General features: G+C 67.4%; 47 protein-coding genes, 1 tRNA gene, 1 pseudogene and 1 riboswitch (1 of these 50 only partly in view). Of the genes and pseudogenes, 13 read left to right on the forward strand and 36 right to left on the reverse strand.

The genetic code is table 11. The features are described 5' to 3' along the window. Positions 1-67: 67 nt before the first annotated feature. The 10 genes from PFX98_RS04670 to PFX98_RS04715 form a co-directional block, all read right to left on the reverse strand. Positions 68-1,252 carry a tyrosine-type recombinase/integrase gene (locus PFX98_RS04670; RefSeq protein ID WP_285234007.1) on the reverse strand — a complete coding sequence of 395 codons (1,185 nt, stop codon included), beginning with the start codon at positions 1,250-1,252 and terminating at the stop codon, positions 68-70. Positions 1,253-1,496: 244 nt separating this feature from the next. Further along, entirely contained in the window at positions 1,497-2,906 is a 1,410-nt protein-coding gene (locus tag PFX98_RS04675; RefSeq protein ID WP_285234009.1) for a DUF3631 domain-containing protein, read from the reverse strand. A gap of 83 nt (positions 2,907-2,989) precedes the next feature. After that, positions 2,990-3,448 (reverse strand): PriCT-2 domain-containing protein, encoded by a 459-nt coding sequence (locus PFX98_RS04680; RefSeq protein WP_285234010.1) that lies wholly within the window; start codon positions 3,446-3,448, stop codon positions 2,990-2,992. After that, a complete protein-coding gene (locus PFX98_RS04685) occupies positions 3,441-3,965 on the reverse strand; it encodes a bifunctional DNA primase/polymerase (protein ID WP_285234012.1) in 525 nt (174 codons plus the stop codon). Before PFX98_RS04685 ends, PFX98_RS04680 begins: the two co-directional genes overlap by 8 nt. Positions 3,966-4,569: 604 nt before the next feature. Beyond that, the gene (locus PFX98_RS04690) at positions 4,570-4,719 is read right to left on the reverse strand and encodes a hypothetical protein (protein WP_285234013.1); all 150 of its coding nucleotides are present in this window, start codon (positions 4,717-4,719) and stop codon (positions 4,570-4,572) included. 191 nt (positions 4,720-4,910) lie between these two features. Then, positions 4,911-5,387 (reverse strand): hypothetical protein, encoded by a 477-nt coding sequence (locus tag PFX98_RS04695; protein ID WP_285234014.1) that lies wholly within the window; start codon positions 5,385-5,387, stop codon positions 4,911-4,913. 78 nt (positions 5,388-5,465) lie between these two features. Beyond that, a complete protein-coding gene (locus tag PFX98_RS04700) occupies positions 5,466-5,660 on the reverse strand; it encodes a hypothetical protein (protein ID WP_285234015.1) in 195 nt (64 codons plus the stop codon). 73 nt (positions 5,661-5,733) lie between these two features. Beyond that, a complete protein-coding gene (locus PFX98_RS04705) occupies positions 5,734-6,123 on the reverse strand; it encodes a hypothetical protein (protein WP_285234016.1) in 390 nt (129 codons plus the stop codon). Between the two features lie 80 nt (positions 6,124-6,203). Next, entirely contained in the window at positions 6,204-6,512 is a 309-nt protein-coding gene (locus PFX98_RS04710) for a hypothetical protein (protein WP_285234017.1), read from the reverse strand. A gap of 14 nt (positions 6,513-6,526) precedes the next feature. Continuing rightward, complete coding sequence (locus tag PFX98_RS04715) at positions 6,527-7,312, reverse strand: hypothetical protein (protein WP_285234018.1); 786 nt, start codon at positions 7,310-7,312, stop codon at positions 6,527-6,529. A gap of 139 nt (positions 7,313-7,451) precedes the next feature. On the opposite strand from PFX98_RS04715, the gene PFX98_RS24705 reads away from it, so the two are divergent. Further along, the gene (locus PFX98_RS24705; RefSeq protein ID WP_425334692.1) at positions 7,452-7,733 is read left to right on the forward strand and encodes a helix-turn-helix domain-containing protein; all 282 of its coding nucleotides are present in this window, start codon (positions 7,452-7,454) and stop codon (positions 7,731-7,733) included. 195 nt (positions 7,734-7,928) lie between these two features. Here the strand turns inward: PFX98_RS24705 and PFX98_RS04720 are convergent. From PFX98_RS04720 to rsmB, 8 genes and pseudogenes are all read right to left on the reverse strand, one after another. Continuing rightward, positions 7,929-9,156, reverse strand: a pseudogene (locus PFX98_RS04720) (IS256 family transposase). A gap of 129 nt (positions 9,157-9,285) precedes the next feature. Further along, positions 9,286-11,229 (reverse strand): hypothetical protein, encoded by a 1,944-nt coding sequence (locus PFX98_RS04725; RefSeq protein ID WP_285234019.1) that lies wholly within the window; start codon positions 11,227-11,229, stop codon positions 9,286-9,288. 735 nt (positions 11,230-11,964) lie between these two features. After that, entirely contained in the window at positions 11,965-12,573 is a 609-nt protein-coding gene (locus PFX98_RS04730) for a PEP-CTERM sorting domain-containing protein (protein WP_285234020.1), read from the reverse strand. A 369-nt stretch (positions 12,574-12,942) separates the two neighbouring features. Beyond that, positions 12,943-13,018, reverse strand: a tRNA-Phe gene (locus PFX98_RS04735). Positions 13,019-13,086: 68 nt separating this feature from the next. Continuing rightward, complete coding sequence (locus tag PFX98_RS04740) at positions 13,087-13,791, reverse strand: response regulator (RefSeq protein ID WP_285234021.1); 705 nt, start codon at positions 13,789-13,791, stop codon at positions 13,087-13,089. 13 nt (positions 13,792-13,804) lie between these two features. Next, complete coding sequence (locus tag PFX98_RS04745) at positions 13,805-16,066, reverse strand: sensor histidine kinase (RefSeq protein WP_285234022.1); 2,262 nt, start codon at positions 16,064-16,066, stop codon at positions 13,805-13,807. Next, complete coding sequence (locus PFX98_RS04750; protein ID WP_285234023.1) at positions 16,063-16,692, reverse strand: DUF4390 domain-containing protein; 630 nt, start codon at positions 16,690-16,692, stop codon at positions 16,063-16,065. Before PFX98_RS04750 ends, PFX98_RS04745 begins: the two co-directional genes overlap by 4 nt. Positions 16,693-16,700: 8 nt before the next feature. Beyond that, positions 16,701-18,059 (reverse strand): 16S rRNA (cytosine(967)-C(5))-methyltransferase RsmB, encoded by a 1,359-nt coding sequence (rsmB, locus tag PFX98_RS04755; RefSeq protein WP_285234024.1) that lies wholly within the window; start codon positions 18,057-18,059, stop codon positions 16,701-16,703. A gap of 116 nt (positions 18,060-18,175) precedes the next feature. Between rsmB and folE the strand changes: the two genes are divergently transcribed. Then, on the forward strand, positions 18,176-18,895 hold the full coding sequence (gene folE, locus PFX98_RS04760) for a GTP cyclohydrolase I (protein WP_285234025.1): 720 nt from the start codon (positions 18,176-18,178) through the stop codon (positions 18,893-18,895). A 10-nt stretch (positions 18,896-18,905) separates the two neighbouring features. Continuing rightward, the gene (locus PFX98_RS04765) at positions 18,906-19,328 is read left to right on the forward strand and encodes a BLUF domain-containing protein (RefSeq protein ID WP_285234026.1); all 423 of its coding nucleotides are present in this window, start codon (positions 18,906-18,908) and stop codon (positions 19,326-19,328) included. Between the two features lie 7 nt (positions 19,329-19,335). Here PFX98_RS04765 and PFX98_RS04770 read toward each other — a convergent pair whose 3' ends face one another. The 9 genes from PFX98_RS04770 to PFX98_RS04810 form a co-directional block, all read right to left on the reverse strand. Beyond that, entirely contained in the window at positions 19,336-19,881 is a 546-nt protein-coding gene (locus PFX98_RS04770; RefSeq protein ID WP_285234027.1) for a LemA family protein, read from the reverse strand. Continuing rightward, complete coding sequence (queC, locus tag PFX98_RS04775; protein ID WP_285234028.1) at positions 19,878-20,591, reverse strand: 7-cyano-7-deazaguanine synthase QueC; 714 nt, start codon at positions 20,589-20,591, stop codon at positions 19,878-19,880. Before queC ends, PFX98_RS04770 begins: the two co-directional genes overlap by 4 nt. After that, on the reverse strand, positions 20,588-21,859 hold the full coding sequence (locus PFX98_RS04780; RefSeq protein ID WP_285234029.1) for a glutamate-5-semialdehyde dehydrogenase: 1,272 nt from the start codon (positions 21,857-21,859) through the stop codon (positions 20,588-20,590). The genes queC and PFX98_RS04780 overlap by 4 nt, the downstream gene beginning before the upstream one ends. 50 nt (positions 21,860-21,909) lie before the next feature. Continuing rightward, positions 21,910-22,770 carry a GNAT family N-acetyltransferase gene (locus tag PFX98_RS04785; protein ID WP_285234030.1) on the reverse strand — a complete coding sequence of 287 codons (861 nt, stop codon included), beginning with the start codon at positions 22,768-22,770 and terminating at the stop codon, positions 21,910-21,912. Then, positions 22,767-23,810, reverse strand: coding sequence for an AEC family transporter (locus PFX98_RS04790; protein ID WP_285234031.1), 1,044 nt, complete (start codon positions 23,808-23,810; stop codon positions 22,767-22,769). Before PFX98_RS04790 ends, PFX98_RS04785 begins: the two co-directional genes overlap by 4 nt. 3 nt (positions 23,811-23,813) lie before the next feature. Continuing rightward, positions 23,814-24,602 carry a substrate-binding periplasmic protein gene (locus PFX98_RS04795; protein ID WP_285234032.1) on the reverse strand — a complete coding sequence of 263 codons (789 nt, stop codon included), beginning with the start codon at positions 24,600-24,602 and terminating at the stop codon, positions 23,814-23,816. After that, the gene (locus PFX98_RS04800; RefSeq protein ID WP_285234033.1) at positions 24,599-26,467 is read right to left on the reverse strand and encodes an ATP-binding protein; all 1,869 of its coding nucleotides are present in this window, start codon (positions 26,465-26,467) and stop codon (positions 24,599-24,601) included. The genes PFX98_RS04795 and PFX98_RS04800 overlap by 4 nt, the downstream gene beginning before the upstream one ends. A gap of 64 nt (positions 26,468-26,531) precedes the next feature. Continuing rightward, positions 26,532-27,443, reverse strand: a complete 912-nt coding sequence (locus PFX98_RS04805; protein WP_285234034.1) for a pyridoxamine 5'-phosphate oxidase family protein — start codon at positions 27,441-27,443, stop codon at positions 26,532-26,534. Continuing rightward, complete coding sequence (locus PFX98_RS04810) at positions 27,440-28,039, reverse strand: glutathione S-transferase family protein (RefSeq protein WP_285234035.1); 600 nt, start codon at positions 28,037-28,039, stop codon at positions 27,440-27,442. The genes PFX98_RS04805 and PFX98_RS04810 overlap by 4 nt, the downstream gene beginning before the upstream one ends. A gap of 108 nt (positions 28,040-28,147) precedes the next feature. On the opposite strand from PFX98_RS04810, the gene PFX98_RS04815 reads away from it, so the two are divergent. Further along, a complete protein-coding gene (locus PFX98_RS04815; RefSeq protein WP_285234036.1) occupies positions 28,148-29,065 on the forward strand; it encodes a LysR family transcriptional regulator in 918 nt (305 codons plus the stop codon). On the opposite strand, the gene PFX98_RS04820 is transcribed toward PFX98_RS04815, so the two are convergent. Then, positions 29,062-31,677 carry a DNA topoisomerase III gene (locus PFX98_RS04820; RefSeq protein WP_285234037.1) on the reverse strand — a complete coding sequence of 872 codons (2,616 nt, stop codon included), beginning with the start codon at positions 31,675-31,677 and terminating at the stop codon, positions 29,062-29,064. The genes PFX98_RS04815 and PFX98_RS04820 overlap by 4 nt on opposite strands. 128 nt (positions 31,678-31,805) lie before the next feature. Here PFX98_RS04820 and PFX98_RS04825 point away from each other — a divergent pair, with 128 nt between their 5' ends. Genes PFX98_RS04825 through PFX98_RS04835 form a run of 3 tightly spaced genes read left to right on the forward strand, consistent with a single transcriptional unit; the run spans position 31,806 to position 33,921 of the window. Next, complete coding sequence (locus PFX98_RS04825; RefSeq protein ID WP_285234038.1) at positions 31,806-32,318, forward strand: SET domain-containing protein; 513 nt, start codon at positions 31,806-31,808, stop codon at positions 32,316-32,318. A gap of 23 nt (positions 32,319-32,341) precedes the next feature. Then, positions 32,342-33,205, forward strand: a complete 864-nt coding sequence (locus PFX98_RS04830; RefSeq protein WP_285234039.1) for a biotin--[acetyl-CoA-carboxylase] ligase — start codon at positions 32,342-32,344, stop codon at positions 33,203-33,205. Further along, the gene (locus PFX98_RS04835; RefSeq protein ID WP_285234040.1) at positions 33,205-33,921 is read left to right on the forward strand and encodes a hypothetical protein; all 717 of its coding nucleotides are present in this window, start codon (positions 33,205-33,207) and stop codon (positions 33,919-33,921) included. Before PFX98_RS04830 ends, PFX98_RS04835 begins: the two co-directional genes overlap by 1 nt. On the opposite strand, the gene PFX98_RS04840 is transcribed toward PFX98_RS04835, so the two are convergent. The 3 genes from PFX98_RS04840 to tkt form a co-directional block, all read right to left on the reverse strand. Beyond that, positions 33,922-35,883, reverse strand: a complete 1,962-nt coding sequence (locus PFX98_RS04840) for a S8 family serine peptidase (protein WP_285234041.1) — start codon at positions 35,881-35,883, stop codon at positions 33,922-33,924. It abuts the gene before it with no gap. Positions 35,884-36,031: 148 nt separating this feature from the next. Next, a complete protein-coding gene (gene gap, locus PFX98_RS04845; protein ID WP_285234042.1) occupies positions 36,032-37,030 on the reverse strand; it encodes a type I glyceraldehyde-3-phosphate dehydrogenase in 999 nt (332 codons plus the stop codon). Positions 37,031-37,107: 77 nt separating this feature from the next. Continuing rightward, positions 37,108-39,162: a transketolase gene (gene tkt / locus PFX98_RS04850; protein WP_285234043.1), complete on the reverse strand. Its 2,055-nt coding sequence runs from the start codon at positions 39,160-39,162 to the stop codon at positions 37,108-37,110. 133 nt (positions 39,163-39,295) lie between these two features. Between tkt and PFX98_RS04855 the strand changes: the two genes are divergently transcribed. The 3 genes from PFX98_RS04855 (at position 39,296) to PFX98_RS04865 (ending at position 42,159) form a co-directional block, all read left to right on the forward strand. Further along, on the forward strand, positions 39,296-39,880 hold the full coding sequence (locus PFX98_RS04855; RefSeq protein ID WP_285234044.1) for a hemerythrin domain-containing protein: 585 nt from the start codon (positions 39,296-39,298) through the stop codon (positions 39,878-39,880). A 29-nt stretch (positions 39,881-39,909) separates the two neighbouring features. Then, the gene (murU, locus tag PFX98_RS04860; RefSeq protein WP_285234045.1) at positions 39,910-40,626 is read left to right on the forward strand and encodes an N-acetylmuramate alpha-1-phosphate uridylyltransferase MurU; all 717 of its coding nucleotides are present in this window, start codon (positions 39,910-39,912) and stop codon (positions 40,624-40,626) included. Between the two features lie 63 nt (positions 40,627-40,689). Further along, the gene (locus PFX98_RS04865) at positions 40,690-42,159 is read left to right on the forward strand and encodes a sensor domain-containing diguanylate cyclase (protein ID WP_285234046.1); all 1,470 of its coding nucleotides are present in this window, start codon (positions 40,690-40,692) and stop codon (positions 42,157-42,159) included. Here the strand turns inward: PFX98_RS04865 and PFX98_RS04870 are convergent. Then, the gene (locus PFX98_RS04870) at positions 42,156-45,326 is read right to left on the reverse strand and encodes a ligand-binding sensor domain-containing diguanylate cyclase (RefSeq protein ID WP_285234047.1); all 3,171 of its coding nucleotides are present in this window, start codon (positions 45,324-45,326) and stop codon (positions 42,156-42,158) included. The genes PFX98_RS04865 and PFX98_RS04870 overlap by 4 nt on opposite strands. Before the next feature lie 65 nt (positions 45,327-45,391). Further along, a complete protein-coding gene (locus PFX98_RS04875) occupies positions 45,392-46,372 on the reverse strand; it encodes a potassium channel beta subunit family protein (protein ID WP_285234048.1) in 981 nt (326 codons plus the stop codon). Between the two features lie 111 nt (positions 46,373-46,483). Here PFX98_RS04875 and PFX98_RS04880 point away from each other — a divergent pair, with 111 nt between their 5' ends. Together PFX98_RS04880 and PFX98_RS04885 are read left to right on the forward strand one after the other, a co-directional pair. Then, a complete protein-coding gene (locus tag PFX98_RS04880) occupies positions 46,484-47,722 on the forward strand; it encodes an FAD-dependent monooxygenase (RefSeq protein ID WP_285234049.1) in 1,239 nt (412 codons plus the stop codon). 97 nt (positions 47,723-47,819) lie between these two features. Then, a riboswitch (glycine riboswitch) is annotated at positions 47,820-47,912 on the forward strand. 168 nt (positions 47,913-48,080) lie between these two features. After that, positions 48,081-49,223: a branched-chain amino acid ABC transporter substrate-binding protein gene (locus PFX98_RS04885; protein ID WP_425334664.1), complete on the forward strand. Its 1,143-nt coding sequence runs from the start codon at positions 48,081-48,083 to the stop codon at positions 49,221-49,223. A gap of 211 nt (positions 49,224-49,434) precedes the next feature. Here the strand turns inward: PFX98_RS04885 and PFX98_RS04890 are convergent, their stop codons facing one another. The 3 genes from PFX98_RS04890 to PFX98_RS04900 are packed head-to-tail and all read right to left on the reverse strand — an operon-like array spanning position 49,435 to position 54,892. Then, on the reverse strand, positions 49,435-49,989 hold the full coding sequence (locus tag PFX98_RS04890; RefSeq protein ID WP_285234050.1) for a hypothetical protein: 555 nt from the start codon (positions 49,987-49,989) through the stop codon (positions 49,435-49,437). Positions 49,990-50,003: 14 nt separating this feature from the next. After that, positions 50,004-50,807, reverse strand: a complete 804-nt coding sequence (locus PFX98_RS04895; RefSeq protein ID WP_285234051.1) for a carbon-nitrogen hydrolase family protein — start codon at positions 50,805-50,807, stop codon at positions 50,004-50,006. Beyond that, positions 50,804-54,892, reverse strand: a complete 4,089-nt coding sequence (locus PFX98_RS04900; protein ID WP_285234052.1) for a YhdP family protein — start codon at positions 54,890-54,892, stop codon at positions 50,804-50,806. Before PFX98_RS04900 ends, PFX98_RS04895 begins: the two co-directional genes overlap by 4 nt. 122 nt (positions 54,893-55,014) lie before the next feature. On the opposite strand from PFX98_RS04900, the gene glnE reads away from it, so the two are divergent. Continuing rightward, positions 55,015-56,824: the 5' portion of a bifunctional [glutamate--ammonia ligase]-adenylyl-L-tyrosine phosphorylase/[glutamate--ammonia-ligase] adenylyltransferase gene (glnE, locus tag PFX98_RS04905; RefSeq protein WP_285234053.1), read on the forward strand. 947 nt of this gene lie beyond the right edge of the window; the window shows 1,810 of its 2,757 coding nt (coding positions 1-1,810); it begins with the start codon at positions 55,015-55,017; the stop codon falls past the right edge of the window.

Consider the following 56,824-nt stretch of genomic DNA (forward strand, 5'->3'; position numbering starts at 1 on the left):
TGGGCGGGCGGCATGGGCCGGTCGAGGGGGCCGTAGCCCACCCCGACCCGGACACCCAATAGCGCAGCTATGCCGGCACCGCCTCGGCAGGCTTGACGATCACGGACGCTGCCAGTGCAACAGTTCGCATCGTGGTGCCCGTCAAGTGTCCATAACGTTGGGTCGTGCGGCAGTCTGCATGATTCATCGCGCGCTGCAGCTCGGGGAGGCTGTGACCAGCGGCGAGCACCATCTTCCCGAAGGTATGTCGCAGGTCATGGAGACGCACCTTATTGCTAAGGCCCGCTTCCTTACGCAAGCGATACCAGACGCGCGTAATGGTCGTGAAGGGCTTTCCCGTCTGGCGATTTACAAACACATACTCCGAAGACCCGCGGGTGCCGACAGCATCAAGAATCCAGAGCGCACTCGGATTCAAGTACTGCGGATTGGCACGTTTGGACTTCGCCTCGGTCGCGGGTACAAGCCAGACACCGTTCGGCATGTCGACGTCACGCCACTTTGCATGCAGCGCGCTATTGAGGCGAGCGCCAGTCACCAGCAGAAACAGGATCGCCAAAGCAACCATGCGATTCCCATCTGCAAGCAACACGTTCTTCAAACGCTCAACTTCGGCATCGTCAAGATAGTTCTCGACGCGGTTATCAACGTGAAACAGCTTGAAGCCGCGAAGGACGTTCTTCTCCAGCATCTCCCACTCCTGTGCCAGCGCCAGCGCGTGCCGAAACAGCGCAACGTGCAAGTCGGCAGATGCCGGGCTCAGGCCATGCTCCTTGACCAAGCCAACATGGAATACCTGAACTTCGTGCCGATTGATTTTGCTGAGGGGGAGGTGGCCAAACTTCGGCGCGATGCGGATGCGGTAGAGCTGCTCGTCACGAACATGCGAGCGCTTATGCATCTCCGCGTGCGGCATGTAGTGCTTGCGCATGAATTCGTCCAAGGTAATCTCGACGGGCAGTGCCGGGGCATACGCCAGCTTCGGCAGCAGCATGTGCTCGGCCTTAAGCTGCTTCGCGAGCTTCTTGGCCTGGGGCAAGCTAACCTCCTGGACGGTGCCAAGCTTCTTGTAAATGTTCGTACCCTTTTCGTTTTTTAGGCGCAGGTACCAAGTCGGGACAGCCTTCTCGGATGCGCGGCACTCGGCGAACAGGCCAGGCTCATCAGCCACGCCGTATTCGATTTTTTTCTTATCAGGCGGGCACACCAGGCCCGTGGCCATGAAGGCCGGCGTAAAGGTCATGACGGCCATCTCAGTCTCCTTGGTTGTGAATGCGATTGGCGCGACAAGGCGCCTGGTTCTCGCGCAAAGCTGGGTCGGCAGGTGATGGGTATGCCGAGCGGCTAGGGCCCATCGCGATAGGGGGAAAAACACATTTCATGTCGCAAAATTCCTTTGGTGACATGGCAATAGCGACGCCTGCCCTGCACGCAGGGGGAGGCTGATTGCCAAGGTGATGAAAGGCCGCCGGGGTTAGCGGCGGCGGGGCTAGGGGCTAGAAGTCCGCGTCTACCAACGACGTCGGCGACTTGGGCGGTGCCGGGTCAAGCAGCGCGGCCGTTGCTCTGATAAGGTCAGGCTCACCATCCCTACGCGCCTCGACCTGTTGCTCCGTTGCGGCAACATCGGTCAAGCATGTCGGCGGTGATGTGCTGGCTTGGGGCTCCGGGCACGCATTGGGGACGTCGGCCTTCAAGTAGCGGGTGAAAGCGTCGTTGAAGTCGCCCACGTCGTAGCCCTTTGGTGTGCTGCCGTTGGGCTCCAGCGGTGTCTTGGGCTGGCGCACGGTCTTCGGCTTGATGCTGTAGGCATCGAGCAGCTTGGCCAGCTGACGGGGCGTAAGTGGCTTGCCGCGGTTGTAGGTGCACCAACCCATGTCATCGTCGGCAATCAGCATCGAGATCAAGTCGGCCGTCTTGATGGTCGGCTTGGACCACTTGGACAGCACCTCCTTGATGTCCGCCAGCAGGTCGTTTCCGGTGCTGGCCTGCGATTCGCTTGCGACAGACATCTTGATCGCTGCCACGGTGGCGCGCTGAACCCAGGCATCACCTGCGCACTCCGCGATCGCCAGCAGCGGCTCCCAGTTGTCCTGCGCACGGTCGCTCATCTGTTCGGGCAAGGTGGGGCGCGCCATGCGAACCTGATGCGCGTAATCCAAGGCAAAGCGCGCCAACTGCGAACTGAGGCGGTTGAAGACCTCATCATCGGCATGGCGGAAGCGCTCGACCTTTTCATGCGCAAGCTTGCGACGCATGCCGAACACGATGCCTCGGCTCATGGTGGCGTCGGGCAGGTGTTTTTCAAGCGCGATGCCGGCGATCGACTTGGCGCCGTACACCGAAAACATCTTGGGCTCAATGCTTTCGGTGGTCACCTCGCTGCGCAGCACGAAGCCTCCGCGCTTGTAGCCCGCATTCACCATGCCGTGCAGATCCGAGTTGTCGCGAAAGAAGGTGTCAGCCTCATCGATAAGCAGGGTGGCACCCCACAGCTCGATGGAACGGAAGAGCGCCGACATCGATGCGTTCGAGGCGAACAACGGGCGGTAGGCTAGGCGGCCAAGGATGGTCTGGAACAGCGTCTTCGCACAGGCTCGCTCGGGCGCATTGATGATCGCAATTGGCGAAACATCCGCAACATCTATCAAGTGGGTGTGCGCCAGCCACAGGGCAGCCGCATCGGCCTGCTCGGGCTCCAAGATGACGTACTTCTTGATAAGGGCGGCGATGTCGTCGAGCAGCTTTGCCGGCTGCACCGGCTCCTCGGCGGGCTCATTCTCGGTAAAAGGCAGGCGACTCGCCGGGCCACTGCTGGCGCGTGCAGTCTTGACCATGTCGTCCAAGGTCTTGAGCTGCACACGCAGCTTCTTTGCCTCGTCTCGGCGGACCTTGTCGTACTCCATGGGCGTCAGAGCGGCAAGACGCACGACGACGGCCTCAACGGCAGCCACGCCCGGGGTGTTGTGACTAGGGTCAGTAGCGGACATCACTGGCCCTCCACTTTGACAACCTGGAAGGCATCGCCATCGGCTTCGGCGCAGACTTCCTGCCAGTCATGGCCCTGCTCGGCCAAGATGAAGCGAAACGACGCCATGGTCAGCGGGCGCGGATGATCCAGGCGAAAGGATTTCCACTTGGCGCGTGTATCACGATCACCTTTGTATTTCTTACCCGTAGCGCTCCATGCGTCGAAGCAGTCGAAGCCTTCTTGGGTGCCGCCGGAGACATGAAACACGAGCGCACCCAGGCGCAGCCAATTGCCGTAGTCACAGTCTGCCGAAAGACGCTTGAGGCCGGCAGACAGCAGGAGCAAAGATCGGGCGCTCTGTGAAGGAGTCATTACCTCGTGCACTGGCTGGCTGATCTCGCTCGGCACCGCCAGCGCGCCGAAGTGCTTCAGAAAGTCCATTGGTGCGGCGTTCAGTTGGTCGACATGCTTAAGCATGTTGACCTCCAAATTTCACGAGAAACTTGCCGGTGCTGGGGGGCAGGATCACCATCGTGCGGCCGGTCTTGATATCGATGCGGTCTTGGGGATCTGCGACGATCTTGCTCGTGGTGTTGCACGGCAAGTCCTGGGACTTCGCGAAGTAGTGATGCTCTCCACGCGTCGTTTGCACGATCATTGAAGGCTGCACGCCGAAACGGCACTCGGCCTCGATCAGCGCAGCAACGGCCTTCGCGCTGTCTGCGTCAAAGACGATCATGCTGTTGCCGACGATGAAGCCAACTTCGTGGCCCGGATGGGCAATCCAATGCAGGGTGATTTGGCGCGCGGACAGACGCTGCAACCACAAATCCCATGTGACTGCGGTCTTTTTTGTCTTCGGCAGAACGGGGATAACAGCAAGTCCGAAGCCGAACCAGAAGAGTGCGCTGCTACGGTTCGAGTCGGGAAGGCCGACTAGCTGGGTGTGATATTCGTCGCGACCGTGAAGACCGGACGTTTCCTTGGTTTCCATTGAATTTCCTTGTTGAGCGGTTGTGTGCGCTCACGAAGGAAACAGGCAACAAAAAAGCTACTCCCCTCGCTCGCGGCTTGTAGACGGGGAGATCGTCCAACCCAAGAAGCCGATGCCAAGTAGTAGCTTGAAGACGCGCGCTTGCAAATGCGTCTACGAAAATTGTAGGGGGCAGCGGTAGGCATTGTCAATTTGGCTATGCGCAACGATGGAGCGGAAGTTGTCGCCATACCCTGCCCAAACCTGCCGCAACTACCGCCACGCCGCAACGTTGCGGGGCGCCTGTTTCGGTGATGCGGCGGTGGCGGCAATTTCCGAGTCCAGCGACAGGGCCAACGCATGGCAGTCGGCGACGAGGTCTGAATGGCAATTCAAGGTGCCCGCTGCAGAGGCGGCCGAGAAAAAATGTGTCTAAGTCGCCGCACCCGTCTATTTGACTCACCTACCCGATCAGCTGTGCGCTGACATAAGCAGTGGTCAGCAGGCAGCGTCAGGGTCGTCTGCCGGAGCCTTCGAGCCGGGCGACACTTGGGCAGGCAAATGCCTGAGAGCCCCCTATCTGGCTGCAGGTGATCCGAGCCGGGGACAGGGAGGCGGCAGGTGCTCAGTCCCAGGGCGCGTGGCCCATGTGCCCGGCTTCGTGGCCGGACAGCAAGGCCGCCTCGCTGATGATGACTAAGGGCAATAGGTCGTTGGGCAGATCCCAGTCTTGGGCATGTTGGGCGGCGAACGTGATGCAGTCGAGGTAGTTCATAGGATTTCCTTTTGGGTTACTTGCGGCGGAGATGGAAACAGACGGCTGCAGCGGATCCAACGACGATCACGATGACGAGCCAGTGATAGATAATGCAAGGGCGGCGGAAGCGACGATGGCGTAGCCACGAGTGGCAGGGAACCACAGGCCCATCACACCAGCGACGATCAGTGCTGCTGTAATGTTTGCGGTCAATGCGCCCCTCTGCCTTTGCGCTGCGATGGCTTTCCTGGAGCGGCGTCAGCGGAACTGCTCTGCGCTTGGCCCGCATGCGCCGCGACGGCTTGCGCGAAGGTTGTGGTGGGCACGTGCTCGTGCAGGCGCTTGTTTTCCGCATTGGCGCGGATCAGGCCCAGCTCTTTCAACGCCGCCAGGACGAAGCCGCCGGTATTGATCGACCGACCCGGATGGAGCGAATGGAAGGACTTCGCCGTCAACTCCGTTGCACCCTTCACGATCTTTTCTATGTCTGCGGCAGAGGCCCAGCCGTCGAACCACATGCCTTTGCCACTGTTGCCAGCGATGCGCAGATGCCAAGTGCGGTCTCCTTGATGGTGACCAATGACGAATTTCAATGTGGATCTCGCCGATAGAGAAAGACATTCGCCTTCGTGCGTGGGCTTGATTGGATCGACTTCGGCGCGCACTTCGACTTCGATGTCTGACATGAGCGTTTCCTTTCTTTGTTGAAAATTACGTAGATAGGATTCTTTGGCCTATCACATAAGATGCACTAACTTGCGACGTTATGTATTAGCCCAGCAAGCCATCGCTTCCGCCGGGCAGATACGGATCACGTCGATAAGGGCCATGGCCTCCGCCAGTTCGCGCGATTGACCACCATCGTGCTCCCGGACGCCGGCCCTCTCATTCCAGAGCTCGTAGAGGTCATCACTCAAGGCCGCAACCATCGCTGCGACCGTCTCATCAACTGGCGTCATTGAAGTTCTCCGTTCCCAATGGGCGTAAAAAAACCGCCTCGATGGGCGGTTGTTGGTGGGGGCTCTTGATGACTCATGGCGTGGCTGTTGGATGTGCCTTTACGGCATGCGATTGGCACAGGTCCAACAGGTCCGAATGGGAGTCTTGCTTGGACACCAGCACCAGGGCGCCGTACCCAGATGAAGTAAGCACGAATACCATCTCATAGCAGGTGTCATGCATTTCGATGACCTCCCACAGCGGATGGCCCTCGGCGGTTCGCAACGGACTACCTAACACCGCTTCCACCTGGGCTACGGTGTCATCTGCCTCCGGGATCACGAAGAACACCAACTCCTCCATGCTGCTTTCATCGTCAGCCATCAACTCCTCGTGGCGCTGCCGGATCATGTCCACTACTCCGAGGTCCGGACAGGTTTCCATGAAGGCCGATACCTCAGGGGCATGGCGCAGTACGTGCATAAAGCTCCTTTGTGTTGAGGCAATAAAAAATGCGCCCGAGGACTGCCGTCCAGGGGCGCATGGCTTGGGGAATTTCGTGGTCAGTTGGTCTTCGTCTCGGTTCGACTTGAGACACGGATCATCTTGCCGTCTTTATCAAAGATGATGCCAACGCCCTTAGCAGATGCTGAGCCCATGCCCGCCTCTGAACGGATCCACATTGCCGCCATGCGGCCATCCGCGGCTGTATGGACGCTGTGAGGCTTTCCAAGCTTCTCTTGGGCCTGCTGAAACGTTGTCACTCCAGGCTGCATAGCGTCGACGTCGGCCATTGAGAAGTCCTTGCCCATCGATGCACAACCGGCCGTCACTACAACAACGGCCAAGAGATTCAAGAAACGAGCATGCATAAACACTCCCTTTGTTAGGTTTTTGATTCGGATTTCGGTCCACCGTCGAAGCGCTCCAACAGCTTGTAGGCCAGAGCAACGGACAAAGAGATTTCATCGACGGGTCGGGTCTTCTTCGCGGCGAGCGCCATCAACAAAGCGCCCGGCAGCACCAGCGCGCCGACGGAAAGCCATGGCACGCCAAACAAGAACAGAGAAATTGCTGACACCAGACCGACGCCAGTGCCAGTGGCGATGAACACACCACTAATGAGCATGAGTGCGCCAACCCCGCCCAGGCTCGTAGAGCTCAGCAGTTGATAGATCTGTCGATAGTTTCTGGACTCTCCTTTCAGTAGGTTGTTGATAGTCGAAAACGTAGATTCAATGTCTTCGGCGTGAGTCGAGCCGTAGAACTGCTTGCACCGCTCGTGCCAAACGGACACCAACCCCATGAACTGGTTCCTGATATCGCGGGTGTGCTCTGTGAGCACCGCCAACCGATCCAGATTGATGTTGAGTTCGTCACGCAGGATCTTGACGGGCGCCGCGCTCTCGTCGGACAGGCGGATGTAGCTTTGCGTCCCAGCTTCGTAGCTGAAACGGGAGTTGCCGGTTGTGCCCAGCACATCATTCAATTCGGACAAGAATTCCTTGCCGAACGCATCCTTGAGCGCATCAACGGCCGTGAGTCCTTGAGACATTGCGGCAGTGGCCTGTTCAAACCGTTCGGCCCCGCTTTTTCTGGCCATCAACCCTTTGATGAGTCTGTCGGCGAGCGGTTTGCCGAACATCGTGGCCAGAGACAAAGCAAGGGTCATGAGTCTCCTTTCAGAGTGGGTCGGGCTGGTTTGACTGCGGTCATGTAACGACTTACGTGACGACAGATTATGACCACGTCACGAGACTCGTGACATGTCTTACGGGCCTGTCCGATCACCAACCGTTGTGGGTCGCCGCATGCGATCCCGGCGCGAGGACTTGGGCTGGTCTCAGGAAAAGGTGGGGGTGCTGATCGGCATTGACGAGTCGAGCAGCCGGGCTCGAATCAGCCGCTATGAGCTAGGTGTCCACGAGCCACCTGTGGCGACAGCCCGCCTTATCGCCGCGGCATTGAAGGTGTCACTACCGTATCTCTATTGCGAGGATGATGATGTTGCGGCGCTACTGCTGGCGTTGAGCGATCTGCCGAAGGTTGCGCGGAGGGATAAGGCTCGCCAGTTCGCCGCTATGCTTGGGTAGCCCCGCGCATCGCGCCTGCTGTCAATTTGGCGAAAAGAGTGCTGACAAAGTGCGCGACTGTGCACCTCTGGCGCTTCCACACTTGGGCGTACAAAGCCACCGTACAGCCATCTCCATTTGAGGGCATTGGCATGTACACATTTATTCATGATCCGGAACTGGGTGTGTCCGAATTTTGTGTAAACGGTTCGGACTTCAGCTGATGGAGATGCGGTCCCGGAACTGAATGATAAAGCGGGTGAGCGCAGCCTTCCAATCGCGGATGGGCATGGTCCTCTTCTGGCTGATGTTGCGCAGGGCCAGATCGAACAGCTTGGTCAGCGCCTCGTCGCTGGGGAATGAGCCCCCTGTTCTTGGTCAGCTTCCTCAGGCTCATGTTCACCGACTCGATGGCGTTGGTGGTGTAGATGACCTTGCGGATCTCTGGTGGGTAGTCGAAGAACGGGATGAGCCGGCTCCAGTTCCTGTGCCAGGACTGGCCGATGGGCAGGTACTGCTCGCCCCACTTGGCCACGAACTCACCCAAGCGCAACTCTGCCTCCTCGGCGGTGGTGGCTTGGTAGATGTGCCGCAGATCGGCCGCCACTTCAGGGCGGCGCTTCCGCGCGCGATAGTTCAGGCTATGGCGCACCATGTGCACGATGCCACAGCTGCACCACCGCCCTGGGGAACACGGCCTTGATGGCATCGGGGAAGCCCTTGAGCCCATCGACGCAGGCGATGAAGATGTCCTGCACGCCTCGGTTGCGCAGTTCCGCGACCACCTGCAGCCAGAACTTGGCGCCCTCGGTCTGTGCCAGCCACAGGTCCAGCACCGCGTTCTCGCCGTTCATGGTGATGCCGATGGCCAGATTTACCGCCTTGACCCGCACCGCACCCTCGCGCACCTTCACGTGGATGCAATCCAGGTACACGATGGGATAGATGGGGTCCAGCGGCCTGGCCTGCCAGGCCTTGACCTCGTCGCTCACAGCGTCCGTCACCGATGAGATCGGGCTGGGTGAGACCTCGGTGCCGTACATCTCCTGCAGGTGGCCCTGCCTCTCGCGCACGGTCAGGCCGCGCGCGTACAGCGAGATGACTTTGTCGTCGAAGCCGCTCCAGCGGGTCTGGCACTTGGGGATCAGCTGCGGCTCGAAGGTGCCGTTGCGATCACGCGGAACCTCGATAGGCACTCGCAAAACTCACCCTTGAGCATCTTCCTGCTCTTGCCGTTGCGGGTGTTGCCGCCAGAGTTGCCAACGGTCTCGTGGCGTTCATGGCCGAGGTGTTCAGTCAGTTCGGCGTCCAGCGCCTTCTCGACCAGCAGCTTGGTCAGTTCCTTGAGCAGGCCGCTCTCGCCAATCAGGTCTTCAGGCTTCTTGTAGTTGGCCAGCAGGCTGGCCAGCAATTCATCAGGTACTTCGTGCTTCTTAGATGTCATCGTGCTTACGGACAAGCCGGCTCGCGCCGGTGGTGGATTGTCCATTTACACAAAATTCTGCACACCCTCTTTGCCGAAGAGGCCCGCAGTTCATGTAATCAAGAAAGCCGATATGCAAAATTGAACGATCTATGACGCACAGGAAGCATTAACGGTCAATGCGCCTATATTGTTGTAGAACGAGCCGGGGGTGTCATTAATAGCAAAAGTAACTGACTCACCTGGTAACAGAATAGCAGTCCAAGAAGATCCAGCCAATATCCACCTATTTCTATACTTTACGACGAGGGAATATGCGTTCGCCGCCGGAACGAGCGTCCCGGCTCCGCGCAAGTCAATGCCTTCTGCACCAATCTGGTTGCCGACAAAAGATGTCTCACCCCACACTCCTGCCGCAGTGAATTTGCAAGTGGCCGCTGTTGAATTTGAAGGCCAAGGCACGGTCGTACCTGCTTCGTTGACTGCATCAACACTGAAGGTAGTCACCTTGCCCAGCGTCACCTTCGGAGTAAGCGTAACGACATTGTCATACGCCATCACAGTAGGATATACCGGAGCAATACTTGCGCTTGCACTCCGCACCAAAGAACCATTCACATATAGACTATACAACCCTCCGGACCTGGTTATCTGATAGTTCGCACAAAACCCTTTGGATATCAACGGAACGGAAGGAACTTCTCCCACTACCCCACCAGAGCCACCAATTGAATACATCAACTTACCGGGCTGATTCCACATCGTGAAGAATGAGGCAAGCGAGTCCCCGATCGGACTGTGGCCGCTGCGTGACAGATTTGTAAACGCGGGATCCGCCTTAAATAGCCCTATAAAGTGCCCACTTGCAGGCGAATGTGTGATGCAAGCCTCAGCTGAAAAATCAATGTCAGCGAGCGCAACTTGATTATAGATTAACCAATCATTGTCTTGATTAGTTAGCCCGTTTGGATTCCAGCTATCGACCTGATTGCAGTCGCCGTCCAAATCGTTGGGGTCATTCACAACACTATCGCCAACCGAATATGCATTAGTAGACGAATCCCAACTGGCAGTTCCGAATGTTGTCCAAGGACCAAGCACCGTGCTCTTTCCTTTACACGAAATTGACCAAGTACCCGGCGGCAACGGCGTCAGTGCCCCATTCAACTCATTGAATGACGTTTGAACTAATGAAAGAACTTGGGCCTGAACTGTTTGGCTCTTCGCTGGGTCGACAAAATAGTTTGCATTGAGATAGAAGTCAGAAAAACCATGACTGCCGGTCAACCCCAACACCGATGCGTAACATGACGTGAAAGTCAGCAGATCCATGCAGGGAAACGCATTCGGCTCAAGCGGCGAAGCGTTCGTATAGTCGTCCGGAGTCGCAATTTTTCCTTTATACAGCGATATGACAGTGTCGGTATTCGAAGTTACATAGCGTCCGTTAGGAGTGGCCGGTGCTGCAACGGCAACACCAACATAGCGAATGCTGGAAGATATCTCTGCCGAACTCAGAGAGCCCGAGAAATGCATATAGGCATCCACAGCATCAGCGTACTCATTGCCCTGGGAATGACTTACAACAACCACCTTGTGACCTGCACGCACCAAGACGCTCAGCCTCGTCGTAAATCTAGCAACAACTCTCGCATTCCTTCGTTCCGCATCAGAAAGTATCCGCTGATTGGCTAACTGACACGTCGGAATCGTGTCACATTGAAGGGCATTTATTGAAGAACTGAAGTATTGGCCAAGTGCTGCCTTGTACTCCGGACCGTCTGCGGTAGCGGCGGCATTAATCGTGCGGGCTGAAGCAAGCGCTTCGTGACTGGCCTTGGCATAAGCTGTCACTTCAAAAACATCGCCCAGAAAGCCATCATTAGGACTGTGCCAGTAGGTGACTTCGATTGATCCAGCCAGCATTCCTGCCCGAGCCCATCCATCTGACATGAGCCCACCAAGGACAAGTGATGAATCAGCAGCATCTTGTTCAGAGTTGTTTATACCATTCAGATAAATGATATAGGTCTTTGCCTGCGCCAACGAACTCAACAAAATAAGCAGTATGCCGAGGATAAGTTTGGAACCCATTTATTTCTCCTACAGGCACGACTTCATTTCGCTACCGAGGTATCCGTCAAAGCCACTTGTCTTTGCAGCCAAATCAGAGCGTCGCAACTCCGTGTTGAATGTTGCAGGTAACAAATCCCTATCTAGGACGAAGCTCTGATCAGTTCGACCTCTCCCTTGACTTATTCGCAGAGTCGCACACCGCACATCTCCGAAAATGTCCAGCAGTTGATTCCTGGTTGGTGCGGGAACTTGCGGAAGCAACAGAAGTCGTTGATAGGCCGCAGCCCCTAGCAGGATGGCGGCCCCCTCGGCTGCGCTCTTTGCCCTGGATGCCACGAAGCGCTCTACGTCATCCCGCACGCCATTTCTATTTGAATCGACTCCAGCAAGCGTGGAATTGTTCAGGGCAGGGGCCGGCTCCGGAGGGACGGGGATGCCGTTGATTACCTCGCTGGCAGGTGGGCGCCCCACCCAACCCGGCGGCACCGCCAATGCCTGCATTCTGAGACCGGCGGAAGCCGATTCAGTCGCTGCGGCCGAAACACCACCTTCTCCGGCCCCACCGCCGCAGGCAGTCAGTAACACAGGCGCAACCAAGAGCAAGAGCGGCTTAGGTGGCGTCCGCTTGCATGGCTGGAAAGTATTTCGAGTCAAGGACATAGTCTCTCCGTAAATACTTAGTTCAGCCACACTCTGCAGTGCAACTCAGGGTTCAGTCATCCTGATGCTCGGCCCGACGACTCCATATAGGGCTTAGCGGCGACGTCTTGCCGATAGCCCACCAATGCCGAGCCCAAACAGCACCAGAGCCAACGATCCAGGCTCGGGCACGTTGTTGCTCGCTGGTGCGTGGTACGTGAAGTCATCCATCGAGAAGTAGCCTTGCACTCCGCTGACCACAACCTTGTCAACGAGTCCCGAGTAACCACTGGCCAAGAAGGTCGGCCCGTAGGGGGCCGCACCCTGCGAGTCGGGAAGTGAGTCCGAGGTGGCGACCAAGTTGCCGGCATCCCAAAGCTCAAACGTCACGCCGGAGTAACCCGAAAATGCGGCCCCGTCAAACACGAACTCCACGGCGCTGGTGATGGCGTTGTTGCTCGTAATGACGTAGGCGCCCGGGTCGGTGGGGTCTGCGTAGTCAGTGAACAGGTCGATGGAGCCCGAAGCGGGCGCGTAGACCGTATCCGGCCCGTAGAACCAACCGCTGAAGGCGAAGCCCTTGTAGGGTGACGGCACCACATCATAGGAGGCCTGTCCCGAATTCAGGTCCTCAAAGGTGAGGGTCGCCGCGCTTGCTGGCGCGAATGGGAGCATCAGAGCCCCCACAACAGTCAACACTGAACTGAGGCGCGTGAAGTCCATGGAGCCCTCCCTAGGCCACTTTGACTTGAGCACCCACATAGAATTTGTGGGCCCCGCTAACTGTGCGTTAGCACGCGCTTTTTTTCACCCCCCGATCTTGGGGGTTATTTGTTGCTGCGACCTGACTCTGCGCAAGTTCGACGAGCAAAAGCGATGCCGAGACTTGTCGACCAACTCTTCGAGGGCGAACGAAGGGAGCCGAATTGGAATTGGGAGAGATGTCCCGGCTTGCGGTGGCTGAGCAGCCTGCCGGCACTTGCCAAGTGTTCAGCACCGAACCCACCGAGCAAGCCTGTCTCCCAACAAACACTACTCGGCGCCCCATAACGACAAAAGCCCATCGCGATGGATGGGCTTCTGAATGATGTCTGGTGGCCTGGGGCGGAATCGAACCACCGACACGCGGATTTTCAATCCGCTGCTCTACCAACTGAGCTACCAGGCCTTGTCTAGTCACCGCTGCTTGGTGGCTTTTTCAAGCCGCCCAAATCAGCGAAGACCAAGAGTGTAGCACTAAATTCCGCTGTTGCGCTTGTTTCTTGTGAGATCGACACCCAGCTGCTTGAGCTTGCGGTACAGATGGGTGCGCTCGAGGCCGGTCTTCTCGGCCACGCGGGTCATCGAGCCGTTCTCCTTGGCGAGGTGGAATTCGAAGTAGCTCTTCTCGAAGGCATCGCGCGCCTCGCGCAGCGGCCGGTCCAGCTCGAACACCTGCTCGGAGGCCAGGCCCTGGGGCGGCAGGGCCACCGCGGGCGCCACGCTCAGGCCGGTGGGCGCATGCGAGATGGGCAGGCCGCCCACCATGTCGTTGCGCTCGAAGCTGGCCATCGTCACCGTGGGCGCGGGGCGCGGCGCGGTCTTCACCAGGGCCTGCTCCACCGCACGCAGCAGCTTCTGCAGGGTGATGGGCTTTTCGAGGAAGGCGATGGCACCGAACTTGGTGGCTTCCACCGCGGTGTCGATGGTGCCGTGGCCGCTCATCATGATCACCGGCATCGAGAGCTGGCCCGAGCTGCCCCACTCCTTCAGCAGCGTGATGCCATCGACATCGGGCATCCAGATGTCCAGCAGCACCAGGTCCGGGCGCATGCGCTCGCGCACGCTGCGGGCCTGGGCGGCGTTCTCCGCCAGTTCGATGGTGTGCCCCTCGTCGGAGAGGATTTCAGACAAGAGGGCTCGGATGCCCAGTTCGTCGTCGACTACAAGAATGGTTGCCATGTATGCCTACTGTTCACGCGGGCCGGCGCGTTTCTGGCGTCTCGGCCGGGCTCGGTGCAGTCGCGAGTTTTGAAAATGATAACGAAACTTGAGCGCCCACTACCGGCAGCGCCTCGTCGCCTTCCTTGTGCAGATTCACCAGGCGGATGCGGGCGCCATGTTCATCTGCGATTTTCTTCACCACCGCCAGCCCGAGGCCGGTGCCCTTGGACTTGGTCGTCACGTAAGGCTCGAAGGCCCTCTTGAGCACCTTCTCCGCAAAACCGGGCCCATTGTCCGTCACTTGCAGACGCAGGCCGCGCAGCTCTCCGGCATCGCTGAAAGCCTTCTGCGTGCGCACGGTCACATGGCCGTCGGGCCGCTCGCTCACGGCGTCGAGCGCGTTCTGCACCAGGTTGTGGATGACCTGGCGCAGCTGGGTGGCGTCGCCGTTGATGAGGGGCGGCTCGCTCGTCAGCTCGGCATGCAGGCGGCCGGCTTCCTGCGCCGGCGCGTAAAGCATCAGCACCTCGCTCACCAACGCGTTCAGGTCCAGGCCCTTGAGGCTGGCGGCGGGCAGGCGCGCGTAATCGCGGAACTCGTTCACCAGCTGCTTCATCGCCTGCACCTGGTTGACGATGGTGGCCACCGAGCGCACCAGCATGGCCTGGTCGGTACCCTCGAGCTTGGCCTCGAGCTTGTGCTGCAGGCGCTCGGCGGAGAGCTGGATGGGCGTGAGCGGGTTCTTGATCTCGTGCGCCAGGCGGCGCGCCACCTCGCTCCACGCCTGGGAGCGCTGGGCTGAGACCACCTCGGAGATATCGTCGAACACCATCAGGCGCGCATCATGCGGCAAGGATGCGCCTCGCACCAGCAGGGTTAGCACGTCCTGGCTCTGGTCCAGCTGCAGCTCGAACGCCTCTTGCCAATGGTCGCGCTCGCCCGCGCCCTCGGTGCCCAGCCGGGTGCCGGCATTCATGTCGTAGCGCTGCCAGACCGCCTTGGCAAAGGCCGCCAGCTCCGGCACCTCGTCCAGCTGCCGGCCGCGGTAGGCCGCCAGCGGCAGCTTGAGGATGCGGGTGGCGCCGGGGTTGACGGTGTCGATGCGCTGCTGGGCATCGAACACGATCACGCCGGCGGTGAGGTTGTCCAGAATCGTCTGCAGATTGGTGCGCGCGCTCTCCAGCTGGGCCACGCTCTGCTCCACCAGGCCGCGCGCATCGGCGAGCTGCTGGGTCATGTCGGCGAAGGAACGCGTCAGGCCGCCCAGCTCGTCGCGCGAGCTCAGCACCGGCTTGCGCGTCAGGTCGCCCTGCGCCACCTGGCGCACGCCATCGGCCAGCAGCAGCAGCGGGCGCGCCAGCTGGTTGCCCAGCGTCACCGCCAGCAGCAGTGCGGCAAACACCGCCAGCACCAGCACCAGGGTCAGGGTGCCCAGGTACATGCGGCGCAGGCCATCGCGTTCGAGGCCGCGCTGCAGGTACTCGGCATTCGCCGCCTGCACCGCCAGCGCATTCGCCACCATGCTGGCGGGCAGGGCCTGCACCACCATCAGGTAGCGGTCGCCGCCGCCCAGGCTGAGATCGCTGGAGGGCAGCAGGGCCAGCGCGCGCAGGCGCGGCGGGTCTTCCTCCAGGCTGTCGATCTTGCTCACCAGGCCCCGGGCACGTGCCTGGCGCAGCAGCTCGGGCTGGGGCCGGTCGGGGGTGAGCGAATGGGTGTCACCGCCCACGCCCACCAGGATCTGGCCGTTGGGCCCCACCAGGGCCACGGTGCGCGCCGAGAGCTGCTCGCGCACGCGCTCCAGCGCCAGCGTCTGCGGCATGCTGTTGAGCTCGGCCAGGCGCTCGGCGGCGCTGCGCGTCTTCACGCCCAGGTCGTCCACCAGACTGTCCAACGTGCCCTGGCCCAGCTTGAGGCCGGCGTCCAGCGCGCTGGCCAGCTTCACATCGAACCAGCTCTCGATGCTGCGGTTCACGAACTGGTAGGAGACGGTGTAGATCAACAGCCCCGGCACCACCCCCACCAGCGCGAAGATGGCCGCCAGCTTGAGCAGCAGGCGGCTGCCGAACTTGCCGCGCTTCACGCGTATCACCAGGCGCACCGCGGCGATGCCGATCACCAGCACCAGCAGCGCCGCCACCACCACGTTGAGCCAGAACAGCCAGACATAGTGGCGCTCGAAGAAGCCGCGCGGCGCGGTGGCGCCGATCGAGAGCAGGAAGGCCAGCACCCCGCAGGCGCCGGTCACCGCCACCAGGGAGACCACCCAGGCCCAACGCGCCGCTTTTGTCATGGCGCCAGCTTGGCGCTGAAGTCCGGGTTCAGGTTCAGCGTGCGCTCAACCTTCAGGTCCCAGCCCTGCGGCGCGCCCAGGCCGATCTGCATCGGCCGCGGCAGCTGGCTGGTGTCGAGCTTGTAGCTGAACTCCAGGTAGTAGCGGCCGTCGTCCTCCAGCTCCTTGGCCTCGGCGATGCGCCAGCCCGACACGCCGCGCAGCGAGGCCACCGCCTCGGCCAGGCTCTCGTAGCTCTGGTTCAGGCCGCCGGTGCTGACGCGGTACTGCCGGGTCAGCGGCTGCCAGGCCAGGCGCCAGCTGCGCGAGGCGCGCGCCACGCGGGCATCGCGCCAGTACCAGCGGTTGCGCAGCACCGCCGCCTCGGCGGAGAAATAGATCGGCACGCCCTTGGCCAGCGCCTCTTCCACCGGCTTGGGCAGCTCGAAACGGGTGCTGAAGTTGAGCGCCAGGCCATCATCCACGCGCTCGGTGCTGAGCTGGTTCAGCAGCACGCCGTCGGCGCGCGCCAGCCCCAGACCCAGGCCGAGCCACAGCAGCAGCCCGGCCAGCCACAGCAGCGCCCGGCCCGGGCGGGCGGCGCTGGCGGGCCTGGAGGTGGACGAGAAGGGCGTGCTGAGGATCAAGGCGCGGTTCAGGCTTGCTTGGTGATGAGGGCGTAGTAGAAGCCGTCCAAAGCCGCGGCTCCCTCCACATGCGTCTCATTGTCGGCCAGGGGCAGCAGGTGACCCGTGACGCCTTGCACCGCGATGGACTTGGCATCGGCATGGCGTTGCAAAAACGCGTCGGTCTGCGCCTGGCCCTCGGCCTTGAACACCGAGCAGGTGGCGTAGACCAGGCGGCCGCCCGGCTTCAGCGTGGGCCACAAGGCCTCCAGCAGCTCGGCCTGGATGGCCGCCAGCTGGGGGATGTCGCCCGGCCGGCGCAGCCAGCGCACGTCCGGGTGACGGCGCACGATGCCCGAGGCGCTGCAGGGCGCATCCAGCAGGATGGCGTCGAAGGGCCGGCCATCCCACCAGGCGGCGGGCTGGCGCGCATCGGCGGCCTTCAGCGTGGCGCGCTGCCCCAGGCGGTCGAGGTTCTGCTGCACGCGCTGCAGGCGCTTGGGGTCGGCATCCAGGGCCAGCAGCTCGATATCGGGTCGCAGTTCCAGCAGGTGCGCGGTCTTGCCGCCCGGCGCGGCGCAGGCATCCAGCACCCGGGCGCCCGGGGTCAGGTCTTGCGGCTGCCACTGCAACAGCAGCGGGGCGGCCAGCTGGGCGGCGGCGTCCTGCACCGACACCTCGCCCGCCTCGAAGCCCGGCAGGGCAGTGACGGGCACGGCCTTGGCCAGCCGCACCGCCTGCGGCGTCACGCCGTCCAGGGCCTGGGCGGCAATCCCGGCCGCGGCCAGGCGCTCCAGATAGGCGGCGGCCGTGCCGTGGCGGGCGTTCACGCGCAGGGTCATCGGCGGGTGCAGATTGTTGGCGGCCAGGATGGCGGGCCATTGCTCCGGCCAATCCTGGCGCAGCTGTGCGATCCACCAGGCCGGGTGGTTGTGGCTGGCCACCGCATCGGCCTGCAGCTGCGCCAGCAGGGCGCTGCGCTCGCGCAGAAAGCGGCGCAGCACCGCATTGACGAAATTGGCGCTGCCCTGGGCGCGCTGGCGCACCGCGCTCACCGCCTGGTCCACCACGGTGTGCTCAGCATAGGGCGGCGCCTCCTCACGCTGCGGGGGCAGCAGCAGGGCCAGCGCGCAGATCAAGAGGTTGTCCACCTTGGGCGGCGGCGCCTTGGGCGCCAGCAGGGCGCGCAGGGCCTGGGCCGTGCCGAGCCGGCGCAGCACCAGAAAGCTCAGTGCCTGCGTGCCCGGGCGCAGGGCGGCGGGGCAGCGCCCCAGCAGCTCGGTGAGCGATTGGCCGGCGCGCACGGCCTGCACGGCATCGGCCACCTGCAGGAGCAGGCGTTGCAGGGTGGCGGACTGAGGCGAAGAGGGGACTGCGGGCTTTGGCACGGCGGCAGTGTAGAGCCACCCCGGGGGCCACGCCGGGGCCGGGCTCGACCTGCAAGGTTTTGCCAATCCGGCCACAATCCCGGCAACCGAGCTACCTGCCGAGAGACGAGAAGCCCATGCCCGCCAAGAATCCGCCCCAGCTGGCCGCCGCCGAACTGGCCGCTCTGCCCGCTTCCGAGCGCATCCGCTACCGCCTCATCAGCGCCAACTGCCGCCACCACGCCAACGACAACATCGCCGCCTTCATCGAGGCGGGCGAGCTGGACGAGTTGCAGGCCGAGGTGCAGGCCAAGCTGCAGGAGGTGCTGCGCGCCATGGTGATCGACACCGACAGCGACCACAACACCCAGGAAACCGCCAAGCGCGTGGCCAAGATGTTCGTGCGCGAGATCTACAAGGGCCGCTATGTCGAGGCGCCGCCGGTGACCGAGTTCCCCAACGTCACGCGCCTCAACGAGCTGATGATCGTCGGGCCCATCAAGGTGCGCAGCGCCTGCTCGCACCACCTCTGCCCGATCATGGGCCGGGTCTGGATCGGCCTGCTGCCCAACGAGCATTCCAACCTGATCGGTCTCTCCAAGTACGCGCGCCTGACCGACTGGATCATGAGCCGGCCGCAGATCCAGGAAGAGGCCGTCACCATGCTGGCCAACGAGCTGCAGGAACGCGTGCAGCCCGACGGTCTCGCCATCGTGATGGAAGCCGACCATTTCTGCATGCATTGGCGCGGCGTCAAGGACAGCGAGTCCATGATGACCAACAGTGTGATGCGCGGCGCCTTCCTGAAGGATCCCAACCTGCGTCGCGAGTTCCTCTCATTGCTCAGCAAGAAGTGACCCCACCATCATGCTAGTCCGCCTCCTCTATGCCAGCCGCGCCGTCCAGCCCCTGAGCGACGCCGATCTCGCCACCATCCTGAAGCAGTCGCGCGAGCACAATCCCGCCGAGGGCCTGACCGGCCTGCTGTGCTACAGCGAGGGCGTGTTCATGCAGGTGCTGGAGGGCGGCCGCGACGCGGTGAACGCGCGCTACAAGCACATCGTCGGCGACACGCGCCACAAGGACGTGATCCTGCTCAGCTACGAGGAAGTGCCCGAGCGCCAGTTCGCCGGCTGGACCATGGGCCAGGTGAACCTGCACCGCCTCAACCCCGCCCTGGTGCTGAAGTACTGCGACTCCACCCGGCTCGACCCCTACGCGATGAGCGGCCGCGCGGTGATGGCGCTGTTCCAGGAGCTGGTGAGCTCGGGCGCCATCGTCTGCAGCTGAGCGCGCATCAGAGCGAACGCGCTTCGGCGAAGCCGAAGAAGCTGCTCAGCACCCGCGTCGGGAACTGCTGCACCGCCTGGTTGTAGGCGCCCACCGCCTGGTTGAAGACCTGGCGCGCGAAGGCGCGGTGGCGCTCCACCATCTTGAGCTCGTCCGCCAGGGTATAGACCTCGGGGTGCTCGCGCAGCTCGCCATGGTGCTCGATCAGCGACATCAGGCGCGTCAGCGCGGCCGCATGCACGGCCGCGGCCACCGCCAGATTGGCCAGCGGGTCGGCCGCGAAGGGGCGCGCGCGCACCGTCTGGGCCGCCGCATGGGCCTCGGCCTGAGCCGTTTCCAGCGCATCGAAGGTGGCCTGCTCGTTGCTGAGCAGCGGGCGCAGCAGGCTCAGCAGCTTGGCGCACAGCGCGGCGCGCTGGTTCAGCGCCTCGTCCAGCTGGGCATAGGCCGCGACGATGGCATTGCGCAGCCGCATCACGCGGTTGTAGGCGCCCACGGCCCAGAAGAACAGCGCGGCCAGGCTGACCCAGCCGGCCCAGGACCAGGTGTTCATCGCACCCCGGCCCGGTATTCCTCATGGCCGCGCGCGCGCAGCTCGCAGGCCGGGCAGCTGCCGCAGCCATAACCCCAGGCATGGCGCTGGCTGCGCTCGCCCAGGTAGCAGGTGTGGGTGTGCTCGATGATCAGCTCGTTGAGCGCCGCGCCGCCGAGCTGCGCGGTGAGCGCCCAGGTCTCGGCCTTGGTGATGAACATCAGCGGCGTCTCCAGCGTCATGGGCGCGTCCAGGCCCAGGCTCAGCGCCACCTGCAAGGCCTTCAGCGTGTTGTCGCGGCAGTCGGGGTAGCCGGAGAAATCGGTCTCGCACATGCCCCCCACCAGCACCGAGGCGCCGCGGCGGTAGGCCAGCGTGGCGGCGAAGGTGAGGAACAGCAGATTGCGGCCCGGCACAAAGGTGTTGGGCAGGCCGTTGGCCTGCATCTCGATGGCGCGCGCCTCGGTCAGCGCGGTGTCCGAGATCTGGCCCAGCAGGCCCAGGTCCAGCAGATGGTCCTCGCCCAGCTTGGCGGCCCAGGCCGGAAAGGCGGCGGCGAGCTCGCGCCGCACCACCTGCCGGCAGTCCAGCTCGACGCGATGCCGCTGGCCGTAATCGAAGCCGATGGTCTCCACCTCGGCATAGCGCTGCAGCGCCCAGGCCAGGCAGGCGGTGGAATCCTGGCCGCCGGAGAACAGCACCAGCGCCTTGCGCGTGGCCGCCGCGCTCATTGGCGCACCTCGCCCTGCCCCAGCACCAGCCACTTCATCGAGGTCAGGCCCTCCAGGCCTACCGGGCCGCGGGCATGGAACTTGTCGGTGGAGATGCCGATCTCGGCGCCCAGGCCGTACTCGAAGCCATCGGCAAAGCGCGTGCTGGCGTTCACCATCACGCTGGCCGAATCGACCTCGCGCAGAAAGCGCATCGCGTTCGGGTGGTTAGTGGTGAGGATGGCGTCGGTGTGGTGCGAGCCGTAGCGGTTGATGTGGGCAATCGCCTCGTCCAGGCTGTCCACCACCTTGACGCTGATGATGGGAGCCAGGTATTCCTCGCTCCAGTCGGCCTCGGTGGCCGGCTTGGCGCCGGGCAGCAAGGCCAGGGTGCGCAGGCAGCCGCGCATCTCCACGCCCTTGGCCGCGAAGATCGCCGCGATGCGCGGCAGGAAGGCGCCCGCCTGCTTGCTGTGCACCAGCAGCGACTCGGTGGCATTGCAGGGGCTGTATTTCTGCGTCTTGGCGTTGTCCACCACCTTGAGCGCCAGCTCCAGATCGACCTCGGCATCCACATAGCTGTGGCAGTTGCCGTCCAGGTGCTTGATCACCGGCACGCGCGCCTCGCGGCTGATGCGCTCGATCAGGCCCTTGCCGCCGCGCGGGATGATCACATCCACATACTCGGGCATGGCGATCAGCAGGCCTACCGCGGCGCGGTCGGTGGTGTTGACGAGTTGCACGCCGTCGGCGGGCAGGCCGGCCTCCTGCAGCGCCGCCGCCACCAGGGCGGCCAGCGCCAGATTGGAATGCAGGGCCTCGGAACCACCGCGCAGGATGCAGGCATTGCCGCTCTTGATCGCCAGCGAGGCGGCCTCGATGGTGACATTGGGCCGGCTCTCGTAAATCATGCCGAACACGCCCAGGGGCACGCGCATCTGGCCCACGCTGATGCCGCTGGGGCGGCGCTTCACGCCGCTGATCTCGCCGATCGGATCGGGCATGGCGGCGATCTGCTCGCAGCCCTCGGCCACCGTGGCCAGCACCTTGGGCGCCAGCTTGAGGCGGTCCAGCATCGGCGCATCCAGGCCGCTGGCGGCCTGCAGATCGCGCTCGTTGGCGGCCTGCAGGGCCGGGCCGGCCTCGCGCAGGCGGCGCGCCAGCGCCAGCAGGGCCTGGTTCTTGGCGGCCGTGGAGGCCGCGGCCATCAGGGTGGCGGCGGCGCGGGCGCGTTCGCCCAGCTGCCGCATATAGGGCGCGAGATCGTTGGGGAGGACTGCTGCGTTCATGGCGAGCATTCTCGCCCAAGCCCGGAAATCACGCGCTCATCACGCGCCCATCACGCGCTGAGCGGCCGCCACATCAGCCATTGATGCAGGGGCTGGAGCGCGAAACCGAGTTCGCGCAAGGCGCGCCCGCCCAGGTCCAGGCGCTGCAGCTGCGGCACGCGCAGGCGGCGCTGTGGGAACTCGGCCGCCAGCGTCTGCAGCAGGGCGCGCGCATCGGCCTGGGCCGGGCCGGTATCGACCAGGCTGACGATCTGCACATGGGCCTCGTCCGGCAACGAGAACAGCAGCTGGGCCTGGCCATGCCGCCAGGCCTGCAGCGCCGACTGGCCCAGGATGGCGGGCGTCACCTGCAGCGGCAGGTCGGGCAGCGCCAGCGCGTCCAGCCAGGCCAGCGCCTCGGCCTGCGTGACTTGCTGCACCGCATGGGCCTGCGCCGGCACGCTGCCGGGCTCGGCCAGATAGCCATGCAGCTCGTGCAGCAGGGCAAAGCCGCGGCCCTCGTAGAGCCGGCGCGCGCGCTCGTTCTGCGCAAACACCTCCAGCTCCACCGCCGCCATGCCGGCCTTGCGGGCGCGCGCGATGAAGTCGTCAAGCAGGGCCGGCGCCGCGCCGCTGCCGCGCGCCGCCGGCGTCGCGCCCATGGTGCCGAGGCGCCAGCGGCCGATGCCGGGGCGCGGCGCGGTGAGGGCAAAGGCCAGGATCTCGCCCTCGCCAACACCCTGCCGAACGGCCACGCGGCTGAGCCCCAGCTCAACCCCCTGGCGCGCCAGAAAGCCCGGCCATTGCGCCGGGCTGAGCTGGAAGGGCCCGATCAGGTAATCGGCAAAGGCCGCGCCGAAGGCGGCATGCAGGCGCTCGGCCGGCACGGCATCGGCGGGCCGCACATCGATGGGGGTCAGGTCTTGCGTCATAGCTTCAGGTAGGCGAGCAGCGCCAGCCAGAGCGGCGCGCTAAGAACGAAACAGAGCGTCGAGATCACGATGGCAGCGGTGGTCTCGCCCTCCATGCAGCGGTAGCGCTGCGCGAAGATGAGCGCGTTGGACCCGGCCGGCAGGGCCGCCATCATCACGATCACGCCCAGCGGCATGCCCGAGAGGCCCAGGCCCCAGTGCGCCAGCAGCAGCACCAGGGCCGGCAGCAGCAGCAGCTTGAGCGCCGCCAGCCCGAGCGCGCCGCGCCAGGCGCGCGGCCAGCCGTAATAGGCCAGCGACATGCCGATCAGGGTGAGGCACAGCGGCACCACCGCGGTGCCCAGCATCTGCAGCACCTCGTCCAGCACCGCCGGCAGGGTGAAGCCGGCGGCATTGAAGAGCAGACCGGCCAGCACCGGCAGCACCACCGGATGAATGACGGTGTTGCGCACCGTGATGGCGAGCGTGCGCAGCAGGCTCTCGGCCTGGTCGCGCGCACGTTCGCGCGCCAGGTCCAGCTCCACCAGCAGGGTCAGCACCGTCAGCAGGGTCAGCGCGTGCAGGCTCACCACCGTGATGTGGATGGCCAGGCCGGCCTCGCCGAACACGCCGGCGGCCAGCGGCACGCCCACCTGCAAGGTGTTGCCGAAGCTGGCGGTGATGGCCTGCACACTGGGCACGGCCACCGCCGCGCGGCCGGCGCCGCGCCAGCGCTGCACGCCGTACACGCCCAGCATCAACCCGATCACCGGCACGAAGAAGGCCGTCAGCGTGGCCCAGGGCAGCGCCGCGAACTCGACCCGCGCGGTGGTGCGGAACAGCAGCGCCGGCACAAAGATGTAGAAGGCCGCGCTGGACAGCACGCGCGCGGGGTCGCCCCCGCTGCCGCCCGCCTGGCTGTCACCCAGCCAGCGCATGCGCCCGACAAACCAACCGATGGCCACCGCGATGAAGATCGCCAGCAGCTTGTAGAACACCACCACCGTCATGCGGCCAGTATCACCGTCGGCGCGCGCCGGCGCCGTCGGTAATGTCCACATGCGTCAAGGCAGTGCGGCCGCGCGTGCCTCCTCATCGCCCAGGTGCTTGTGCAGGATCTTGCTCAGCACGCCCTCGCGCTTGAGCTGCGCCAGGCTGGCGGCGAGGTGCTGGCGCAGCGCCGGCGTCATGCGCTGGCGGCTCATCGCCAGGCAGGCCTCCTGCTTGGGCTGCTGGTTGAACCAGGGTTGGGTGAGCAGGGGCGGCGCCTGCTCGCCGCGCTGCTGCAGCAAGCCCGGCAGCACCGTCGGGATGATGGGCACCGCATCGACGCGGCCGCTGTCCAGCAGGCGCATCAGGGTCGGCAGGTCGCCGGCGGTCTCGACCCGCCCGCTGTTGCGCAGGCCCTCGATCCAATCGTCCCAGCCCGCCCCATGCTTGTAGCCCAGCACCACGCCCAGGTGCAGCGCCGGCATGGCCTCGAACTCGGCCGGCGAGTTCAGCCCCTTCAGCTCGGCGCGCATCAGGATCACATTGCGGGTCTGCATATAGGGCAGGAACTCCGCGTAGCGCTGGCGCTCCGGCGTGGCCAGGCCGGAGACGGTCATGTCGAGCTGGCCGCTCGCCAGGCGCCGCCAGATCAGCACGCGCGAGAGGTAGAGCGGCCGGAAGCTGCAGCCGCTGCGCTCGCCCAGCGCCCGCACCAGATCGGTATCGATGCCCTCGCCGTTGCGCGCGTCGTAATGCGCGCCGAAGTCGTAGAAGCCGACGTCGATCGGCTTGGGGCACAGCGGATGCGCACCGGCGCCGGCCATCGCCAGCGTCAGCAGCAGCGGCCAGGCCCAGCTCCTCATGGCAGCGCCGCCATCGCCTGCACCGGCAGCTCGAGCACGAACTGGAAGCTGCTGCCGCGGCCGAGCTCGGTCTGCACCTCGATCTGGCCGCCCATCAGCCGCACCAGCTCCTGGCTGATCGACAGGCCCAGGCCGGTGCCGCCCTGGCGCCGCGTCGCCTCCGAGACCTGCTCGAAGGGCTGGAACAGGCGCGCGACCTGCTCGGCCGGGATGCCGATGCCGGTATCGCTGACCTCGAAGCGCACCCGCGCCATGCCGCCCTGGTAGGCCAGCAGGTCCAGGCGCAGGCTGACATGGCCATGGTCGGTGAACTTGACCGCGTTCGAGAGCAGGTTCAGCAGCACCTGGCGCAGGCGCTGGCCGTCGGCGCGCACCCGCGTGGGCACGCCGGGGTGCAGCTCGACGCGGAACTCCAGCCCTTTCTCATGGCTGCGCAGGCGCACCGCATCGCAGACCATCTCCACCAGCGCCAGCAGGTCCAGGGTGGCGGTCTGCAGGCTGACCTTGCCGGCCTCGATGCTGGCCATGTCGAGCAGATCGGTGATCAGGCTCAGCAGATGCTCGCCCGAATCGCGTATCAGCCTGATCTTGCCCTGCTGCCCCTCCTGCAGGCTGGCGTCCATCTGCAGCAACTGGGCAAAGCCCAGGATGGCGTTGAGCGGGGTGCGGAACTCATGGCTCATGGTGGCCAGGAAGCGGCTCTTGCTCTGGTTGGCGCTCTCGGCGCGCTGCTTGGCCTGGCTCAGCTCCTGGGTGCGCTCGGCCACCAGCTCCTCCAGATGATCGCGGTGGCGCGTCAGCTCCTGCTCGGCCAGGCGGCGCTGCGAGATGTCGCTGACCATGCCCTCGACGCGCTGGCGCCCCTGGGCGTCGGTGACGATGTGCACACTCAGCTCGATCCAGAGCTCGCGCCCGTCGCGCGTGGCCACCAGCATCGGCACCTGCTGCAGCAGGCGGTGGCGCAGCAGCGCGCGCGCGATGCGGCGGTATTCGTCCGGCTGCACATGCGCCAGGCGGCGCAGGCTGGCGCCCTGCAGCCTGGCCTGCTCGGGCCGCGCATAGCCCAGCATGGACGAGAGAGCGCGGTTCAGGCTCAGCAGCCGCCCATGCGAATCGGCCTGGAAGATGCCCTCGCTGGCGTTCTCGAACAGGCTGCGGTAGCGCTCCTCGCTGGCGCGCAGGCCCAGCGAGCTCTGCTGCAGCTGCAGGCTCATGGCGTTCAGCTGCGCGGTCAGCACGCCGATCTCGTCGGCCCGCTCCACCGGCAGCTGGGCGCCCAGCTCGCCCTCGGCGACGCGGCTGGCCAGGTCGCCCAGGCGCGACACCGGCCGCTTCACCAGGCGGTTCACCAGCACATAGCTGGCCCCCACCACCGCCAGCAGCACGGCGGCCAGCAGGCTGGCCACGAAGCGCTGCGTGCTGGCCACGCTCGCGCGCACCAGGGCACGCGTGTAGACCAGGTCCACATGGCCGACCACGCTGGAGGCGCTGCCGGCACGCGCCTGGTAGATCACCTCGAAGCGATGCGCGAGCGGCTGCACCGCCGCCTCCTTGCGCGAGCGCGACAGCACCAGGCCCTCGACCCCCATGGCCGTCAGCGTGATGCCATGCACCTCGGGGTCGGCCATCACCGCATCCAGCAGATTGGCGATGGCGGCGTTGTCGAGGTTCCACACCGGGCCGGCAAAGCCGCGCGCCAGCAACTGGGCCATGCGCGCCTCGCGCAGCTCCAGGGCCGCGTTGAGCTCGCGCTCCTCGCGGCCGGTCCAGTACCAACCAATCAGCACCACCAGGGCCGTGGCGGCCAGGCCTATGCCGGCGATCAAGCGCGTCTGGATGCTGAGCACTCTGGGCGACAGGCGCAAGCTCCTCTCCTGTACGCTGCCGCACCGGCAGCTTTGGGCCGGAGTGTCGCCCAAAAAAACGCGCTCAGGGGCGGAATTGCGGCGCCGGCTCGGCCTCGCTCCAGCACCAGGGCAGCACGGCGGGGCGCCACCGCCCGCCCAGCACCGCCAGGCGCAGATCATGCCCCTCGAGTTGGGCGCGCACGCGCAGGTGCAGCAGGCCGCCGTCGCGGTAGTCCACCAGCAGCAGGCCGGCCTGCGGATGCACGGCCAGATTGCCCAGGGTGTTGAAGAACAGATTGCCCGGGTAATCGTCCAGCTCCAGCCAGAGCTGGCCGCCCTGCTCGCGGCGGCGCAGAAAGCCCGGCGGCCCGCCGCGGTGCGAGACATCCAGGCCCTCGCTGCGGCCCGGGCTGTGCGCCCGCGCCGAGGCGCTCGCGATGAAGGCGGTGTCGCTGCGGGCGATCAGCGCCAGCGCCGTTGCGTCCAGGCCGGGGCCGAGCGTCTGGCTGGCCGGCGCCGGGCCGGGCGGGCGCGGCAGCGGCTGCCGCGCCTGGATGTACTTGGGGCAGTTGCCGAAGCTCTGCAGCACCTCGATGCGCAGCCGGCCCTCGGCATGCGCCAGCACGCGGCCATTCATGCGATTGCGCCGGCGCGTGTGCGGCTCCAGGCCCAGCACGCCCACCGGTGCGCCGGGGGCCAGCAGCGCCAGCACCGGATCGTCCGGCGCGGGCCCCAGCGCCACCGCCAGCTCGCGCTCATGCGGGGTGCTCACAAAGCCCGGCGCGCCCGCCACCATGGTGGCCCAGGGCTGGCCCTCGGCGTCCAGCGCCGCCAGCAGCAGCGTGGGCAGCTTGCCGAACAGCTCGCGGTGCTGCTCGGGCATGTGCTCGCGTACCAGCTTGGGGCCGATCTCCGCCATCCGCGCGCGCACGCCGGCCTCGGCCTGCAGGGCCTGCTCGCCGGCGTGGAAGGGGTCCTGCAGCACGCCCGTCATGCCGCCACCATCGGCACAAAGCCCGGCAAGGCCTCGACGCGCGCCAGCCAGGCACGCAGGCGCGGATAGGGCGCGAGCTCGATGCCGCCCTCGGGCGCATGCGCCGTGTAGGTGTAGAGCGCCACATCGGCCAGGCTGGGGGCGGCGCCCAGCAGCCAGTCGGCGCGCTGCAGCTCCTGCTCCATATGGCCGAACAGCCGCTCGGCCAGCTGGACCGCCTGGGCCGGCACCTCGCGGCCGCTCAGCCTGGCGAAGCGCGCCGTCGCCGGGCCCTCGTCCAGCCAGCTGGCGGCCAGGCTGAACCAGCGCTGCAGCCGCGCCCAGCCCAGCGCATCCTGGGGCAGCCAGGCCTGGCCGCCCGGGTAGCGCATCGCCAGATAGAGCAGGATGGCATTGCTGTCGCTCAAGACCTGACCCTCATCGTCCAGCACCGGCACCTGGCCGAGCGGGTTCAGCGCCAGAAAGCCGGGCTCACGCTGGGCGCGCTTGAACAGGTCCACCTCCACGCGCTCGTAAGGCAGGCCCAGCAGCGCAAGCATCAGGGCGACACGGTGGCAATGGCCGGAGATGGCGAACTGGTAGAGGCGGCGGGACATGGGCGCTCCTGTGCGGAAGGGAGAAGGAGAGATGCCCGCAGCGTAGGCAATCCGGCCGCCCGAGGGAACGGCGCTATAAAGCCATACAGAATTTCAGGGCCTGAAAGAATGGACCATCTCGACTCGCTGCGCTGTTTTGTCGCCGTGGCCGAACTCGGCAGCCTGGCCGCCGGGGCACGGCGCCTGGGGCTTTCGGCCCCCACGGCCACGCGCGCGCTGGCGGCGCTGGAGGCGCGCCTGGGCAGCCTGCTGCTGCAACGCAGCACCCGCAGCCTGCGCCTCACCGAGGTGGGCGAGCGCTTTCTGCAGGACTGCCGCCGCATCCTGGCCGATCTGGACGAGGCCGAGGGCCAGGTGGCGGGGCTGCAGCACGAGGCCAGCGGCGTGCTGGCGGTGACGGCCTCGGCGATGTTCGGCCGCCTGCATGTGGTGCCCATCCTGATGGAGTTTCTGCAGGCCCAGCCGCGGGTGCAGCTGCGCAGCCTGTTCGTCGACCGCATCGTGCATCTGCAGGACGAGGGCATGGACGTGGCGATACGCATCGCCCGGCTGCCCGACTCGGGCCTCACCGCGCTGCGCGTGGGCAGCCTGCGGCGCCTGGTGGTGGCCTCGCCGGACTATCTGGCGCGCCATGGCGAACCGCGCAGCCCGCAAGACCTGACCCTGCACCGGGCGGTGGGTTTTTCCTTCGACGGCCTGGTGCCCGAGCCCTGGGCCTTCGGGCCCGACGCGGCGCGCGTGCAGGTGCAGCCGCGCATGGACTGGGTGGCCAACACCAGCGAGATCGGCATTGCCGCGGCCCTGGCCGGCCATGGCCTGACGCGCGGCCTGGCCTACCAAGTGGCCGAGCATGTGCAGAGCGGCGCGCTGCGCATCGTGCTGGCCGAGTTCGAGCGCCCGCCGGTGCCGGTGCACATCGTCTACCCGGCCGGGCGGCGCGCCCCCGCCAAGGTGCGCGCCTTCATCGAACTGGCCGGCCAGCGCCTGCGCGCCGAGCCGATCCTGCAGGGCGGCGGCCTGGGCTAGGCTTTCTTGGCAGCTGCCTTCTTGGCCGGCGCCTTGCCCGGCACCTTGGCGGCACGCGGCTCGAACTCGAACATCACCTTGCCCTCCTTCTTGTCGAAAGCGAGGAAGGCCTTGAACTTGCGGCGCGTCTTGTTGGAGACGAAGTTCTCCAGCAGATCGGTCTTGCCGGTTTCCAGCAGCTTCCTCATCTGGCCCAGCTCCACCGGCTGCTGCAGGATGATCTTGCCGCTCTTGAAGTCGCAGGCGGCCTTGGCGCCGACCGCGTTCTGGCAGATGTAGTTCGTGCCATGCTCGTAGACGCCGCCTCCGCACTTGGGGCAATGGCCCAGCGATTCCTGGGCGCTGAAGTCCACCGGCTCGCCCTCTTCCTCGGCCTTCTTGGCGTCCTCGCCGAAGTCGAACTCGAGCTTCCAGTTGGCCAGCTCCTCGTCGTAGACCAGGGCCAGCTCGGCGGTGAAGGGCCAGCCCGCCTTGGAGCGGAAGCCTTCCAGCGGCCCGATCTTCTTGTGCGCCAGGAACTGCTCCACCTCGGCCAGCTCGAAACTGCGGCCACCGGGGATCTTGCCGATCGAGAAGCCGCAACCCTCGGCATCCCCTGACTTGCCGGTGCAGGTGAAGCGCCGGTAGTTCTCCTTCACCACGCCACCGCATTTCGGGCACGGCGTCTTCAGGGTCGCGTAGTCACCCGGAATGGTGTCGCGGTCGTATTCCTTGGCCTTCTGCACCACGCGCTGGGTCATGGCGGCGATCTCGGCCATGAAGGCGTCGCGGTTCAGGCGGCCCTTCTCCATCTCGGCGAGCTGGAATTCCCAGTTGCCGGTGAGCTCGGGCTTGGTGAGGTCCTCCACGCCCAGGCCGCGCAGCAGCGTCATCAGCTGGAAGGCCTTGGCGGTGGGGATCAGCTCGCGGCCCTCGCGCAGCATGTACTTCTCGGTGATCAGGCCTTCGATGGTGGCGGCGCGCGTGGCTGGCGTGCCCAGGCCCTTCTCGGCCATGGCCTCGCGCAGCTCGTCGTCGTCCACCAGCTTGCCCGCGCCTTCCATCGCCGAGAGCAGCGTGGCTTCGGTGTAGCGCGCCGGCGGCTTGGTCTGCAGCGCCTTCACGTCGGTGCCCTCGGTGCGCACCAGTTCGCCGGCGGCCACCGGCACCAGGTTGGCGCCCGTGCCATCGGCGGCGTCGTCGACCTGGCTGTCCTTGCCATAGATGGCCAGCCAGCCCGGCTTCACCAGCACCTTGCCATTGGTCTGGAAGGCGTATTCCTTGCCAGCGTTCTTGACGGTGGAGATGCGCGTGGTGACCTGGAACTCGGCCGCCGGGAAGAACACCGCCAGGAAGCGCTTGACCACCATGTCGTAGAGCTTCGCCTCGGCCTCGGTGAGGCTCTTGGGCGCCTGCAGCGTCGGGATGATGGCGAAGTGATCCGAGACCTTGGCGTTGTCGAACACCTTCTTGGTCGGCTTGATATAGCCGTTCTTCAGCGCCGTGCTGGCATGCTGGGCCAGCGCCATCAGCGGGCCGGGCAGGTCCTCCGAGGCGATCATCTCGGCGGTCTGCTTGGCCACCGCCAGATAGTCCTCGGGCAGGTAGCGCGAGTCGGTACGCGGGTAGGTCAGCACCTTGTGCTTCTCGTACAGGGCCTGGGCCAGGCCCAGCGTGGTCTTGGCCGAGAAGCCGAAGCGCGAGTTGGCCTCGCGCTGCAGCGTGGTCAGGTCATACAGGCCCGGGCTGGCCTGGGTGCTGGGCTTGCTTTCCTCGCTGACGCTGGCGGGCTGGCCCTTGGCCGCGGCGGCGATCGCGTCGGCCTCGGCACGGCTCCAGACGCGGTCGGCGCGCTGCTCGGCATCCTCGGGGTTCTTCTTCCACTTGGGGTCGAACCACTTGCCCTCGTACTGGCCGGCCTGCGCGTCGAAGCTGCCACGCACCTCCCAGTAGTCGCGGTAGATGTGCTTGCGGATCTTTTCCTCGCGCTCCACCACGATCGAGAGCGTGGGCGTCTGCACCCGGCCGACGGTGGTGAGGAAGAAGCCGCCGTCGCGCGAGTTGAAGGCCGTCATGGCGCGCGTGCCGTTGATGCCCACCAGCCAGTCGGCCTCGGAGCGGCAACGCGCCGCGTCGGCCAGGGGCAGCATCTGGGCATCGCTGCGCAGCTTGTCGAAGCCGTCGCGAATCGCCTGCGGCGTCATCGACTGCAGCCACAGCCGCGACACCGGCTTGCTGATGGCGGCCTTGGCGGTGCCGGCGTACTGCACGATCAGGCGGAAGATCAGCTCACCCTCGCGGCCCGCGTCACAGGCGTTGATGAGGCTGGTCACGTCCTTGCGGCGGATCAGCTTCACCAGCGCGTTGAGGCGGCCCTTGCTCTTGTCGATCGGGTTCAGATCGAAATGCGGGGGGATCACTGGCAGGTTGTTGAAGCTCCACTTGCCGCGCTTGACGTCGAACTCCTCCGGCGCCTTGATCTCGACCAGGTGGCCGACGGCCGAACTGACCACGTAGTCGTCGTTCTCGAAATACTCGTCGTGCTTCTCGAACTTGCCCGAAGCGGGCGTGAGCGCTCGCACGATGTCCTGGGCCACGCTGGGCTTCTCGGCAATGATCAGTGACTTGCTCATGGTTCCTTCGTTGTTCTGTTCGCCAAACTGCGGCCTGATACGGGGTGCTCGAAGCCATGCCTACAATGCGGCCTCGCGCGCACACGCACACGCGCGCACCCATGATTTCAATGTAACCAACTCGAGCCATGCCGCAAGCCAAGCCGAATGCCAAGCCCTTTGCCGCGCGCCATGCTGCCCACGTCATCAAGACGAGCGGCAGGCGCATCCAGGTGCGGCGTTCGGGCGTGCATGGCCGCGGCGTCTACGCGATGGCCCATATCGAGGCCGGCGAAACCCTGATCGAGTACACCGGCGAACGCATCAGCTGGGACGAGGCGATGGACCGCCACCCCCACGACCCGAGCGACCCGAACCATACCTTCTATTTCCAGCTCGACACCGGCGAGGTGATCGACGCGCTGTACGGCGGCAACAGCGCGCGCTGGATCAACCACAGCTGCGAGCCCAACTGCGAGGCCGACGAGATCAACGGCCGCGTCTTCATCAAGGCGCTGCGCGACCTCTTCCCCGGCGAGGAGCTGTTCTACGACTACGGCCTGGTGATCGACGAGCGCTACACCCCCAAGCTGAAAAAAGAATATGCCTGTCGTTGCGGCTCGGCCGACTGCCGTGGCACGATGTTGGCGCCCAAACGCTAGACCGACAGACAAGGACCGCACGCGTGCCCAACTCCGCGCTTACGCACCAGCACTGGGGGGTTGAAGCCCTCTGGCAAGACCTGGAACCGGTGCTGCCAGGCCTCTCCATCGAGGTGCTGGCACGGGTGGACTCCACCAACACCGCCCTGCTGGAGCGCGTGCGCAGCGATACGCGCCACCCCGGCGAGCGCGGCGGCGAGCATGGCACCTACGGCCGGCGCGCCCACGACATGAACCCCTGCCTGCTGGTGGCCGAGCACCAGACCCATGGCCGCGGCCGCATGGGCCGCAGCTGGCATGCCCAGCCCGGCGCCTCGCTGACCTTCTCGCTGGCGGTGCCGATGGACCTGGCCGACTGGTCGGGCCTCTCGCTGGCGGTGGGCTGCGCCATCGCCCAGGGCCTGGAGCCGCAGCCGGCCGCGCAGCCGCGCCTGCAGCTCAAGTGGCCCAACGACATCTGGCTGGACGGGCGCAAGCTCGGTGGCATCCTGATCGAGACCGTGCCGGCCGGCAGCCAGCGCATGGCCATCATCGGCATCGGCCTGAACGTCGCCCGGCAAGACCTGACCCCGCAGGCCCTGGAGGGCCAGTTCAGCACCGGCTTCGCCAGCCTGGACGAATTCGAACCCGGGCTGGATGCCCCGGCCGTGCTGGCGCGCGTGGCGCGCCCCCTGGTGCTGGCGCTGAAACGCTTTGCCGAGGCCGGTTTTGCGCCCTGGCAGGCCGAATACGCCAGCCGCGACCTGCTGCGCGGCCACGAGGTGGTGGCCGGCAACCTGGAAGGCGTGGCCCAGGGCGTGAGCGCCCAAGGCGAGCTGCTGGTTCAGACGGCCGATGGCCTGCTGCCGGTGAGCGGCGGTGAAGTCAGCGTGCGGCTGGGTAGCTGATGCTACGCGCCCTGCTGGTCCTGCTGCTTGCCGCCAACGTGGCCTTCTTCGCCTGGACCCAGGGCTGGCTGGACGCCGTCACGGGCCTGCGCGCCCAGGGCGACCGCGAACCCGAACGCCTGCAGCAGCAGCAACACCCCGAGCGCCTCACCCTGGTCTCGCCGCAAACCGCCAAGGCCTTGCAGACGCGTGCCTGCCTGGAGCTGGGCCCGGTGGAGGGCGCGGAGGCCCTGCACGGCCTGCAGGCCCAGCTCGACAAGGCCGGCGTGGCCGCCGGCGAGTGGCAGGACATCGCCAGCGAGGTGGCGGGCGTCTGGGCGGTGGCCACCATCAAATTCCCCAACAAGGAATTCCAGACGCGCAAGGAAGAGACCTACAAGCGCCTCAAGATCAGTTATGAATACCTTGACGGCCCGGCCGACGAGATGCCCAGCATGGTGCTCTCGCGCCACGCCAGCGAGAAGGCCGCCACGGACCAGGTCGAGGCGCTCTCGCAGCGCGCCCTGAAGGGCCTGCGCGTGCTGCCCCTGCAGGCACCCAAGGCCCTGCACCTGCTGCGTTTTGCCCAGGCCGATGGCGGCCTGCAGGCACGGCTTGCCGCCATCAAGAACGGCGGCAGCCTGAACCTCAAGCCCTGTGCCGCCGAGGTGGCCGCGGCGGCGGCCAGTGCGGCCGCATCATCCGCCCAGGCGCCGGCGAGCGGCGCCTCGCGCTGATCAGCGGCGCGCCCGCCGCAGCAGCGGCACGCAGGCCAGCAGGGCCAGCAGCCAGGCGCCCTGCATGGCACCGCCGCCGCCACTGCTGCTGCTCACCGGTGCCGCCGCCACGCTGATGCTGGTGCTGGCACTGTAGACAAAGCCCAGGTCATCGGTGAGCGTCAGCTTGACGCTGAAACTGCCGGCCGCGCTGGGCGTGACGCTGGCGCTGAGGCCGCTCTGGCTGGCAAAGCCGCTGACGATGCCGCCGCCGTCGACGATGCTCCACACCGAGCTCGCCACCGTGCGCCCGGCGGCCAGACCCAGGGCCGCGCCGCTGAGCGAGAGCGTCTGGCCGGCCACCGCGGCGGCGCCGGCGGTGATCTGCACCGAGGCGGTGTTGGCGGCCGCCACCGCCTGCACGGCCGCGGCCGCGTCCAGCATGCCGGCGCCGCAGGTGCTGGTGGTGCAGTAGCACTCCAGCTGTTCGGTACTGTCGGGCGCGCGGCATTGCGTCACCGTGCTGGCGGCGCCACTGGTCGGGAAGCGCCGGGTGGTGCTCTTGAGCACGTTCACCAGCTCGGCCACGCTGAGGCTGGGCCGCGTCGACAGCAGCAGGGCCGCCGTGCCCGACACCAGGGGCGCCGAGAAGCTCGTGCCCACATTGGCATTGCTGTTGGTGTAGCCGCTGGCACCCGGCGCCTGCGCGCCCAGGTTGGTGGTGGTGAGGAGGGAGTAGAGGCAGGCGCCGGTCTCGTTGACGCAATTGCCGCCCGGCGCGCTCAAGCCGACCTCGGGCCCCACGGCCGAGAAGCCCACCTTGCTGCCGATATGGCGCAGCGCCCCCACCGCCAGCACGCCCGGGCAGTTGGCCGGGATGCCGACCGCCTGGCCGGCATTGTTGCCGGCAGCGGCGACCACCAGCGCGCCCTTGGCGCCCACATCCGCGATGGTCTCGCGGTAGAGCTGGCCGGTCGCGTCGCTGGCGGCGCAGGAGCCGCCGCTGCCCAGGCTCATGTTCAGCACGCGCGCCACATTGGCGTTGAGCGGCAGGCCGGGCACACTGACGCCGGCGGCCCAGCGCATGCCGGCCATGATGTCAGAGTCGTAGCCGCCGCAACGGCCCAGCACCCGCACCGGCAGGATCTTGCTGCCCCAGCTGACGCCGGCGATGCCCACGCCGTTGTCGGTGGCCGCGCCGATCAGGCCGGACACCCGCGTGCCATGCCAGGAGCTGCCGCCCACATCGCTGCTGCTGCAGATGTCCTTCAGCGGGCCGTCCACATCGGCCTGGGTGACGCCATCGCCGGGGTCGCTGGCATCGCTGTCGCGCACATTGCCATCGTTGGCGACCAGGGTCTCGCTGATCAGGTCATAGCCCGGCAGCAGCTTGGCAGCCAGGTCGGGGTGTTCGTAGCGCACGCCGGTGTCCAGCACCGCCACCACGGCGCTGCCGGTGCTGCTGTCCCAGGCCTTCACCGCGTTGATGCTGGAGATCACCGTGCTGTCCGGGGCGCGCAGATACCACTGGCCCGCCGCGAGGGCGCTGTTGCCCTCGGCAAACAGCGGATCGTTGGGCAGCGCGGTGGCGCGGCGGCGCTGGTCCACCGCCACCAGCTCCACCTCGGCATCGGCCGCCAGGCGCTTGGCCAGCGTGGCCGCGTCGATACCGGCCGCCGTATAGACATGGGTGCGCGCGTCCAGGCTGCGGCCCGCATGGGTCAGCGCGAGGCCCATGCGCAGGCCCAGCGCCGTACCGCGCGTCTGCGCCACCTGGATGGCCTGGCTGGGCAGCGCATCGGCGGCCAGGATCTTGGCGCGCACGCTCTGGGCCGCGGCCTTGAAGCGCACGATCACGCGCGCCTGGCTGCTCGCGCTCACGCTGCTGGCGGCCGCGCTCGCCGGCAGCGGCGAAAAAACGGCGGCGAGGCTCAGGCCGGCCAGCAAGGCGCTGGCGGCAAGGATTCGACGAAAGGTCTTCACGGCAGGATCTCCAGACGCATGGCTATCCGGCCCAGTGTAGGCGTCGGGCCCATTTCCGCAGCCGTAAAGAAACGCAAAAAAAACAAGCCAGTCGCGGACACGAAAAAGGCCCCGCAAGCGGGGCCTTCTCATCGCGATGGCAGCGCGATTACTTCGCGATCACGCGCACCATCTCGAGCACCTTGTTCGAGTAGCCCCACTCGTTGTCGTACCAGGACACCAGCTTGACGAAGGTGCCGTCCAGCGCGATGCCGGCGTCGGCGTCGAAGATGGAGGTGCGGGCGTCACCACGGAAGTCGGTGGCCACCACCTTGTCTTCGGTGTAGCCCAGCACGCCCTTCATGGCGCCCTGGCTCTGTGCCTTCATTTCGGCGCAGATCTCGGCATAGGTGGCGGGGCTGTTCAGTTCCACCGTCAGGTCCACCACCGACACGTCGGAGGTGGGCACGCGGAAGCTCATACCGGTGAGCTTCTTGTTGAGCTCGGGGATCACCACGCCCACGGCCTTGGCGGCGCCGGTGCTCGAGGGGATGATGTTTTCCAGAATGCCGCGGCCGCCGCGCCAGTCCTTGTTGCTGGGGCCGTCCACGGTCTTCTGGGTGGCGGTGGCGGCGTGCACGGTGGTCATCAGGCCGCGCTTGATGCCCCACTTGTCGTTCAGCACCTTGGCCACGGGGGCCAGGCAGTTGGTGGTGCACGAGGCGTTGGAGATGATGGCCTGGCCGGCGTAGCTCTTGTCGTTCACGCCGAACACGAACATCGGGGTGTCGTCCTTGGAGGGAGCCGACATCACCACCTTCTTGGCGCCCGCGGCCAGGTGCTTCTCGGCACCGGCCTTGTCCAGGAACAGGCCGGTAGCCTCGACCACGATGTCAGCGCCGACCTCGTTCCACTTCAGGTTGGAGGGATCGCGCTCCTGCGTCAGGCGGATCTGCTTGCCGTTCACCACCAGGGTGTTGCCCTCGACCGAGACCTCACCCTCGAACTTGCCGTGCACGCTGTCGTACTTGAGCATGTAGGCCAGGTAGTCGGGCTCGAGCAGGTCGTTGATGCCGACCACTTCGATTTCCTTGAAGTTGGCGATGGCAGCGCGGAACACCATGCGGCCGATGCGGCCGAAGCCGTTGATACCGATCTTGATCGTCACGTGAGTCTCCTTGAGAGAAAAGAAAACAAAAACCGTCGAACCTATGCAAAAGGGGTGCCGCTGGCACCCCCGTCATATCACTTGCTCTTCTTGACCTTCAGCTTGGCCACGCCCAGCGCCACCTTGACGGTGTCCACCACGTTTTCCGCGCTGAACCCGAAGTGCTTGAACAGCACCGGCGCCGGCGCCGATTCGCCGTAGGTGTCGATGCCCACCACGGCGGCACAGCCGTACTTCCACCAGCCGTCGGTGACGCCCATTTCCACCGCGATGCGCGGCAGACCGGCGGGCAGCACGGCCTTCTTGTAGGCGGCGTCCTGGCGGTCGAACACATTCGTCGAGGGCATCGAGACCACGCGCACGCCGATGCCGTCCAGCGCCAGCAGCTCCTGCGCACGCAGGGCCAGCTGCACCTCGGAGCCGGTGGCGATGATGACGGCGCGGGCCTTGCCCTTCACGCCCACTTCCTTGGGCTCGGCCAGCACATAGCCGCCCTTGGCGATGTCGTCCACCGCGGTCTTGGGCGCATAGGGCAGGTTCTGACGCGACAGCGCCAGCACGCTGGGGCGCTGGGCATTGCCGATCGCCATGGTCCAGGCCACCACGGTCTCGGTGGTGTCGGCGGGGCGCCAGACGTCCAGGCCCGGGATCAGGCGCAGCGAGGCCACATGCTCGATCGACTGGTGGGTCGGGCCGTCTTCGCCCAGACCGATGGAGTCGTGCGTGAACACATGGATGACGCGCTGCTTCATCAGCGCGGCCATGCGGATGGCATTGCGGCTGTAGTCGCTGAAGGTCAGGAAGGTGCCGCCGTAGGGGATGTAGCCGCCATGCAGGGCCACGCCGTTCATGATGGCGGCCATGCCGAACTCGCGCACGCCGTAGTTGATGTGGCGGCCGCCGTTCGAGGAACCATCGGCCTCCAGGCGGAAGGCCGGGGTGCTCTTGGTGTTGGTGAGGTTGGAGCCGGTCAGGTCGGCCGAGCCGCCCAGCAGCTCGGGCACGGCGGCGGTGAAGGCCTCCAGCGCCAGCTGGCTGGCCTTGCGGCTGGCCACGGTCTCGGCCTTGCCATGGGCGGCGATCACCGCATCCACCGCGGTCTGCGCGAAGTTGGCGGGCAGCACGCCGGCCATGCGGCGCTGGAACTCGGCGGCCAGCTCGGGGTGGGCCGTGGCATAGGCGTCGAAACGCTCGTCCCAGGCGGCCTCCAGCGTGGCGCCGGTGGCCTTGGCATCCCAGTCGGCATACACCTCCTGCGGGATCACGAAGGGCTCATGGGCCCAGCCCAGCGCCTCGCGGGTGAGCTTGATCTCCTCGCCACCCAGGGCCTCGCCGTGCGCCTTGGCGGTGCCGGCGCGGTTCGGGGAGCCCTTGCCGATGGTGGTCTTGGCGATGATCAGCGTCGGCATGTCCGTGCTCATCTTGGCCAGGCTGATGGCGGTGTCGACCGACTCCACATCGTGGCCGTCCACCGGGCCGATCACGTTCCAGCCATAGGCCTCGAAACGCTGGGCGGTGTTGTCGATGAACCAGGGCGCGACCTGGCCATCGATCGAGATGCCGTTGTCGTCGTAGATCGCGATCAGCTTGTTGAGCTTCCAGGCGCCGGCCAGGGCGCAGGCCTCGTGGCTGATACCCTCCATCAGGCAGCCGTCGCCCAGGAAGGCGTAGGTGTGGTGGCCGACGATGTCGTGGCCTTCACGGTTGAATTCCTTGGCCAGCATCTTCTCGGCCAGGGCCAGACCCACGGCATTGGTGATGCCCTGGCCCAGCGGGCCGGTGGTGGTCTCGACGCCGGGGGTGATGCCCACCTCGGGGTGGCCCGGGGTCTTGCTGTGCAGCTGGCGGAAGGCCTTCAGCTCCTCGATCGGCAGCGCGTAGCCGGTCAGGTGCAGCAGCGCATAGATCAGCATCGAGCCATGGCCGTTGGAGAGCACGAAGCGGTCGCGGTCGGCCCATTGCGGATTGGCCGGGTTGTGGCGCAGGTGGCGGTTCCACAGCGCCACCGCGATCTCGGCCATGCCCATGGGGGCGCCCGGGTGGCCGGAATTGGCCTGCTGCACGGCGTCCATGGCCAATGCGCGAATGGCGTTGGCCATCAGGGTGGTGTTGCGGGCAGCGGTATCGGCCATGGTGTGTGCGGGATGGAGTTGCGGGGGAAAACCCGGCATTTTACGTGCGTCCGCGGCGGCGCCAATCTTGATCCAGAGCAATGCGTCACGGCCCGCTAGGCTTCAACCTCTGGCATAGAACGGAGACAAGACCATGCAAGCCCTGACCCTCACCGTGATCCGCGACGAGCACCGCGCCCTCGCCGCGATGCTGCGCTCCATCCCGCTGCTGCTGGCCGAGCACCGCCGCCACAACAGCCTGCCGGACTTCCACGCCCTGCGCGCGATGCTGTTCTATGTGGACGAATTCCCCGAGCGCCTGCACCACCCCAAGGAGAGCGAGCTGCTGTTTCCCAAGCTGCGCGCACGCGCCCCGGAAATCCGCGAGGTGCTGGACCAGCTGGACCAGGACCATGGCCGCGGCGAGCGCGCCATCCGCGAGCTCGAGCATGCGCTGCTGGCCTTCGAGATGATGGGCGAGGCGCGCCGCGACGCCTTCGAGGAGATGGCGCAGCGCTATGTGACGGCCTATCTCAGGCATATGGAAACCGAGGAGCGCGAGATCCTGCCGCTGGCGGTCAAGATGCTCAGCCCGGCCGACTGGGCCGACCTCGACGAGGCCTTCGCCGCCAACCAGGACCCGCTCACCGGCCATGCCGCGGCCGAGGAATACCAGGCCCTGTTCCAGAAGGTGCTGGCGGCCGTGCCGGCGCCGATCGGGCTGGGGCCGGCGCTCTAGCGAGCCGCATCTCACTACACTCCCGGCCCATGCGAGCCATCATCCTCGCGGCCGGGCGCGGCGAGCGCATGCGGCCGCTCACCGACCACCAACCCAAGCCACTCCTGCAGGTCGCCGGCAAGCTGCTGATCGTCTGGCATATCGAGGCCCTGGCGGCCGCCGGCGTGCGCGACATCGTCATCAACACCGCCTGGCTGGCCGAGCAGTTCCCGCAGCAGCTGGGCGACGGCAGCCGCTGGGGCCTGCGCCTGCATTACAGCAACGAGGCGCGCGACCATGGTGGTGCGCTCGAGACCGCCGGCGGCATTGCCAAGGCCCTGCCGCTGCTGTGCGCCGATGGCGACGAGAGCTTCTGGGTCGCCTCGGCCGATGTGCACCTGCCGGACTTCCGCGCCTCGGCGGCGCGCGCCGAGGCGTTTGCGCGCAGCGACATGCTGGCCCATCTGTGGATGGTGCCGAACCGGCCGCACAAGCCCGGCGGCGATTTCGGCATCGACGCCGAGGGCCTGGCCACCAGCGCGGCCAGCACGCCCAACGCCAGCGGGCCGCGCTACACCTGGTCCTGCGTGGGCCTGTTCAAGCGTGCCCTGTTCGAGGGCGTGCGCGTCGGCGAACATGCCGCGCTGCGCCCCTGCCTGGAAATGGGCATCGCCGCACGCCGCATCAGCGCCGAGCTCTACACCCAGGCCTGGGAGGACGTGGGCACGCCCGAGCGCCTCGCGTCACTGAATGCAGTGACGCGCTAGGGTCTAGCCCGGGGCCGGGCCGGCGGGGCGAGGGCGAGAATCGGTGCGCACTGCGCACCCGCCATGACGCCCGCCGTAACCCCCGCCGACCTGCCCGCCAGCCTGGCCTGGGGGCTGCTGCTGGCGCTGCTGCTGGCGCTGGGCTGGCTGGCCCATGGCTGGCGGCGCGCCCGCGATGCCCAGCGTCAATGCGAGGCGCTCGCACGCACCGCCCGGGCCGAGCGCGCCGAGCTGATCGAAGGCATCGAGACGCTCAGCGAGGCCTACTCGATGTTCGACGCCGACGACCGCCTGCTGATCTACAACCAGGCCTTTGCGCGCCTCTACCCGGCCAGCGCGCCGCATTGGCGGCCCGGCATGCGCTACGAGGACTTGCTGCGCGGCATCATCGCCGCCGGCGAGGTGACGCCGGCGATCGGCCAGGAGGAAGCCTGGCTGGCCGAGCGCATGCAGATGCACCGCGCGCCGGGCGAGCCCTGGCTGCAGGAGCTGCCCGGCAATCGCTGGGTGCGCATCTACGAACGCAAGACCGCCTCGGGCGGCACCATCGGCATACGCGCCGACGTCACCGAGCTGGTGCGCACCCAGCAGGCCCTGCAGACCAGCCAGGCCCAGCTGCGGGCCATCATCAGCACCGCCGGCGTGGCCATCGTCACCACCGATGCCGAGGGGCGCATGCGCAGCGCCAACCCGGCGGCGCTGCGCCTGTTCGGCTACGAGCTGGACGAGATGCTGGGCCAGGACGTGGCGATGCTGATGGACGAACCCGAGCGCAGCACCCATGGCCACTACCTGCTGCGCTTCCGCCAGGGCCAGGGCGGCCAGTTGATGGGCCGCGCGCGCGAGTTCAACGCCCTGCACAAGAGCGGCCGGCCGCTCACGGTGCAGCTCTCGGTCTCCGAGGTGCGCAGCGAGGCCGAGCAGCTGTTCGTGGCGGTGATCAGCGACCTCACCGAGCGCAAGCGCTTCGAGATCGAGCTGCAGCATGCCAACGAGCAGCTGCTGCGCCTGTCCACCACCGATGCCCTCACCGAGCTGGCGAACCGCCGCCTGCTGATGCAGCGCCTGGAGGACGAATGGCGGCGCGGCCTGCGCACCGGCGCGCCGCTGTCGCTGCTGCTGGTCGACGTGGACTACTTCAAGCTCTACAACGACCATTACGGCCACCAGGCCGGCGACGATGCGCTGGTGGCGGTGGCCTCGGTGCTGCGCAACAGCGCCAATCGCCCGGCCGATCTGGTGGCGCGTTATGGCGGCGAGGAATTCGTGCTGCTGCTGGCGCAGACCGATACCGAGGGCGCGCGGGCGGTGGCCACGCGCTGCCGCGAGCTGCTGGCCGGCCTGGCCCTGGCGCATGAACTCTCGCCGCTAGGCGGTGGCCTGCTGACGCTCTCGATCGGCATGGTCAGCGGCGTGCCCTACCGCGGCAGCTCGGCCTCGCAATGGCTGGCCCAGGCCGACCTGGCGCTCTACCAGGCCAAGTCGCAGGGGCGCGACCGCGCCGTGGTGGCGCCAGTTTTCTCGGAAGCCTAGTTCACCGGCCGCTCGCGCGAGCCCGCCATCTGCAGCGCGCCGGTGGCCAGCCATTCGGCCAGCGGGCGCTGGCGCCAGGCGCGCAGCTCCTCGTCCGACGCGGCGCTGGCGCTCACCACCCCCAGCCAGCCGTTGCGGCCGGCGCGCTTGACGGCATAGAGCGCCGCATCGGCCACGTCGATGACGCTGGACCAGTCGAGCGCGCGCGCATGCGCCGGCGCCAGCGGGAAGCAGGCAAAGCCCACCGAGCAGGTCTTGTGCAGCAGGCTGCCGTCGTCCAGCACAAAGGGGCGGTCCGCCACCATGGCGCGGGCGCGCTCGGCCAGCTCGGCGGCATGGTGGCGCGAGGTGGCGCGCGCCACGATCAGGAACTCCTCGCCGCCCCAGCGCACCAGGTAGTCGGCATCGCGGAACACCGACAACAGACGGCCGCGCATCTGCTGCAGCACCGCGTCGCCGGCGGAATGGCCATGCTGGTCGTTGACCTGCTTGAAGTGATCCACGTCGACCAGGAAGAACAGCAGGTCGGCGTCGTCGTGCAGGGGCGCGCCATGCTGCTGATGGCCCTCGTGGCGGCGGATCGCCAGCGCCACGTCGGCCTCGATGTGCTGGGCCAGGAAGCGGCGGTTGCGCAGGCCGGTGAGCGGATCGGTGAGGCTGGATTCGCGCATCGCCTGCGAGAGGTTTTCCAGCGCCAGGGTGCGCTCGCGCACCTTGGCCTCCAGCGCCAGCTGCTGGCGCTGCAGATAGCCGGTGCGCCATTGCACCAGCGCATAGACCAGCCCGCCCAGCAGCAGCACCGCCAGGGCGCGCGCCCACCAGGTCTGCCACCAGGTGGGCCGCACATGCACCGGCAGGCTCAGCTCCTGCGCGCTCCAGTCGCCCACGCGGTTGCTGCCGCGCACCTTGAGCAGGTAGTCGCCGGGGCTCAGATTGCTGTAGCTGGCGACGCGGAAATCGGCATCGGTGTCGACCCAGTCGGCGTCCAGCCCCTGCAGCTGGTAGCGGTAGCGGTTGCGTGCCGGGTTGCTGTAGTCCAGCGCCGCGAACTCCAGGCTGAAGCCGCGCTCGCCGGGCGCCAGGGTCAGGCCTTGCGCCACGGTGGCCAGGGGGCGGCGCTCGCCATCCACGCGCAGCTCGGTGGGCACCACCGGCGGCGCATAGGCCCAGCGCTTGAAGCGCCCGGGCTCCACCACCAGCAGCCCCTTGTTGCCGCCATAGGCCAGCCGCCCGTCGGCCAGCTGGGCATAGGCGCGGAACCAGCCGGTGCCGATGTCGGCACCATCCGCCGGGCTGAGCTCGTAATAGCGGCCATCGGCCGGATCGAAGACGGCGCGATGCGTCCAGATGCGGCCATCGGCATCGGCCAGCAGATTGGCGCCGAAGCCGCGCCCGCCAAAGCCATGGCGCTCGGCCACGCGCTCGAAGCTCGCCAGCCGGCCGTCCCAGGCCTGCAGCCGGTGCAGGCCCGCGGCCGTATCGATCCAGAGCCGCTGCTGCGCGTCCACCAGCAGGCCCAGCACCGATTTGCTGGCCAGGCCCGCCTCCGGCTTGGCGACGATGGGCTGCAGCTCGCGCGCGCCCGCCGCCACCCGGTAGAGGCCGCTCTCGCCGCCCACCCAGAGGCTGGCATCGGGCATCTCCACCAGCGCGTTGACATCGCCGCTGAGGGTCTGGCCGCCGGCCAGCTGCACGCGCTCGAGCCCGCGCGCACCCGGATCGTGCCGGTACAGGCCGTCCTGCGTGCCGATCCAGATCGCGCCGTCGCGGCTGGCGCGCAGACAGCGCGCCCGGCCCTTGCCGGCGCTGTGCACGCTCAGCAGCTCGCGCCGCGGGCTGAATTCATAGACGGCGGTATCGGTGCCCACCCAGACCCCGCCATCCAGCGCCTGCGCCAGGCCGCCCACGCGCCCGCCCTGGAAGCGCCCGGCCACGCCATGCTGCGGCCGGATCGCGCCGATCACGCGCAGCTGCGCATCCATCACCGCCACGCCGCGCTCGTTGGTGCCGACCCAGATCTCGCCCTCGCGGGTCTGCAGCAGGCTGCGCACATCGGCCTCGCCGAACACGCTCGCGGCGTCGGCATCGGCGCGTCGCACCCAGAGCCCGGTGGCCGCCGGGTTGTGGCGCTGCAGGCCACCGCCATAGCTGCCCACCCAGATCCAGCCGGCGGCGTCGCGCAGCAGCACGCGCACATCGTTGGCGGCCAGGCCCCAGGGGCGTGCGTCGTCGTGGCGCAGCTGCTTGAGCAGGGCGCCGTCCTGCACCGCGCGCAGCTCCAGGCCGGTGGCGCTGGCCACCCAGACCTCGGTGTCGTTGAGCGCCGCCAGCGCATAGACCGAGCTGGACTTGCTGCCGCCCTGGCCGGCGGGCGCACGCGCCAGCCAGCGGCCGGCGCCGCTGACGGGATCCACGATGGCCAGTTCGCCCTGCTGGGTGCCGACCCAGAGGCGGCCGTCGGGCGCCTCGGCCAGCATCGAGATGATCTTGCCCGCCAGCTGCTGCGGCTGCGCCGCATCGGAGAACACCGGCTCGAAGCGCTGCCCGCCCGGGCTCAGCCGCGCCAGCCCGTTCCAGGTGCCGGCCCAGAGCTGGCCGCGCCGGTCCAGGTAGAGGCTCTGGATGCGGTCGTCGGGAATGCCGCCGCCGGCGCGGTTGAAATGCTGGAACACCGCCTTGGCGGGATCGACGCGGTCCAGCCCGCCGCCGATGGTGCCGACCCAGATGCTGCCATCGCGGTCCTGCGCCAGCGCCCGCACCGTGCCGGGGGCGAGCGACTTGGGATCGGCGGCATTGCTGCGGTAGAAGGTCCAGCGATCGGCCGCGGGGTCGTAGAGGCCCAGGCCATCGCTTTCGGTGCCCACCCACAGCCGGCCATCGCGCGCCGCCAGGATGGAGCGGACGAAGCTGGTGCCGAGCTGGCGGCGCTGCTCGTTGTGCATGGCCACCGACTTGACTTGATAGCCATCAAAGCGCACCAGGCCGACGCTGGTGCCGACCCAGATGAAGCCGCTGCCGTCCTGGGCGATCGCCGACACCACGCCGTCGGCGATCGAGCCGGCATCGCCCACCGAATCGAAGCGCGGCTCCGCCAGCAGCGGCTGCTGCGCCGCCGCCGGGCCGCACAGCAGGCACAGAAACCACAGGATCAAGGCGCGCCCGAGCATGCCGCGATATTAGCGGCCCGCGGCGCCACCCAGGCAGTGCAACGCGGCCGGGGTCAGTTCTTGCCTTACTTGGCCAGAGGCTTGGTGATGGCGTCGATGCGTTCCAGCACTTCCGGCGTCAGCTTGGGCGCCAGCGCCAGGGCGGCCAGGTTGTCCTGCAGCTGGCTGAGCTTGCTGGCGCCCAGGATCACGGTGGAGACATGCGGGTTGTGGTTGGCCCAGGCGATCGCCAGCTGCGCCACATTGCCGCCCAGCTCGGCGGCCAGCTTCTCCAGCTCGGCCACCGCGGCGTTCTTGGCGGCGTCCTGCAGCTGCTCGCGCATCCAGGCCATGTTCTCCAGCGAACCACGGCTGCCCTCCGGAATGCCGGCCTTGTACTTGCCGGTCAGCAGGCCCGAGGCCAGCGGGCTCCAGGTGGTGAGGCCCAGGCCCAGGTCCTCGTACAGGCGCGCGTACTCCTGCTCGACGCGCTGGCGGTGGAACAGGTGGTACTGCGGCTGCTCCATCACCGGCTTGTGCAGGTGGTGGCGCTCGGCGATCTCCCAGGCGGCGCGGATGTCGGCGGCCGACCATTCGCTGGTGCCCCAGTAGAGCGCCTTGCCCTGGGTGATCATGTCGCTCATCGCGCGCACCGTCTCCTCGATCGGCGTGTGCGGATCGGGGCGGTGGCAGTAGACCAGGTCGATGAAGTCCAGGCCCAGGCGCGCGAGCGAGCCGTCGATCGCCTGCATCAGGTACTTGCGGTTGAGCGTGTCCTTGGCATTGACGGTATTGGCCTCGCGGCTGATGCCCCAGAAGAACTTGGTCGAGACGATGTAGGACAGGCGCGGCCATTTCAGCGCCTTGAAGGCCTCGCCCATCACCACCTCGCTCTTGCCCATGGCATAGACCTCGGCGTTGTCGAAGAAGTTCACACCGGCGTCGAAGGCGGCCGCCAGCATCTCGGTGGCGGCCTTGGTGTCGACCTGGTTGTGATAAGTGACCCAGGAGCCCAGCGAGAGCTCGGAGACTTTGAGGCCGCTGCGGCCCAGGCGACGGTATTGCATATGTTGGACTCCTATCGGGAAGGGCCAGAGCGTAGCGGACTCCCGCCGCTATAGTGGGCGGCGCACGGCAAAGCCCGCCGGCGTACTCCGAATTCATACGCTATGCGCACCATGCCCACCGAAGCCAGCACGCCGACCCGCATGTCACTCGCCGTGGTGGGCGCCGGGCCGGCCGGCCTGAGCCTGGCCCTGCTGGCCGCCCAGCTGCTGCCGGAGGCGGCCATCAGCCTGTTCGACGCACGGCCGCTGGAGCGCGATGTCTCGGGCGACCCGCGCACCCTCGCGCTCTCGCTGGGCAGCGTGCAGCTGCTGCAGCGCCTGGGCACCTGGCAGGCGGGCCAGGCCGCGCAGGCGCAGGCGATCCTGCAGGTGCAGGTGAGCCAGGCCCCACCCACGCTCAGCCACCCCTGGCTGTTCGGTGCCGGCGGCCAGCCCGAGGTCAGAATCAGCGCGCGCGAGCAGGGCGTGGAGCAGCTCGGCGCGGTGCTCAGCTACGGCCAGCTGGTGGCGCCGCTGCAGGCCGCCTGGCTGCAAGCCTGCGCGCGCGCGCCGCAGCGCCTGTCCGCGCGCTTCGGCCAGGGCGTGTCGGCCATCAAGCCTGAGGGATCGGGCGTGGAGATCGACGCCGGCGATGCCCATCTGGCCGAGCGCTTCGACCTTGCCGTGGTGGCCGAGGGCGGCGTGTTTGCCGAGCAGGCCCGCAAGGCGGTGGCGCGCGACTATGCGCAGAACGCCTGGGTCGGCACGGTGGAGCTGGACCCGGCCGCGCCGCCGGGCGTGGCCTACGAGCGCTTCACCCGCAACGGCCCGCTGGCCCTGCTGCCCCTGCCCGAGCGCGCCGGCCAGCGCCGCGCGGCCCTGGTCTGGTGCCTGCCGCAGGCCGAGGACGAGATCGGCACGCTCAGCGACGCGCAGCGCCTGGCGGTGCTCAACACCCTGCTGCCGCCGGGCCTGCCGCCGCTGCGCGGCATCGGCGCGCTGAAGTGCTTCCCGCTCGGCCTGAACGCCGAGCGCACCCTGGTGGAGGGCCGCGTGATCCGCATCGGCAATGCCGCCCAGACCCTGCACCCGGTGGCCGGCCAGGGGCTCAACCTGGGCCTGCGCGACGCCTATGCGCTGGTGCAGGCACTGCGCACGGAGGGCGCGATCGACAGCGCGCTGCGCCGCGTGGAATGGCAGCGTGCGCCCGACCGCTGGAGCATGATCGCCGCCACCGATTTCCTGGCGCGCAGCTTCGCCTGGCGCTGGCCCGGCCTGCCGGGCGCACGCGGCCTGGCGCTGGCCGCGCTGCAGGCCGCCCCGCCGCTGAAGCGCGCGCTGGCGCGGCAGATGATGTTCGGAAGGCGCTGAGGCGGCCAAAACAAGGGTTAACCCTTGCCTCAGGTATAGTCATCAACTTCACCGCAAGACCGAGGTCGCCTGTCGACCGTCTTGCCGGCCACGAGCCCGAGCGACGTCGGGAGAGTCCGCGTGCCACCCGCGCGGCGCCGAAGGAGCAACCGCCCCGGAAACTCTCAGGCAAACGGACCGATGTCGCGGATGAACTCTGCAGAGTTGCCGGCTGCCTGACGTCCGCCGGTACGCCGAAGGAGCAAGTCTGGCCCCCGGGGGGCCGCACGAATCTCTCAGGTGTCAGCAACAGAGGGGGCGACGACCACCGCGGTCCGGTGGCGTCACTTGACCCACCGACGTCGACAAAAGAGATTTCATGAAACCTACCCCATCACGCCTCGGCGGCATCGCCCTGGCCTGCCTCGCCATGTCCGCGCACGCAGCGGAGCCCCTCGTGGTCAAGATCGGCCATGTCGCCGCACTCAGCGGCCCCGCCTCACACCTCGGGCGTGACAACGAAAGCGGTGTCCGCATGGCGATCGAGGAATTGAACGCCAAGGGTCTGCAGATCGGCGGCCGCCCGGCCCGCTTCGTGCTCCTGGCCGAGGACGACGCCGGCGACCCCAAGCAAGGCACTGCCGCGGCGCAGAAGCTCGTGGACAACAAGGTCAACGGCGTCGTCGGCCACCTGAATTCGGGCACCGCAATCCCTGCCGCGCGCATCTACGCCGACGCCGGCATCCCGCAGATTGCGCCGTCGGTGACGAACCCGCGCTACACCCGCCAGGGCTTCAAGACGACCTTCCGGATGGTCGCCGACGACGCCCAGCTCGGTGGCACGCTGGGCCGCTACGCTGCACAGACGCTGAAGGCGAAGACCGTTGCGGTCATCGACGACCGCACCGCCTATGGCCAGGGCGTTGCCAGCGAGTTCGAGAAGGCCGCGAAGGCCGCCGGCGCGACGATCGCCAAACGTGAGTTCACCAACGACAAGGCGACCGACTTCACGGGCATCCTCACCGGCATCAAGGCGGCCAAGCCCGACGTGATCTTCTACGGCGGCATGGACGCGGTGGCCGGCCCGATGCTGCGGCAGATGAAGCAGCTGGGCATCCAGTCGAAGTTCATGGGCGGCGACGGCATCTGCACCGCCGAGTTGCCCAAGCTGGCTTCGGGCCAGGTGCCCGACGGCCAAGTGGTCTGCGCGATCGCTGGTGGCGTTGACGCGGCACAGCGGCCGGCGCTCGACAAGTTCAAGGCCGACTTCAAGAAGAAGTTCGGCATCGAGGTCCAGATCTACTCGCCCTACACCTACGATGCCACGAAGGTGATGGCCGAGGCGATGGTCAAGGCGGGATCGGCCGAACCGGCCAAGTACCTGCCGGTGCTACAGAAGATCAGCTACCCCGGCGTCATCGGCACCGTCGCTTTCGACGAGAAGGGCGATATCAAGAACGGTGCACTGACGCTCTACACCTTCAACCGCGGACAGCGCGAGGAGCTCGGCGTCGTGCGCTGAGCAGATGCGGGCGGCACGGTGGCCAGACCGTGCCGGGCGAGCGCCTGCCCCCCCCGGCTCAGGCGCCCCGCCCTGCACGGCCTTCAACGGCCTGTCATCAAGCGCCCCGACACTGGGGCCATGAACAATATTCAGGCCCAAACTCTCCATCAACTCCTGCAGACCACGCGGCAAGCCTGGCTGGGCCAGCCGCAGCCGGCGCAGGCGCGTCTCAGTAGCGCAGCTCCAGCAGCTCCCGCAGCGCGGCATTGATGTTCTTGCGCAGCGCGCCCTCGTTGGCCAGGCGCAGGCGCTCGTTCTGGTCCAGCATGGCGTCGCCGAACTCGGCCACATGCACGCTGCGCAGCTCGCGCTGGTAGAGCTTGTTGCCGCTGGCCTTGTCCAGCAGTTCATAGGCCATCGTCAGCGCCACGCGGGCGTCGCCCACCGCCACCGCGGGTTGCTCCAGCGCCAGCAGCGCGGCGCGCAGCTCGTAGCGGCCGCCCTGGGGCTGCGGCGCCAGCATGCCGGCGGCCTTGAGCGATTCCTGCAGCGCCACGCGCAGCGCCTCGTCGCCGATCTTGGAGCCCCACAGGCGGCCGGTCGGCTGGCCGCCCAGCACCTGGCCCAGCTGCACCTGCTGCTTGAGCGCCTCGGGCACCCAGCCGCGCAGCTGCAGGCCGTCGGCCACGCTCAGGCGCATGCCCTCGGGGTCGGCGGGCGTGCCGCAGCCGGCGAGCGCAAGACCTGCCCCCAGCAGGGCCAAGAGTGATGTGCGGCGTTGCATGGCGTGCTCCTCGATCAAAGTCGGCGGTGTTGCAGGGCCGGCAGCTGGGCGCGCAGGGCGGCCATGCGCGGCGCGTCCAGCTCAGCGATGGCCAGGCCCTCGCCCTCAGGCAGGCAGGCGAGCACCTCGCCCCAGGGATCGACGATCATGCTGTGGCCCCAGGTGCGGCGGCCGTTGGGATGCGTGCCGCCCTGGGCCGGCGCGATCACATAGGCGAGGTTCTCCACCGCGCGAGCGCGCAAGAGCAGCTCCCAATGCTTCTGGCCGGTGGTGTAGGTGAAGGCCGCGGGCACGGCCAGCAGGTCGCAGGGGCCACCCACGCCCATGGCACGGTAAAGCTCGGGAAAGCGCAGGTCGTAGCAGACCGAGAGCCCGAGCTTGAGCGGCCCGGCCTGCAGCGTCACCGGCGCGTCGCCAGGCTCGAGCACGCGGCCCTCGTCATAGCGCTCGCGGCCATTGTCGAAACAGAACAGGTGCAGCTTGTCGTAGCGCGCCGCGCGACGGCCGTCCGGGGCATAGACGCAGCAGGCATTGCGCACCTTGTCGGCCCGCGCGCTGCGTATCGGCAGGGTGCCGCCGATCACCCACAGGCCCAGCTCGTGCGCCGCCTGGCTCAGCATGGCCTGGATCGGGCCCTCGCCATCGGCCTCGGCGATGGCTAACTTGTCGGCGTCGGCCGTGCCCATCAGGCAGAAATACTCGGGCAGGGCCACCAGCTCGGCGCCCTGGGCGCGGGCGGCCTCCATCCAATGGCGCGCACGCGCCAGATTGGCCGCCACCTCGGGGCCCGAGACCATCTGTATCGCTGCCAGCTTCATGGTGCTGCTCCTGATGCCGCCTCCTCGGGCGGCTTGCGCTCGGACTTCTCGATGCGATCGACCTTGGGCGCATCCCACATGCCGGTGACATGGAATTCCTCCGTGCCGGCCGCTGCCATGGGCTTGCGCAACAGCCATTGGGCCAGGAAGGTGCCCAGGCCGATCGCCGGATTAATGGCCGCATAAGCCAGCGAAGCGCCGCCCACGTTGAGCTCGGGCACCACCAGCACGCGCAGATCCTGGGTCTCGGCGGCCAGATCGGCCTGGCCCTCCATCAGCACCGCCGCCTGCAGGCCCACCATGCGCAGATTGCTGGTATGGGCCACGCCCTTCTCGATGCGCAGGTCGCCGGTGAAGCTGTCGAAGGCAAAGCCCTGCGAGAACACATCGCGGAAGTCCAGCAGCAGGCGGCGCGGCAGCGATTGCAGGCTCAGCACGCCCAGCAGCCGGCCCACGCCGGGCTCGGCCTGCAGGAACTGGCCGGCGTCCAGCGCCACATGCAGCTGGCCGCCCATGCTGGGGTAGTCGGGGCTCAGCGGCGAGCCCTGCCAGCCGAGCTGGCCGTTCAGGCGGCCCTTGCCGCCGCGCAGGATCTGCCCCTGGCCCAGCGCCTGCAGGAGCTTGCCGCCGTCGCTGACGTCCAGCTGCCAGTCCAGCAGGGTGCGGCGCTGACTCTGCCCAGGCTCGGCCACCCATTGCCCGGTGGCGTTGAGCAACGCGTCGGGGTGCTTGATCTGCAGCCGGGCGAGCTTCCATTCGCGCGTCGGCCCCACCAGCTGGGCATCGATCTCCAGGCGGCCCAGCTTCTTGCCGCGCAGCTCGAAGTCCTCCACCACGATGTCCAGCGCCGGCACGCTGCTGGGCTGCTTCTCCAGCAGCTGCAGCACCGAATCGGCCTCGCTCTTGGGCAGGGCCAGGCGGCCCAGGCGGGCGTAGACGCGGCCGGGCTGGCCGGCGCGCGCCTGGCGCAGCTCCAGATAGCCGCTCAGCTGTTCGGCGTCGATGGTGGCGCGCCAGCCGTTCTGCTCGGGCGCGCGGCTCAGGCCCGCCACCAGGCGCGAGACCTGGCGGCCCGCGGCCTTGAAGCTCTGCGCGCGCAGGGCCAGTTGGCTGGGCGCGTAGCCGCTGTCCATGTTCTCCAGGCTCACCGGGCCGAGCAGGCGCTGCGCGGTGGCGAGCCAGGCGTCGGCATCGAAGCTGGCCAGATTGGCCTGCAGCTGCACGCCGCTGGGCGGCAGCGGCGGCAGGTTGTCCAGCACGCTCAGCGCGCCGCGCAGCACCTGCGCGCTCTCGCCGCCGAGCTCGCGCTGGTAATGCGCTTGCAGCTGGTTGCCCAGCTCCAGGCGCAGCTCGTCGCGCGTGGCGCTTTCATTCCCATTCACCGGCAAGAGCCGCGATTGCAGGCGCAGGTTGAGCGTGCTGTCGGCCTCCTTGCGCAGCGGCGCCGGCAGATCCAGCGCCAGGCCCTGCAGCGAGCTGCCGAGGTTGAACTCGGTCTGCCCCTTGACGAAACCCAGCTCCAGCTTGTAGCCGGTCGAGCCACTCATGAACTGGGCCAGACGGCTGGGCAGGCCCAGCTCGCTGGCGCGCCGCAGCGCCTCCGCACTCAGCTGCCCCTGGGCACTGAAGCGCAGGCTGCCATCGGCCTGGCTGCCGCCCTCGAACAGGGCCTCGCCGCCCAGCACGCGTGCGCCGGCGGCCTGCAGCTGCACGCCCTTGCGGTCGAAATCGATGCGCGCGCGTGTGTTGGAAAACAGCGGCACATCGGGCCGCAGGCGCAGCTCGTTGCCGGCCAGCAAGACCTGACCCTTGACGCTGGACTTGCTGGCATCCAGCAGCGGGATCTTCAGGCCCAGCTTGAGGCTGGCGTTGCCGCTGGCGCTGGCGGCGTCCAGGCCATGCGAGGTCCATTCCGAGAGCGGCGAGCTGCGCATGAAGCGCAAGAGCTCGGCCATGGGGCCGCGGCCCTGGCCGTCCATCTCCAGCTGGGCCTGGTGCGCCAGATCCGGGATGCCGCCGTTCACGTTGAAGAGCTCGTAGCCCAGCACCTTGGCGCGGCCCTTGCGGATCTGCATGCTGCCGCGCTCGAAGATCAGCTCGGCATTGAGCTGCTCCATCACCGGCCAGGGCGAGTTGTAGGCGGGGCTGGTCTCGGTGGCGGCGTGGCTGGGCACATAGGCCAGCTCCACGTCCTTCACCTGGCTGCTGATGCGGAAGATGCCTGCGCCAGCACCTCCCACACCATGAGGGCCGTCGAAGGGGAAATCGGCCAGGTCGCCGCGCACGCGCGCCTGCACCTGGTGCGCCTCGCCGCCGCGGATGGCATCGCGCACATAGGCGCGCGCGGTCTCGCCCACCACCAGCGGCAGGTAGCGCACCACGCGCCTGGCGGGGGCCTGGTCGATGCGGCCGCTGAGGTCCAGGCTGCCGGGCAGGCGCGCGCCGCGGCCGCTGCCGGGCTTGGCGCCGGTGCGCCAGGTGGCCTCGAATTCGGCCTTCACATCCTCGTTCTGCAGGCGCAGCTCGCTGACGCGCAGCTCCACCTGGGGCGGGCCGCCGTCCTTGCGCGCCTCGATGCGCCAGTCCAGCCCGGCGCTGAGCGTCTGCAGGGGGATGCGCGGCTCCTCGAACACGCCGGGAAAGTCCAGCATGCCGTCGCGTATCGCCAGCCGCGCCGTGCCGCCCTTCTCGGTGGCATCGAACTGCAGCTGCGCCCCGGCCAGGCCCGGGCGGGCCGCGCCGTGCGCGTCGGCCGGCACGCCGGCGGCCAGGCTCAACTGGTCCAGCGCACCCTTGATGCGGTAGCTCTGCGGCGCCTCGGGCGCGCCCTCCCAGCGCGCGCTGAAGGCGCTGACGCGGCCGCTGGGCGCCATCTCCTGCGCCAGCTGGTGCGCGGCCGCCGGCACCGGCAGGCGCGCCATGATGCGCGCGGCCAGGCCCAGGTCCATCTGCTGGGCCGTCAGCTCGCCGCCCAGCAGCTCGCCCAGCTCGGCGCCCAGCACCTGGGAGGCCTGGCGCGTGCGCAGCGAGAGCGACCAGTCCGAGCGCGGCCACACCAGGCCCTCGCCATCCTCGAAGCCGAGCTGGCGCGCGGTAAAGCTGAGGCCTTGCGCATTGCGCTGCATCGAGAGCCGGCCGGCGATCTGCGCCAGCTCCAGCGCCTCGATGCGCTTGCCCAGCTTGAGCTTGACGGCGCGCAGCCCCAGATCGAGGGTGGCGGCCTGGCTCTGGCCCTGCTTGATCTCCAGCCAGGCGCGCAGCGCGCCATCGCCCTCGCTGAGCTCGAAGGGCAGGTCCAGGTAGCGGCGCAGCTCGCGCACGTCGGCGCGCGGCAGGTCGGCGAACAGCGAGCCGCTCCAATGCTGCAGATCGCCGGGACGCTTGAGCAGCGACTGGGTGAACTGGCCGCGCAGCGAGAGCCGCTCGCCCCAGGCGGGCGGGGGCGTGGCGTCGAGGCGCAGCTCGTGGCGGCGCAGGCCGTTGCGCAGCACCAGGTCCACGCGCGAGAGCTCCAGCGGCGGCGCCTGGCGCGCCTCGTCGATCCAGCGCACGCGGCCGTTCAGGATCACGAACTCATGCTGGACGAAGAACCAGTCGGCCAGATCGCCGCCGGCCTCGGCGCGCTCGGCCTCGTCCACGCTCAGGCCGGCCACGAAGATGCGGCCCTGGGCGTCGCGCCGCACCACCATCTCGGGGGCATCGATCAGCAACTGCTCGAAGCGCAGCTCCAGCGCCAGCAGCGAGCGCGCCGAGAGCGCCGCCGCCACCCGCGGCAGGCGCAGGGCCTCGCGGCCATGCTGGTCGATGAGGCGCACATCGCGCATTTCCAGCGCCGGTATCCAGCCCCCCGAGCGCACATCTATCTGGCCGATCTGCAGATTCAACCCCAGCGATTTGGAGGCTTGTCGCGCCAGCGCAGGGCGCCATTCATCGATGTGCGGCAGAATCGCCCAGTGCAAAACCAGCCAGGCCAGCAGCATCAGGCTCCATGCCAGCAGCACCAGGGCCACGGCCCATCTGGCGCAGCGGCGGGCCCAGCGGGCGGGGCGGTTGGCGGCGGCGAAGACGGTGGCTAGCAAGGACATGTAGAAGGCACGCGCTCTCGAGCGCGGCACACAGGATGAGAAACGATGACACTCGCAAAGCCTTGGGGGGCGCCCCATCGCTCTCAGGATCGCAGCGAATCTAGCACAGGCCACCCTGCCCCATGAGCGTCGACGAGCATTCTTTACCCTCTGCAACCAAGGCGGCGCTGGCCGCGCACAGCCGCTTCGTGCAGCGCATCCGGCGCCGCTACGACCAGGAGCTGCCCCTGCTGGCCGCCGGCCTGCCCGACCGGGCCGCCATGCAGGCGCTGATCGCGCAGCTGCAGGCCGAGGGCCGCAACCTCGCCAGCGCGCTGCGCGTGACCCGCCATCTGGTGCTGGAGCGCCTGGCGGTGCACGACGTCGAGCTGGCCGCGCCGATGAAGGCCATCACCGAGGCGATGACCACGCTGGCCGAGGTGACGCTGTGCGCGGCGCTGACGCAGGCACGCATCGAGCAGGACGCCATCCACGGCCAGCCGCGCAACAGCGTCGGCGAGGTGATCGAGTTCTGGGTCGTGGGCATGGGCAAGCTGGGCGGGCGCGAGCTCAATGTCAGCTCCGACATTGACCTGATCTATGTCTACGACGACGAGGGCGAGACCGATGGCGCCAAGCCGGTCTCGGCGCACGAATACTTCACCCAGGTGGCCAAGAAGCTCTATGCGCTGATCGGCGACGTCACCGAGGACGGCCAGGTGTTCCGTGTCGACCTGGCGCTGCGCCCCAATGGCAACTCGGGCCCGCCGGTGGTGAGCCTGTCGATGCTGGAGGAGTACTTCCTCGTGCAGGGGCGCGAATGGGAGCGCTTCGCCTGGCTGAAGAGCCGGGTGGTGGCGCCGCGCCAGCCCGAGGCCGGCGCAGCGCCCTCGCGTGCGGTGGCGCTGCGCTCGCTGGTCACGCCCTTCGTCTACCGCCGTTACCTGGACTACGGCGTGTTCGAGGGCCTGCGGCAGCTGCACCGCAAGATCCGCGACGAGGCGCAGAAGCGCGCCGCCGGCCGGCCCGAGCGCTCCAACGACGTGAAGCTCTCGCGCGGTGGCATCCGCGAGATCGAGTTCACCGTGCAGCTGCTGCAGGTGGTGCGCGGCGGCCAGTTCCCCGAGATCCGCACGCGCTCCACCGTCAAGGCGCTCTCCCGGCTGGCGGCGCGCGGGCTGATGAAGCCGGCCACCGCCGCCAAGCTGGCCGAGGCCTACGACTTCCTGCGCCGCGTCGAGCACCGCATCCAGTTCCTCGACGACCAGCAGACCCATTGCCTGCCGGGGTCCGACGATGACCTGAAGTGGATCGCGCGCTCCATGGGCATGGTCTGCAGCGCCGAAGCCTGCCAGCTGCTGGACCGCCTGTGCGAGGTACGCGAGCTGGTGGCCACCGAATTCGACGCCTTGCTGCACGACGGCCAGGCGCCCAAGCCTGGCGCCTGCAAGAACGGCCAATGCGGCGGCCCGGCCCTGCCGGTGGATGCCGACGAGTTCCTTGAGAAGCTGCCGCCCGAGCTGGCCGCCGCGGTGCGCCGCTGGGCCCAGCAGCCGCGCGTGCAGAACCTGCGCGAGGAATCGCGCCTGCGCCTGGCCAAGCTGGTGGGCCGTGCCGCCATCGGCGTGAAGGAGGGCGCATGCTCGCTGGACGCCGCGCTGCGCTTCGTCGACTGGGTCGAGCCGCTGCTGCGCCGCGAGAGCTATCTGGCCCTGCTGGTGGAGCGCCCCGCGGTGCAGACGCGGCTGTTGCGCCTGCTGGGCCTGGCGCGCTGGCCGATGCGCTATCTGATGCAGCATCCCGGCGTGATCGACGAACTGGCCGACAGCCGGCTGATGCACGAACGCTTCGACGGCGCCACCTTCATCGCCGACCTGCAGGCCCGCCACGATGCCTGGGCCCAGCATGGCGAGGCCGATGAGGAGGCCTTGCTGGACAGCGTGCGCCGCGCCC

It is taken from the genome of Paucibacter sediminis (assembly GCF_030254645.1).
GTDB classification, from domain to species: Bacteria; Pseudomonadota; Gammaproteobacteria; order Burkholderiales; family Burkholderiaceae_C; genus Paucibacter_B; species Paucibacter_B sediminis.

Bases quoted from the DNA above. Each gene is read 5' to 3' on its own strand.
- PFX98_RS04670 (WP_285234007.1), bottom strand. From the start codon at position 1,252: ATGGCCGTCATGACCTTTACGCCGGCCTTCATGGCCACGGGCCTGGTG.
- PFX98_RS04675 (WP_285234009.1), bottom strand. From the start codon at position 2,906: ATGGAGTACGACAAGGTCCGCCGAGACGAGGCAAAGAAGCTGCGTGTG.
- PFX98_RS04680 (WP_285234010.1), bottom strand. From the start codon at position 3,448: ATGCTTAAGCATGTCGACCAACTGAACGCCGCACCAATGGACTTTCTG.
- PFX98_RS04685 (WP_285234012.1), bottom strand. From the start codon at position 3,965: ATGGAAACCAAGGAAACGTCCGGTCTTCACGGTCGCGACGAATATCAC.
- PFX98_RS04690 (WP_285234013.1), bottom strand. From the start codon at position 4,719: ATGAACTACCTCGACTGCATCACGTTCGCCGCCCAACATGCCCAAGAC.
- PFX98_RS04695 (WP_285234014.1), bottom strand. From the start codon at position 5,387: ATGTCAGACATCGAAGTCGAAGTGCGCGCCGAAGTCGATCCAATCAAG.
- PFX98_RS04700 (WP_285234015.1), bottom strand. From the start codon at position 5,660: ATGACGCCAGTTGATGAGACGGTCGCAGCGATGGTTGCGGCCTTGAGT.
- PFX98_RS04705 (WP_285234016.1), bottom strand. From the start codon at position 6,123: ATGCACGTACTGCGCCATGCCCCTGAGGTATCGGCCTTCATGGAAACC.
- PFX98_RS04710 (WP_285234017.1), bottom strand. From the start codon at position 6,512: ATGCATGCTCGTTTCTTGAATCTCTTGGCCGTTGTTGTAGTGACGGCC.
- PFX98_RS04715 (WP_285234018.1), bottom strand. From the start codon at position 7,312: ATGACCCTTGCTTTGTCTCTGGCCACGATGTTCGGCAAACCGCTCGCC.
- PFX98_RS24705 (WP_425334692.1), top strand. From the start codon at position 7,452: ATGCGATCCCGGCGCGAGGACTTGGGCTGGTCTCAGGAAAAGGTGGGG.
- PFX98_RS04725 (WP_285234019.1), bottom strand. From the start codon at position 11,229: ATGGGTTCCAAACTTATCCTCGGCATACTGCTTATTTTGTTGAGTTCG.
- PFX98_RS04730 (WP_285234020.1), bottom strand. From the start codon at position 12,573: ATGGACTTCACGCGCCTCAGTTCAGTGTTGACTGTTGTGGGGGCTCTG.
- PFX98_RS04740 (WP_285234021.1), bottom strand. From the start codon at position 13,791: ATGGCAACCATTCTTGTAGTCGACGACGAACTGGGCATCCGAGCCCTC.
- PFX98_RS04745 (WP_285234022.1), bottom strand. From the start codon at position 16,066: ATGACAAAAGCGGCGCGTTGGGCCTGGGTGGTCTCCCTGGTGGCGGTG.
- folE (WP_285234025.1), top strand. From the start codon at position 18,176: ATGCCCGCCAAGAATCCGCCCCAGCTGGCCGCCGCCGAACTGGCCGCT.
- PFX98_RS04765 (WP_285234026.1), top strand. From the start codon at position 18,906: ATGCTAGTCCGCCTCCTCTATGCCAGCCGCGCCGTCCAGCCCCTGAGC.
- PFX98_RS04770 (WP_285234027.1), bottom strand. From the start codon at position 19,881: ATGAACACCTGGTCCTGGGCCGGCTGGGTCAGCCTGGCCGCGCTGTTC.
- queC (WP_285234028.1), bottom strand. From the start codon at position 20,591: ATGAGCGCGGCGGCCACGCGCAAGGCGCTGGTGCTGTTCTCCGGCGGC.
- PFX98_RS04780 (WP_285234029.1), bottom strand. From the start codon at position 21,859: ATGAACGCAGCAGTCCTCCCCAACGATCTCGCGCCCTATATGCGGCAG.
- PFX98_RS04785 (WP_285234030.1), bottom strand. From the start codon at position 22,770: ATGACGCAAGACCTGACCCCCATCGATGTGCGGCCCGCCGATGCCGTG.
- PFX98_RS04790 (WP_285234031.1), bottom strand. From the start codon at position 23,810: ATGTGGACATTACCGACGGCGCCGGCGCGCGCCGACGGTGATACTGGC.
- PFX98_RS04795 (WP_285234032.1), bottom strand. From the start codon at position 24,602: ATGAGGAGCTGGGCCTGGCCGCTGCTGCTGACGCTGGCGATGGCCGGC.
- PFX98_RS04805 (WP_285234034.1), bottom strand. From the start codon at position 27,443: ATGACGGGCGTGCTGCAGGACCCCTTCCACGCCGGCGAGCAGGCCCTG.
- PFX98_RS04810 (WP_285234035.1), bottom strand. From the start codon at position 28,039: ATGTCCCGCCGCCTCTACCAGTTCGCCATCTCCGGCCATTGCCACCGT.
- PFX98_RS04815 (WP_285234036.1), top strand. From the start codon at position 28,148: ATGGACCATCTCGACTCGCTGCGCTGTTTTGTCGCCGTGGCCGAACTC.
- PFX98_RS04820 (WP_285234037.1), bottom strand. From the start codon at position 31,677: ATGAGCAAGTCACTGATCATTGCCGAGAAGCCCAGCGTGGCCCAGGAC.
- PFX98_RS04825 (WP_285234038.1), top strand. From the start codon at position 31,806: ATGCCGCAAGCCAAGCCGAATGCCAAGCCCTTTGCCGCGCGCCATGCT.
- PFX98_RS04835 (WP_285234040.1), top strand. From the start codon at position 33,205: ATGCTACGCGCCCTGCTGGTCCTGCTGCTTGCCGCCAACGTGGCCTTC.
- tkt (WP_285234043.1), bottom strand. From the start codon at position 39,162: ATGGCCGATACCGCTGCCCGCAACACCACCCTGATGGCCAACGCCATT.
- PFX98_RS04855 (WP_285234044.1), top strand. From the start codon at position 39,296: ATGCAAGCCCTGACCCTCACCGTGATCCGCGACGAGCACCGCGCCCTC.
- murU (WP_285234045.1), top strand. From the start codon at position 39,910: ATGCGAGCCATCATCCTCGCGGCCGGGCGCGGCGAGCGCATGCGGCCG.
- PFX98_RS04865 (WP_285234046.1), top strand. From the start codon at position 40,690: ATGACGCCCGCCGTAACCCCCGCCGACCTGCCCGCCAGCCTGGCCTGG.
- PFX98_RS04870 (WP_285234047.1), bottom strand. From the start codon at position 45,326: ATGCTCGGGCGCGCCTTGATCCTGTGGTTTCTGTGCCTGCTGTGCGGC.
- PFX98_RS04875 (WP_285234048.1), bottom strand. From the start codon at position 46,372: ATGCAATACCGTCGCCTGGGCCGCAGCGGCCTCAAAGTCTCCGAGCTC.
- PFX98_RS04880 (WP_285234049.1), top strand. From the start codon at position 46,484: ATGCCCACCGAAGCCAGCACGCCGACCCGCATGTCACTCGCCGTGGTG.
- PFX98_RS04885 (WP_425334664.1), top strand. From the start codon at position 48,081: ATGAAACCTACCCCATCACGCCTCGGCGGCATCGCCCTGGCCTGCCTC.
- PFX98_RS04890 (WP_285234050.1), bottom strand. From the start codon at position 49,989: ATGCAACGCCGCACATCACTCTTGGCCCTGCTGGGGGCAGGTCTTGCG.
- PFX98_RS04895 (WP_285234051.1), bottom strand. From the start codon at position 50,807: ATGAAGCTGGCAGCGATACAGATGGTCTCGGGCCCCGAGGTGGCGGCC.
- PFX98_RS04900 (WP_285234052.1), bottom strand. From the start codon at position 54,892: ATGTCCTTGCTAGCCACCGTCTTCGCCGCCGCCAACCGCCCCGCCCGC.